Below are 55,891 nucleotides of genomic sequence, written 5' to 3' on the forward strand. Positions count from 1 at the left end.
CTCGATGACGTAGCGGTCGCGGAAGCCGAACTTCTTGTCGACGCTGAAGACCACCTGGTCGCCGGCGTAGAAGTCGAAGTGGTACGGCCAGGCGAACGGCAGGTTCTCCACGTACGGGATGAAGTTCCAGACCCGCCGCAGCACGGCCACGAACTTGTTGCGCTCGCTGCCGGTCGTCACGCCGAGGCCCGGCTGCTCGAGGTGCCAGGTGGAGGCGATCAGCGACTTCTTGAAGTCCTTGCGGAAGACCCCGATCGGCTGCCCGTGCGCGTCCGTGATGTCGTACGCCGACGCCAGGTCGATGCGCTTGCGCGCCTTGAACCCGAGGATCGGGCGCGTCTTGGAGTCGTCCGAGTACAGGGTGACCTGCTCCTTGAACGCCAGCCGCTTCTGCTGCGCGAAGGCGAGCAGCTCGCCCTCCTCGCCGCCGGGCCCCTCCGCGTGCACCTCGTACTGGTTCACCATCAGGCGCACCCGCTGCCGGATCAGCAGCCTGCGCTGCGCCTGGAGTCTTTCCTCGTCCAGCGAACTCACCCGTTCCGTGTCGGTTTGCGGAGGGGAGTCTGCCATAGCGAGTCCCTTTCAACCGACGTTTCCCGGATGCCTTCGCTGCCCGGTTCAGGACTCCTGGATGTGGGCGGCGAGGTAGCCGTGGATCAGCCGCTCGGCCTCGGCGACGATCTCCGGGTCGCCGTCCGGGCTGCGGCGGAACGCCATCTTCAGCACGGCGTCGCCCGCCTCGACCGAGATGGCGAGCGCGGTGGCGAGGCCGGGGGTGTCCTGGACGCCGAAGGTGTCCACGATCATCCTGCGGAGCCGGTCGGCGACCACCGCGTTGTTGTCGGCGTCGGAGTCGAGCAGGTTGACGTCGGCGACGTCGCCGAAGCGCAGCACCCGGAAGCCGGGCACGGTCCGGTGCATCTCCACGAAGATCTCGATGATCGCGCCGACCGTGTCGGACCAGTCGGCGAACCGCCCCCCGGCGAGCCGCGCGGAGATGCGGTCGCCGAACTCCTCCAGGTTGCGCAGCGCGAGCGCCTGCGCGACGGCGCGCTTGTCGGGGAAGAACTGGTACACCGAGCCGATGGCCACCTCGGCGCGCTGGGCGATGCGCGTGGTGGTCAGGCCGTCGTAGCCGTCCTCGTCCAGGATCTCGGCGCAGGCGTCCAGCATCCGCTGGACGCGTTCGGCGCTGCGGCGCTGGGCCGGGCGGCGGCGGAGCGGCGTTCGGATCTCGGTCACCTCGCCATTGTCCCCCGAACGGACCGGTGCAGAGCATGCGCAGCCTGCCGTACCTCCGGGGCCACAGGAGTCTTCCGTCCGCACCACCCCGCCACTAATATCCGAATACTATTCGCATTTCGGACAGACCGTCGGGGAGGGGAACGCGGATGGGTCTTCCAGAGGGCTTCCGCTGGGGCGTCGCCACCGCCGCCTACCAGATCGAAGGGGCGGTCGACGAGGACGGGCGGGGCCCGTCCACCTGGGACACGTTCTCCCACACGCCGGGGCGGACCCGCGACGGCCACACCGGCGACGTCGCCTGCGACCACTACCACCGGTGGCCCCAGGACGTCGCGCTGATGGCGGGCCTCGGCGTCGACGCCTACCGGTTCTCCATCGCGTGGCCGCGCGTGCAGCCCTCCGGGAGCGGCGCCGTCAACGCGAAGGGCCTCGACTTCTACGACCGGCTCGTGGACGGCCTGCTCGCCGCCGGCATCGCCCCCGCCGCCACCCTCTACCACTGGGACCTCCCGCAGCCGCTCGAGGACGCCGGAGGCTGGATGGTGCGCGACACCGCCTACCGGTTCGCCGAATTCTCCTACCTGGCGGCCGAGCGCCTCGCCGACCGCGTCGACATGTGGATAACCCTGAACGAGCCCGTGGTCGTCACCGCCTACGGCTACGCGTTCGGCGTCTACGCCCCCGGCCGGGCGCTCCTGCTCGACGCGCTGCCCACGGCGCACCACCAGCTCCTCGGCCACGGCCTCGCCGTCAACGCCCTGCGCAGCCGGGGCGCCCGCTCGGTCGGGCTGACCAACCACTACTCCCCGGCCTGGGCCGCCTCCCCCGCCGACCAGCCCGCGGCCGACGCCTTCGACGCCTTCATGAACCGGCTGTTCACCGACCCCGTCCTGCTCGGCGCCTACCCGGACCTGATGGGGGACGCGCCGTTCATCCGCTCCGAGGACATGTCGGTCATCGCCTCGCCCCTCGACTTCCTGGGCGTGAACTACTACCAGCCGACGCGGCTCGCGACCCCGGCCGAGGGCCCGCTGCCGTTCGACATCGTGGACATCACCGAGTACCCGACGACGGGGATGGGCTGGCCGATCGTGCCGGACGCCTTCCTGTCGCTGCTGCGCACCCTCGACTCCCGCTACGACCTGCCGCCGCTCTACATCACCGAGAACGGATGCTCGTTCGCCGACGAGCCCGGCCCGGACGGCACCGTGGACGACGCGTCCCGCATCGAGTTCCTGGACGCCCACATCGCGGCCGTGCGAGCCGCCGTCGAGGAGGGCGTCGACATCCGCGGCTACTTCACCTGGTCGCTCCTGGACAACTTCGAATGGGCGGAGGGCTACCACCCGCGCTTCGGGCTCGTCCACGTCGACTACGAGACGCAGAAGCGCACGCCGAAGGCGTCCTACGGCTGGTACCGCGACCTCATCGCGTCGTCCAAGGGCCGCTGACGGGCCCGGCGGGCGAGCGCTTCTACCCTTGGTGTATGCCCGTCGAAGTGCAGGAACTCGGAAGAGCGGTCAGGCAGGCCCACCACCGGCAGCACCGTGCGCTCGACGGCCGCCTCGCCGCCGCCGGCACGACGCCCGCGCAGTGGGACGCGCTGCGTGCGATCAGCCGCGCCCCCGGGGCCTCCGCGCGCGCCCTCGCGGCGGAGACGTTCCAGAGCGAGCAGGCGTTCGGGACGCTCGCCGGGCGCCTGGCCGCCCAGGGGCTGATCGACCGGCGCCCGGGCCGCCACCGCAGCGTGGAGCACCACCTCACCCCCGCCGGTGAGAAGCTCCTCGGCACCGGCCGGCAGATCGTCGACGAGGCCCTGGCCGAACTCTTCGCGCCTCTGCCGGAGGACGACCGCGCCACGCTCCTGGCCCTGCTGCTGCGCCTCTCCCCGTGACCGCTTTGCGGCATGCTGATGCGCATGGAGTCTCCTGAGAACCTCGCGGACGTGCGTGCGCGGATCGACGCCATCGACGGGCGCCTCGTCCGGCTGCTCGCCGAACGCGAGGAACTGGTGCGAGCGGCCGCCGCCTTCAAGCGCGACGAGCAGGCCGTCCGCGCGCCCGACCGGGTCGAGCAGGTCGTCCGGCTGGCGCGGGAACGGGCCGCGGACGCCGGGCTCTCGCCCGAGGTCGCGGAGGCGGTGTGGCGGGCGATGATCGGCGCCTTCGTCGACCTGGAGCTGACCGAGCACGCGAGCGGCCGCGGATAGGCTGCTCTCTCCGCTTCGTCGTGGAGGTTCTGAATGCCGGAGACCCGTCCGCTGCGCGCCACCGACCCCCGTGAGATCGGCGGGTTCCGGCTGACGGCCCGGGTCGGCGAGGGCGCCCAGGGCGTCGTCTTCCTGGGCGAGTCGGAGACCGGCGAGCGAGTCGCCGTGAAGCTCCTGCACGCGGACATCGGACGGGACGAGCGGGCCCGCACGCTCTTCGACCGGGAGCTGGCGGCGGCCCGCAGCGTCGCCCCCTTCTGCACCGCCCGCGTCCTCGCGGCGGAGGCCGACGGAGACACCCCCTACATCGTCAGCGAGTACATCGACGGGCCCTCGCTGCGCGACCGGGTCCTCGCGGAGGGCGTGGCGTCCCCGGAGGAGCTGGTCAGGCTCGCGGTCGGCACCGCCACCGCGCTCGCGGCCATCCACGAGGCCGGCGTCGTCCACCGCGACTTCAAGCCGGCCAACGTGCTGCTCGGCCCGGACGGCCCGAAGGTCATCGACTTCGGCGTCGCGCGCCCGCTGGAGGCGACCTCCGCCACCCTGACCGGCGCCGTCGGCACCCCCGCCTACATGGCGCCCGAGCAGGTCGCGGGGTCCGCGGGCGGCGCGCCGCTGGACATGTTCGCGTGGGGCTGCACGATGGCGTTCGCCGCGAACGGCGTCCCGCCGTTCGGCGGCGATTCGGTGCCGGTCATCATGCAGCGGATCCTGTACGGGCAGCCTGACCTGGGCGCGCTGACCGGCGACCTGCGGACGCTCGTCGCGTCCTGCCTGGAGAAGGAACCGGCGGCCCGCCCGACCGCGCTCCAGGTGCTCCAGCGGCTGCTCGGCCTCGGCCCGAACGCCGACCTCCTCGCGGAGGGCACCTCGGCCGCCGCCCGACCGGAAGCATCACCGCACGCCGTGAACTGGACGCCACCGGCCGCCGCGCACCAGGCCCCGACGCACCCGCCCGCCCCGCAGCCGTCCTCGGTGCCGCCGGGCGCCGGAGGCTGGCCGCCGGCGGCCCCCGTGCCCCCGTTCCCGCCGCCGGGGAGCTACCCGCACCCGGGGAACCCGCCGCCGGCCGGACGGGGCGGCCGGGTGCTGCTCATCACCGGAGCGGCCGCCGCGGCCGTGATCCTGGCCGGCGGGCTCGTCGCCGCGACACTCCTCGACGGCGACGACAAGGCCAAGAACAGCGGAAGCGGCGGCAGGACGCCGGTCGCCCAGTCGGCGCCGTCCAGGTCGTGCGACTACCGGACCATGACCGGCACGAGCAACAGGGACGTCGGGAAGCCGCCGACCCGGCTCCCGGCGGCGGTCCCGTCGCGCGCCGCCATCCAGACCAACCTCGGCACGCTCCAGATCTCGCTGGACGCCGGGATGGCGCCCTGCACGGTGAACTCCCTGGCCTACCTCGCGGCCGAGAGGTTCTACGACGGCACCTCGTGCCACCGGCTGACGACGGACCCGAGCCTCCAGGTCCTCCAGTGCGGCGACCCGACCGGGACGGGGCACGGCGGTCCCGCCTACCAGTTCGACGACGAGAACCTGAGCTCCGCGCGTTACACGCGCGGCACCGTGGCCATGGCCAACGCGGGCCCGAACACCAACGGCAGCCAGTTCTTCATCCTGTACGGCGACACCGCGAACCTCCCCGCGTCCTACACGGTCTTCGGCCGGGTCACCTCCGGCTTGGACATCGTGGACAAGGTCGCCAAGAAGGGCGTCGCGGGCGGCGGCACGGACGGCTCCCCGCTGCAGAAGGTCACGATCAAGGCGCTCCGCACGTCCTGACCGGGCGGTCATGGAACCCGGATTAGAACCGGCCCCGCAGCGCGTTGGAGATGGTGAAACAGGCCCCCGACCTAGGAGGACGCTCACCATGGCCCTCAAGCGACCGTCCTTCCTGCCGTCCCTGGACGAGCTCGAACAGCAGGCCGAGAGCAGGTCCTCCCAGCGCGGGCGCCCCGGCTCCCAGTTCGACCACCCCACGGCCAAGGCCCTGTTCGTGGCCGCCCTGGCGGTCACCGTCGTCGCCCACGTCGTCGCCGGCATCGTCTTCCTCGTCCTGGGCTTCTGACCCGCCGCTCAGGCCAGGAAGTCCGCGACCGTCCGCGTGAAGCGAGCGGGATCGTCCAGCCACGGGTAGTGCCCGGCTCCCGGCTGGACCACCGATTCCGCGTTCGGGAACAGCTCCGCGGCCCGGGCGGCGACGCGAGGTGGCGGGGCGCCGTCGAGCTCGGCCGCGAGGACGAGGGCCGGGGCCGCCAGCCCGGCGATCGCGGCGCGCGCCGCGGCGGGATCGAAGGCCGCGGGCGACGCGTAGAGATCCGCCGCCTCGTCGTTGGTCTCTTCGGCCTCGGAAGCCGCCTGGCGCCGGGCGACCGCATCCCAGCGCCCGTGGAAGAAGGGCGCGGCGGCGTCCCAATCGGCGTCCGACGCCGTCCCCGCCAGAACGGCCTCGAAAGCGTCGCGGCCGGCGGCGAACCAGGGCTCCGCCCGGCGCTTCGCCGCCGCCTCGCGCCGGTGCTCGGCGGTGAAACCGATGCCCAGCGCACGAAAACGGGCCGTGACGAGGACCAGCCTCCGGACGCGCCGCGCGTACCGGGCGGCATGGAGCACGGCGATGTCCCCGCCCGCCGAATGCGCGAGGACGTCGACGCGCTCCAAGCCGAGATGCTCGCGCAGCGCCTCGACGTCGCCGACCTGCCGGTCGCACCGGTACGTCGCCCTGTCCCGGGGAACGGCCGAGGCGCCCGTCCCCCGCAGGTCCAGCAGGACGAGCCGGCGATGGCGCGCCAGGCCACCGAGGTCGCCCAGGTAGGAGGAGGCGCGCATCGGTCCGCCGGGCACGCACACCAGCGGCTCACCTGCTCCCACGAGGCGGTAGGCGAGTTCGGTTCCGTCGGGGGCCGCGAACGTCGGCATGCCCGCCGTCCTCGTGACCGAACGCCTTCCCCGCAATGACAAAAACAGGTGCCGGGAGGCGGCCGGAGGGGCCATGGTGAGGGGATGCTGGTCGATCATTTCCCGCCGCTCGGGCTGCGGCTGACGACGCCGCGGCTGGAGCTGCGCCTGCCTTCGCCCGAGGAACTCGCCGCGCTGGCCGACGTCGCCGCCGAGGGCATCCACGACCCGGAGACGATGCCGTTCCTCGTGCCGTGGACCGACCGTCCGCCCGCCGAGGTCGCACGCGGCGTCGTCCAGCACCACTGGAGGAACCTCGCGGAGTGGACACCCGAGAAATGGCAGCTCGACCTCACCGTGTTCCATGAGGGCGAAGTCGTCGGGCAGCAGTCCCTGTGGGCGCAGGACCTCGTCGTCCTCCGGCAGGTCGCGACCGGTTCGTGGCTCGGCCGCCGCCACCAGGGGCAGGGGATCGGCACCGAGATGAGGGCGGCCGTCCTGCACCTGGCCTTCGCGGGCCTGGACGCCGAGGAGGCCGTCTCCAGCGCCTTCGAGGGCAGCCACGCCTCGAACGCGGTGTCGCGCAAGCTCGGCTACCGCCCCAACGGCGTGGACCGCCATGTCGTCCGCGGGTCCATGACGATCGACCAGCGGTACCGGCTCACCCGGGAGGACTGGGAGCTGCACCGCGGCGTCCCGGTCACGATCGAGGGCCTCGCCCCCTGCCGGACGATGCTGGGGCTTCCGAAGTGACGGAGCGGACGTTCGAGGACCTGGTCGCCGAGGCCGGGACGGTCTCCGTGGCGGGCTGGGACTTCTCCTGGCTGGACGGCCGCGCGACGGAGCAGCGCCCGTCCTGGGGGTACCAGCGCCTGATGAGCGAGCGGCTGGGCCGCGCGCGGGCGGCGCTCGACATCGAGACCGGCGGCGGCGAGGTGCTCGCGGGAGCCGAGCGGTTCCCGCCGACGATGGCGGCGACCGAGTCGTGGCCGCCGAACATCGCCAAGGCCACCCGCCTCCTGCACCCCCGGGGCGCCGTCGTGGTCGCCGACTCCGGCGAGCCGCCGCTCCCGTTCGCCGACGAGGCGTTCGACCTGGTCGTCAGCCGCCATCCGGCCACGGTCCGGTGGGCCGAGATCGCGCGGGTCCTCGCCCCGGGCGGGACCTACTTCGCCCAGCACGTCGGCCCGGCGAGCGTCTTCGAGCTGACCGAGTTCTTCCTCGGACCCCAGCCCGAGGCACGCCGCGCGCGGGACCCGGAGGTCGAGAGCGCCGACGCCCGGGCGGCAGGGCTCGACATCGCGGACCTGCGTTCCGAGCGGCTCCGCATGGAGTTCTTCGACATCGGCGCGGTCGTCTACTTCCTGCGCAAGGTGATCTGGATCGTCCCCGGCTTCACCGTCGACGGCCACCGCGACCGCCTGCGCGAACTGGACGCGCGGATCCGGCGCGACGCCGTTTTCACGGCCCACTCGTCCCGCACCCTCATCGAGGCCCGCAAGCCGTCGTGAGGCGGGCGCGCTACGCCGCGGCGGTCAGCCGGTAGGCGGTGCCGCTGCTGCCCTGCACCCAGGCGTCGGGCAGGGCGGCGGCCAGGGCGTGCTGGGCACGCCAGCCCGTGCAGTGGCCCGGGACGACGAGTCCGGGGGCGAGGCCGGTGAGGGCGGCGACGGTGGGCGGGATGACCGGTTCGAAGGCCGGGCCGCCGAGGTGCAGCCCGCCGACGAGCGCGTACAGCCCGTCGACCCCCGTCAGGCGCTGCGCGTGCCGGACGATGTTGATCGCGCCCGCGTGGCCGCAGCCGGTCAGCACGACCAGCCCGCGGCCCCGGACGTGGACGACGAGCGCCTGGTCGTCGAGGACGAGCGGGTCGTGCACCCAGTCGGCGCCCGTCCAGGCCTGGTGCGGGGGCGGCATGCCGTGCTCGAACTCGGTGGTCCGGTCGACCTCGCCGGTGATCAGGACGCTGCCGTCCAGCAGCAGCGAGGGCTCGCGGCGCTCGATGACCTCGAAGCCCTCCCCGTTCAGCGCCCGCTTGCTCAGCGTCGGCAGTTCCTCGACCTCCCGGCCGGGGACGGCGAGGCGGCGCCTCGTCCACACCAGCGGATGCAGGACCATCGGCAGCGAGCGCACGCCGAGCAGGCCCGCCATCCCCGCCAGCCCGCCCGTGTGGTCGAAGTGGCCGTGGCTGAGCACGACGCCCTGGACGTCGCCGAGGTCGACGCCGAGCCTGTCGGCGTTGGTGACCATCGCGTCGGGCGTCCGGCCGGTGTCGAACAGCAGCGTGGTCGAGCGGCCGGCCCGGCGCACCGTGACCAGCGCGGCGAACCCGTGCTCGGCGATCATCCCCGCGGTGGTGCGGCCGCCCTCGAACTGCGGCGCGGCCACGACGCCCGCGCCGGCCCGCGCCCGGCGGGTGCGCTCGTCATCGCCCAGCAGGGCGTCGTAGACGTTGTCGACCAGGGTGAGGATCTCGACCTCGTCCACCGGCTCCAGCGCGATGGGATCGACCGCCGCCCCGCGCACCTCGCGCGGCATCGACGCCGCGGCCTCCCCCGTCCCGCCGGTGGTCTCGCACATACCGGCAGCCTAACCGCCGGTCCGCAGGCCGCTCCCGCGCGACACGGGCGGCGTAGACTGAATGATCATGATTTGGACCGCTTAGGGAAGGTCGTGGCGGCGGGATGGCGGATTCCGGAGAAGCCTCGTCCGTGCCCGGTGTCGACACCGGCACACCGAGCGTGGCCCGCATGTACGACTACTTCCTGGGCGGCAAGGACAACTACGCCTCGGACCGCGCGGCGGCGGAGGCGGTCGCGCAGGCGCTCCCCACGGTCGAGGGGGTCGCCCGCGCGAACCGCGCGTTCCTCCAGCGCGCCGTCCGCCACGTGGCCGGGCTCGGCATCGACCAGTTCCTGGACATCGGCACCGGCCTGCCCACGCAAGGCAACGTGCACGAGATCGCCCGGAAGGAGCGGCCCGGCGCGCGGGTCGTGTACGTCGACAACGATCCGATGGTGACCGTCCACGCGCGGGCTCTGGTCGCGACGGACGAGCTGACCGCGATCGTCCAGGCCGACATGCGCGAGCCGGACACGGTGCTGGACGATCCGCAGGTGCACACGCTGATCGATTTCCGGCGTCCGGTCTGTGTGCTGTTCGTCGCCGTCCTGCACTTCCTCCATGACGAGGAGAACCCGGCCGCGCTCGTACGGCGCTTCACCGACGCCCTGCCCGCGGGCAGCCACGTCATCCTGTCGCACGCGGCGCTGGAGGAGCAGCGCAACGTCCAGGTCGGGGAGACCTACCGGGCGCAGTCTGCGAGCGCGAGCCTGGTGGCCAGGACCCGCGACCAGGTGACGGCGCTCCTCGACGGCCTCACCATCCTGGACCCGGGCGTCGTCCGCCTGCACGAGTGGCGCCCCTACGGCGGCGAGTACATCACCGACGCCGGCTGGACGGCCGTGGCCCGCAAGGACCGCTGACATCACGCGGGCGACGACCGGCGCGTGATGCACGGGGATGCGCGACGAACGGCGGATGACCATCGGGGGAGGCGGAGGCGAAGATCGTCGCATGGACCCCGAACTGGAAGCATTCGTCTCGATGGTGCCCCGGGTCGATCTGACCGACCCGGACGCCGCGCGGAAGAACTACGCCATGGCGGCCGCGGCGAGGCCGGCGCCGGACACCGCGACCATGGACGTCGAGGACCGCACGGTCCCCGCTGATCCGGAAGTGGCGGTGCGGATCTATCGCCCGCGCCCTGCCCAGGGGGCCGTCGTCTGGCTGCATGGCGGCGGATTCGTCATGGGCGACCTGGACACCGAGCATCTCTGGGCCACCCGGATCGCCGAGGGCTCCGGCGCTGTGGTGATCTCGGTGGACTACCGGCGCTCCCCCGAGAACCCGTTCCCGGCCGCCCTCGACGACATCTACGCCGTGCTCGCCTGGGCGGCCGGGAACGCGAACGAACTCGGCATCGACCCGGAGCGGATCGCCGTCGGAGGTCACAGCGCCGGTGCGGGGCTGGCGGCCCAGGTGGCGTTGCGCGCGCGGGACCGGCACGGTCCGCCGGTTCGCTTCCAGCTGCTCAACGAGCCCGAGCTCGATGATCGGCAGCAGACCTGGTCGCAGCGGAACTTCACCGACACGCCCTGGATCGACCGCGACGTCGTCACCGCGTCGTGGCGGCACTACTTGGGCTCCGCGCCCGGCACACCCGAAGCCGCCCCCGCCCGGGCGGCGGACCTGTCAGGACTCCCACCGGCCTATATCGCCACCGCGGAGTTCGACCCGAACCGCGATGAGGCCATCGAATACGGACTGCGCCTGCTCCAGGCAGGGGTGTCGGTCGAGTTGCACCAGTGGCCCGGTACCTTCCACGGGTCCCAGGCGATCCAGTCCGCCGAGGTGTCCCAACGGCAGGTGGCCGCTCTCGGCGCCGTCCTGCGGCGGGCCCTGGCCAGGTGAGTTCGCCGCCGCGAACGTAGGCGCGGAGCGCACTGGTCGCTCCACCCCCGGTCAGGACCACGGCGGCGCGCTACATCCCGGCGGTCCGGGCGTCAGCCGCGCAGGGCGGAGGCGAAGATCCTCGGCAGCGCGCTCCAGCGCGGTCGTGCCGTGAAGCCGGTCAGCAGCCGTCCGGTGGCGGCGGCGGTGCGGTTGGTGACGAACCACGGGGGTTTCGGGGAGATGGACCGCTCCCCGTGCAGGATGGACCGTGGCGAAGGCCGGAACGGCCCGGTCAGGACGGTGCGCTCGGTGTGGTCGAGGAGCAGGGCGTTGTGGACGACGCCGATGCCGCTCTGCACGTCCTCCAGGGTGTGTCCCGGGTAGGCCCCCCAGGTCGCCCGTGGGGTGAGGAAGCCGAGGCCGGTCCAGGCGTTCACCCCGATCGTGCCGTAGCGCAGGTCGGCGACGGCCGTGCGGAGACGGCCGCCGAGCGCCCTGATCGTCGCGGGATGGACGATGATGTTGGCGCCCAGGGTGCCGCGCAGCCGGTCGTTGGCGGCGGCCACCGCGGCGTCGAGGAACTCCGCGCCTGTCCCGGGCAGCTCGGCGACGCCGAGCACAGGGCCGAAGTACTCGGTGGAGAAGGCCGACTCCCCCGCGTCGGTGAGGTCCAGGCCGGTGAGCAGCGTGCGTTCCGGTGTCCCGCCGACGGCCTCGGCCGCCGGGTGGAGACGGCGGGCGGACCGGACGCGCGCGTCGCATCCCGGGTACCACGCCGGGCGGGCCGGTGCGGCCCTCAGCGCCCGGCGGAGGGCGGCGAGGAAGTCGTCCTTCTGCGCCCAGTCGGAGCTGAGGATCACGATCTGACCGGCGACGCAGTTGCACCCGCTGTTGTGCAGGCGCTGGGTGGCCACGTGCTCGGCCTGGAACCGCAGGTCCGCCGCGGACCACTCGCCCGGCACGACGATGACGGGGCAGACCCCGCCGAGCTCGCTGGTCATCGGCTTGTCCAGCCGCGGAGCGCCCGCCGCCTTCCCGGCCGCCGCCTCGTCGCCCACGCCCCACACGACGGCGTCGTGGGTCGCCTCGCTCCCGGTCATGTGGACCGCCGTGATCCCCGGGTGGTTCGCCAGGGTCGAGCCGACTTCGGCTCCCCCGCTGACGATCTCGACGAGGCCGCGGTCGATCAGCGGCAGGAAGATGGTGCGGAAGACCCCGAGGAGCGGGTCGGTGATGGGGTTCAGCTTGAGCACGACGGTTCGGTTGTCGGCGTACAGCTGGTAGAGCACGTCGAGCGGAGGGATGGAGAAGATGTTGCCCGCGCCCAGCACCAGTGCCACGCCGCCGGTCCGCTCCGGTGTCCGCTGCCCGAGTCCCGCACCGTCATGCAGCTGCTCCTCGGTGACGCCCGGCTTCGTCCAGACCTCGGCCTGGAAGCCGTTGAGCAGGAGCCTGTCGAAGACGTGGTGCGGCAGGATCCGGACGGCGAGCCGACCGCCCGGCGCCTCGCCGACGCCGTATCCCGCGAGCACCCGGCCGCCGCGGCCCAGGCGGTCCAGGGTCTCCTGCAGCGCCTGCGCGTAGCCGATCAGGGCGTACGGGCCACTGGTCCACTCCTCGCCGACGGACGGCGAGGCCGTGGGGAGTCGCTTGATGCGCGCCGCGATGCGGACCCACTCGGCCGCGTTCGCGTGGGCGGCCCGCATCACCTCCAGGAGCAGGTCGCGGCGCTCGGCCAGGGGGGTCGCGGCCCACGCCTTCTCGCCGGCGGCGAGGCGCTGGACGAGCGCGTCGGGGTCGAGGTGGGCGCCGGCCGGTTCTGTCAGCCTCATGGTCTGTTCCTCGGATGTGCGGACGAAAGGTGTCGAGGAGCGGGGGGCGCGAGAGGGGGCGGCGGGGTCACCGCCACCCCTCGGGCTCAGGAGTACTCGGCGAGGATCTCTCCGGCGGCGCGGCGGCCGGACCGGACCGCGCCGTCCATGTAGCCGTTCCAGACGTCGGAGGTCTCCGCGCCGGCCCAGTGGATGCGGCCGACCGGCGCGGTGAGGGCCCTGCCGTACTGGGTCCAGGCGCCGGCGCCGAGTCGTCCGCCGTAGCAGCCGCGGGTGAACTCCTCGGCGGTCCAGTCCTGCTCCACCACGTCGAACGGGCGTGCGGCCTTCTCCCCGAAGTACTTCACCAGGGCGGCGACGACCAGTTCACGGCGCTCCTCGGCGGTCGCCCGGCCGGCGGTGCGGGCGTGGGCGCCTTCGAGGAAGCCGACCAGGACGCCGCAGGAGCCGTCGGGCGGGGAGTTGTCCAGGACGACGTTGAACGAGTCGTCGAGGCTGAGCACGAAGCCGTTGAGCCCCTCCTCCCGCCAGAACGGCGTGTCGTAGCCGACCTGGAACTTGATCACCGAGCCGGCCGGCATCTGCTGGGTCAGGCCGTCGCGCAGCGCGGGCAGGGCGGGGGTGTAGCGGATGCGGCCCGCGAGCGTCTGCGGGACCGCGACGATCACGTGCCCGGCGGTGACCTGGCCACCCTCGTAGGCGACGACGACCCCGGTGTCGTCCTGGACGATGGAGCGGACCACCGCGCCGAGCCGCACCAGGTCGCCGAGTTCCTCCGCCATCCGCTCGGAGATCCGGTGGGTGCCGCCGACCACGCGGGTCTCCTGGGCCCCACCAGTGGTCGCGACCAGGGTCTCGAGGCTGGTGCCGGACTTGACGTAGAAGAGGAAGTGCAGCAGCGAGAGCTCCGGAGACTCCGCCGAGAAGAGAGCGGGCACCAGCAGGCGGAAGAAGCGCAGGGCGATGGTGTCCTCGGTGCTGGCGACCAGCCACTGGTCGAGGGTGCGGCGGTCGAGGTCCTCGGCGCCTTCGGTCTCCCACGGCGCCCCGGTGGTGACGGTCGAGGCGAGCTCCTCGATCTCCTCCCAGAGCCGGCCGACCTCCATCGCGGAGTCCAGAGGGAGGCCGAAGGTCTCGTCGGCGTACCGCACCGCCTTACCGTCGTAGACGGTGAGGGACTCGCCGTCGTCGAAGGTCGAGAAGGTCTCCAGGCCGAGCTCCTCGATGAGCTCGAGGACGGCGTCCTGGGTCGGGCCGACCCACTGGCCGCCCATCTCCACCGGCACCCCGTTGCTGAGGACGCCGCCGAGCGTGCGGCCCGCGACCCGGTCCCGGGCCTCCAGGACGGCCACGGTCCTTCCGGCGGCCACCAGCTCCCGGGCCGCACTGAGGCCGGCGAGACCGGCGCCCACCACGACGACATCGACGTCAGGCATGGGACCTCCAAGTAGTACAGTCGTATGACTTACTTCATGGACCGTAGACGCCGACGTCAGTCGAGGCAAGACCTCAGACGGACAGATTCATGCAGCCGACCGGATCACGTGGCCATGCCCCGCGCTCAGGCGCCACCGGCGGTGCGGACCCGCCCGGCCGGCCGCACCCCGGCCAGCCCGATGAGCATCTCGATCACGGCGTCGAGGTCCTCGCGCGACCGGCCCGGACTGGGGTCGCACACGTGCTGCAGGATCAGCCCGTCGACACTGGCCACCACCACCCTCGCCAACTGGGCGAACGGGATCGCGCAGACCTCACCGGCCTTGCCGGCGGCCTCCTGGCACCACTGGGCCACGATGCCGGCATAGCGTTCGTACTGCCAGCGCGCCAGGTGCTCTTGCCCCGGGGTCCGCAGAGCGTAGGTGGTCAGTTCGTACTGCATGAGCTGCAGGTCGGACTGCTCGGCCACCAGTTGGGACCAGAACCTGGTGAGCCCCTGGCGGATCGCGTGCTCGAGGCCGTCCTCCACCTGCACCGACTCCTTGAGCACCCCGGCGATCTCGTCGACCACGTCCTCGATGACGGCCCGCAGCAGGAGTTCCTTGGAGGGGAAGACGTACTGCAGCGTCCCGAGCGAGACCCCGCCCTCCGCGGCGACGGCGCGCAACGAGGTGCGGGCGACGCCCTCCCTTGCCAGCACGCTGCGGGCGGCCGCCACGAGCTGCTTGCGACGGACCGAGGCCTCCATGTACGCCATTCACTCTCTCCCAGATGTGGTCGACTGACCGAATTATTGTCCCATCCATCTTGTCAACCGGCGTGGCACCTGCTTATCGTCACCTCCCAGTCGGTCAACTGACTGAATTCAGCGGCACGACCATCCCTCCTCCAGCGTCGCGGCAGGCGGCGGGAGGGGAGGCGCTCGCACGGCGCGCGTGGTCGTCTGAGAGGAAGGGAGACCGTCGGTGTCAACGGTGGACTCCACTCGCCCCCGCGAGGGGCGGTTCGACGGCGGTGCCATGGGGACCGCCGACATCGTGTTCTTCGTGCTCGCGGGCGTGGCCCCGATGGGCGTCGTGGTCGCCCTGCTGACCCTGTCGATCGCCCTGGGCGACGGCGCCGGCGCTCCGGGCACCTACCTCATCGCGGGCGTGGTGCTCGCGCTGTTCAGCACCGGGTACGTGAGGATGAGCCGGCGGATCACCAGCGTCGGGGGTTTCTACACCTTCGCCCGGCATGGACTGGGCCGGCACGCGGGCGGCGCCACCGCCTACGTCGCGCTGCTCGCCTACAACGTCGCCACCATCGGGATTTTCGGTGCTCTGGCGTACTTCGGCGGTGAGGTCATCAGCGAGATCGCCGGTGCGCGGGTGTCCTGGCAGGTCTGCGCCCTGGCCTTCTTCCTGCTCGTCTCGTTGCTGGCTTATTTCAAGGTCACCATGAGCGCGAAGGTGCTCGGCCTCGCGCTCGCCGCCGAGGTGCTGCTCCTGCTCGGCTTCGACGCGGCGGTCCTCATCGAGAAGGGCTTCCACGGCTTCTCCCTTGAGGTGTTCCAGCCCGCGGTGGTGTTCGGCGGCGGCTTCGGCGTCAGCCTCATGCTCGCCTTCGGCTCCTTCGTCGGTTTCGAGGCCACGGCCCTCTACGGTGAGGAGGCCCGTGCACCGCACCGCACGGTCCCACGCGCGACGTACGTCTCCCTGGCCGTCATCGCCGGCTTCTACCTGGTCACCACGTGGGCCGCGATTTCGGCGTACGGCGTCGACCACGCCCAGGCCGCGGCCAAGGACGACCCCGAGAACTTCATCTTCAACGCCAGCACCGACTACCTCGGGCAGTCCTTCACCGACATCATGGGCATCCTGGTGATGACCAGCCTGTTCGCCGCCTTCCTGGCGTTCCACTGCAACACCGCCCGCTACCAGGTGGCGCTCGCCCGCGACGGCCTGCTCCCGCGGGCGATGGCCCGACTCCATTCCCGACACGGCTCCCCCGTCGTGGCGAGCGGCTGGCAACTCGGGCTCGTCGCGGCGGCCACCTTCGGCTTCACCCTCGCCGGACAGGATCCCTACCTCGGCATGGGCATCAGTCTCTACGGCCTCGGAGTGCTCGGCATCGTCGCGCTACAGGCCACCGCCGGCATCTCGATCGTCGGGTTCTTCCTCCGCCACCGCCGGGGCGAGTCGGTCTGGGGCGCCATCGTCGCGCCGGCCCTCGGCGGCCTCGGACTGGTCGTCGGGCTCATCCTGATGCTCGTCAACTACTCGACCCTGACCGGCAGCGACCTCGCCTGGGTGAACTCGCTTCCGTGGCTCCTGCCCGCGGCCGCGGTCGCCGGGGTCGTCGCGGCCGGCCGCCAGAAGGGCGTCGAGCCCTCCGACCGGGCGTACGCGACGATCCAGTCCGAGCTCGCCGCGGCCGAGAACGCCCGCCGACAGGGAGAGTGAGCCCGCCGTGCCCACCGCGATCTCTCCTGACTCCTCGATCGCCGACCTCAGCGCGGCCCTCGCCGCCGGGCTGGTCACGAGCGTCGAGCTCGTGGCGATGTTCCTCCACCGCATCGCCGCCTACGACCGCGCGAACATCACCCTGAACAGCGTGCCCGTGCTGAACCCCGAATCGTTCGCCGAGGGGCGCCCTCGCGCGGCCTGATCTCCGTCCGGGGCAACTGGCCGCTGCTCCCCGTGCGGGAGGTCTCACGACCGGTGAACAGCTGGGCGCCTTCGCCGAGTTCGACGAACCCGATCTGGTGTACGAACCCGCGGGGGGCTGCGGCGAGCACCGCAGGCCCCGGCAGGCTGCCGCCCCGCTTGGAGAATGCCCTCTCGAGGAACGGCCGGCGGCGCTAGCCGTTGCGTACCGTGAGGGAGGCCTCGATCCCGTAGTGGTCGGACAGGACGGTCGAGCGACCGCCGGGGAGCCTGGCCTTCTCCTTGAAGACCAGGCGCGTCTTCGCCTCCATCCCCGGCCTGACCAGGAGCTGGTCGATGGCGCCGATCTCCGCGTAGTCGGGGCGGAAGGTCGGTTCCGTGTCGCCGCCGAATGCGTCCCGCAGCCCGGTGGCCGAGACGAAGTCCGCGAAGTAGGGGGAGTCGCGGGGGACGTTGAAGTCGCCCATCGCCACCAGCGGCTCCGTCTTCGGGATCCGGTCGACGGCGGCCGCCAGCCGGCGCAGCTCCGCCTGCTCGACCCGCGTGTAGACGTTGGACGGAGACCAGTCCATGTCGAGGTTCGCCGACAGGTGGGTGTTCACGACGGTCAGGTGGCCGCCGGGGAGCCGGATCCGGGTGAACAGGGCGCCCTTGCCCAGCAGCCATTCGGGACGGGCCGGACGGGCAGGAACATAGTGCACGAAGTGGCGGCGGGTCACCGGATGGCGGGAGAGCGTCACCAGCCCGCCGCGCACGAGCGGGAACAACGGCGCGTAAGCGACGTGCGGATACGAGGGCGCGGCGCGGCGCAGCAGGCTCAGGACCCGCCACGAGATGACCTCCTGCAGGCAGACGACGTCGTACTCCGACCGCTCGATCATTTCGGCCAGCACGCCCATCCGGGCCCGGGCCTCGCCCTTGTACAGGGTGTTGAACGTGAGGACGCGCGCCTGCATGGCGGCCACTCTATGTCACCGCGTTGCCCGGCGAGGTGACGCCTTCGGATACTGGGCGCGACGACCGGACCGGTGACACCGGACGCGGCTGGACGGAAAGGTTCTGCATGGGATTCCAACTCGGCTTGTTCTCCCCCAACACCGAATCGGGCCTCGCCATCACGACCGCACCAGAGCGATGGCATGCGACCTGGGACGAGAACCTGCGGCTCGCGCGGATCGCGGACGAGGTGGGCATCGACTTCCTCCTCCCGGTCGCGCGCTGGACCGACTGGGGGCCGGACACCGACTTCCACCGCAGCGCCCTCGACCCGCTGGTGTGGGCGTCCGGGCTCCTCGCCCAGACCAGCCGGCTCCGCGTGTTCACCACCGTCCACACCGCGTTCCACCATCCCGTCGTCGCGGCCAAGCAGCTCGCGACCGCCGACCACCTCAGCAAGGGGCGGGTCGGGCTGAACATCGTGGCCGGTTGGCACGCTCCCGAGTACGAGATGTTCGGCCTCACGCTGCCCGGCGACCACAACACGCGGTACGCCCTAGCGCAGGAGTGGTGGGACGTCGTCAGGCGCATCTGGTCGAGCGACGAGCCGTTCGACCACGAAGGGCGGTTCTTCCAGCTCAAGCATGTGGTGGGCAGGCCCAAGCCGTATAACGGGCACAGCCTCCCGGTCATCAACGCCGGGTCGTCCGCGCAGGGGCGGTCGTTCGCCGCGCGCAACGCCGACCGGGCGTTCACGGTCGTCGGCGGCCCGGAGGACGGGGCCGGGATCGTGAAGGCCATCCGCGCCGAGGCCGCCTCCCACGGCCGGGAGGTGGGCGTCTTCACGCTCGGCCATGTCGTGTGCCGCCCGACGAGGGCGGAGGCCGAGGACTTCCTGCGCTACTACGCCGACGAGCACGCCGACTGGCCCGCCGTCGACGAGGTGATGCGGCTGCAGGGGCTGCACGCGCAGTCGTTCACACCGGAGATGCTCCAGGTGTACCGGGACAGGTTCGCGGCCGGGCACGGCAGTTGCCCGCTGGTCGGCGACCCCGACGACGTCGCGGACGGCCTCGCGGAGTTCGCTCGTGCGGGATTCGACGGTATCGCTCTGTCGTTCCTCAATTACGCTGACGAACTGGGTTACTTCGCCGCCGAGGTCATGCCGCGGCTGCGGGCCCGAGGTGTTCTGCCCGTCGCCCATCAGGAAACGGCTCCCCCACCAGGACGATGACATCAACCGCGACAAAGCCGCCCCTGTCCGCCCATCGGCGCGTCGTCAGCAAGGACATCGGAGTCCTGCACGACACGGTCGAACCGTTCGCCGTCGGCCACGACCTCCAGGCGCTCGAACCCGACGTGCCGATGGACGGCCTGGTCAACGCCCTCGGCGTGGGATCGGTGAACCTCGTCTGGGTGCGGTACGGGGGCGGCGGCGTCATCGTCGACACGCCGCCCACGGAAGGCCATTTCGCCATGTGCGCGCCGATCGCGCCCATGGGCGTCGAGTACCGGGCCTCCAGGCGCCGCGAGACCGCCGGCGGCAGCCTCGTCCTCTCGCACGACGAGGCGATGCGGAGCACGCCGCATCCGACGGAGGGCTGCCTGGTGATCGCGACGAGCACCGGGCGGCTCGCCGACCATCTGGGCGCCCATCTCGGACGCGACCACACCGCGCCGCTGCGCTTCCACGACGCCGGCGAGCAGGGCCTCGTGCCGTCCTCGATCGTCGAACGCACCTGGCGGTACGTGTGCGACGTCCTGGACGACGCGGCGGCGCAGGGCGGGCTCCATCCGCTGGCCGAGCGCAGCCTGGAGGAGTCGCTGCTCACGGCGATCCTCCTCGGCCTGCCGCACACGGGCACGCCGAGCCTCGCGGAGCCCGCCGGCCGGGTCCCCCACCATCTGGCCGGGATCATCCGGGAATGGGTCGAGGCGCACCACCACCGCCCGGTCGGGGTCACGGACATCGCGGCGGCCGTGGGGCTCGGCGTCCGGCAGCTCCAGGCCGTCTGCCAGACCGAGTGGGGCCTGACGCCGACGCAGCTCCTGCGCGGCGTGCGGCTCGACCGCGCCCGCGCCGCGCTCACCGTCGCCCGGCCCGGGCCCCGCACCATCACCGACGTCGCCGGGGCCGCCGGATACTTCCACATGAGCCGTTTCGCCGCCCACTACCGGCAGCGCTTCGGGGAGACGCCCTCGCAGACCCTGATGCGGAGCTGAGTCAGTTCCGCTCGATGCCCGCCAGGATGCGGTCCCCGGCGCGGCGCCCGATGCGGGCCAGGGCCCTGTTCGCGGTGGGCGACACGCGGGAGAGCGCGCGGCCGAAGCGCGCCTCGGCGGTCACGTGCACCACCGGCCTGTCCTGCCGGACGGCCCGCAGGATGGCCCGCGCGACCTTCTCCGGCGCGAATCCCCGGCGCTCGGACGCCCGCCCGAGCCGCTCGCGCAGCTCGGTCTCCGCGCCGCGCGGCAACCCGACGAATCGGGTCCTGCCGACGATGGGCGTATCGATCACCCCGGGGCAGATGGCCGAGACGCCGATCCCGTAGCGGTCGAGGTCGAGGCGGAGGCCCTCGGTCATCTGCAGGACGGCGGCCTTGGTGGCGCCGTAGGCGGGCATCTCCGGGCTGGGCAGGTAGGCGGCCATCGACGAGAGGTTGACGATGTGGCCCCACTCGCCGCGTTCCACCATCTGGCGGCCGAACAGGCGGGAGCCCCGGTACATGCCGTCCAGGTTGATGGAGCGGATGCGGTTCCACTCCTCCTCGGACGTGTCGAGCAAGGAGCCCGCGATGGCGATGCCCGCGTTGTTCACCACGATGTCGGGCACGCCGAACACGTCCCGGACGTAGTCGGCGAACCGCTCCATCGCCTCGGCGTCGGCCACGTCGACCCCGTAGACGTGCGCTTCGCCGCCGGCAGCCTGGATCTCATCGACCGTTCGCTCGGCGGCGCCTTCGTCGATGTCCGCCGCGACCACGCGGGCGCCTTCTGCGGCGAAGGCGTGGGCGGTGGCGCGTCCGATGCCGCTGCCCGCCCCCGTGACGACGACGAGATCGCCGCCGAAGTCCTTGCCGGGACGTCCTGCCGCGCGCGCGTGGGCGAGGCCAGGGGTCTCCGGCCCGCCTTCGATGTGCTCCACGAACTCGCCGATCCAGCGGGCGACGAGATCGGGATGGCTGCGCGCCACCCAGTGCCCGGCCGGTGCGCGCCGTACGTACAGGCGTTCCACGGGCCCGCGCGCGGACAGCAGGAGCGACTGCGAGCCGTAGCGGTCCTTGACGGGGACGATGAGCTGGACGGGGACGTCCGTCCGCCCGTCCCCGGACGCGCCCTCGCCCCGGCCCGCGCCGGCGCGGTACATGTTGGCGCGGTACAGGCCGAGCCCGTTGCGGGCGTCCGCGGCCAGCGTGCCGGCCGGATGCCCGGGGCGCGGTTCGGTGCCCTCGCGCAGCCGCATCGTCCGGCCGAACCCGGCGGCGAGCACCCGGGCCGCGGCCTCGCCCGCCCGGGGCGCCATCAGGACCGGCATGTAGACGCTGCGCCGCGCCTGCCCGAGCACCTCCGCGACGCCCCGCGGCCCGGACCGGACGGCCTCCCGCGCCCAGCGGGCCATGTGCCGCCGGTCCGGCCCGGAGATCGAGGTGAAGGAGGCGATGCGGCCGCGCAGCCGGTCCCCGATGACGGCCTCCCAGCCCTGCACCGAACCCCAATCGTGCCCCACCAGGTGGACGGGCTCGTCGGCGCCGACGCCGTCCAGGACGGCCTCCAGATCGCCCATGAGCGCGTCCAGCCGGTAGTCCAGCGGGTCGGCGGGAGCGCCGGACGCGCCGGCCCCTCGCACGTCGTAGGCGACGACGCGGAACCGCCCGGCGAGCCGCTCGGCGACCTCGTCCCACATCGCGCCGGTGTCCGGGTAGCCGTGGACGAGCACGACCGTCGGCCGGTTCTCCACGCCCCGCACCCGCACGGCCAGCTCGATCTCGCCCGACCTCACCCGCTGGTCACGCATCAGCCCGCCCGCCTGTCCCTAGGAGCCCGTTTCCCGTGAAACTACGCCCCTCAAGCGGCCTGTCCAGAGAGTTCCCTCAGGAAGGGCGCGCGCTAAGGCCGGTGCACGAACGCAGGCCGTTCCACCGCTGGACCTCCGCCTTGGCGGCGGCGCCCTTCATCGGGATGGGGATGCCGCCGGAGATGAGGGCGGGGCTCCACTTGTCCTTGGCGACCTTGCCGTTCACGACCTTGAGGAACAGCACGCCCGACTTCGCCGTCTGGCCCTGCGCCGAAGAGAACACGAAGTTGCCCATGCCGTAGTGGACGTAGGCGCCGTTCATGTAGCCGCCGCCCAGCGGGATGTGCGCGTGTCCACCGACCACCACGTCGGCGCCCGCCTCGACGAGCGCCTTGGCGAGTTCCTGCTGCCGGGGCAGCGGGCACCCCTTCAGCTCGGCGCCCCAGTGCAGGTGCACGATGACGACGTCCGATCCTTGGCGCGCCTCCTTCACCGCTTGCACCATGCGCGGGACGTCCTTGGCGGACGCGAGGCCGCCCTTGGCGTCGGTGGCCGTCCACGCCTGGATCAGGTTGTCGTCCAGCACCTGCGTGGCGCCGACGATGGCGATCCTGTTGCCCTTCACGGTGACGCGGTACGGGCGGTAGGCGGCATCCGCGTTCTTGCCGATGCCGACCACCGGGAACCGGCTGCGCTTGATGGCGGCCAGGGAGTCGCGCAGGCCGCCCTCCATGTAGTCCATGCCGTGGTTGTTGGCCATGGAGGCCACGTCCACGCCCGCCGCCTTCAGGGCCGTGAACGCGGTGGCGGGCGCGCGGAAGGTGAACTGCTTGCCGGGCGCGGGCGTACCACCCGTCGTGATCGCCGTTTCCAGGTTCACCATGGCGAGGTCCGCGGCGCGCAGCTGCTTGGCGACCGGCCCGAGCGCGGTGGACGGGTTGGCCAGCCGCCCCCGCAGCGACCCCTCGAAGTGCGTGTCGCCGCCGAAGGCGATCAGGATCGGCTGCTTGGCGGCCTTGGGCTGCTGCGACCCGTCCCCGCCCTGCCCCTGGCCTTTCGGCGACGCCGGGGGCGTGGCGCCCTCCGCCTTGGACTTGTCGGATCCGCCGCACGCCGCCGCGGCCAGCGCCACCCCGGCCACGACCACGGCGGTCGTCCCCCGCAAGCCCGTCTTCCCCCGCATGGCCATCGCCTCGCCTCCGTCCGGCCCCCCATGGACCTCCGCGTCGGGTCGGCCCAGCATGCCACGAGCACGCTGCGCCCCGGCAAAGACGCACGAGTCTTTGTCTTGAGCCGTTCTTGTTTACGGGGATAGGTTGACCCGCATGACCGCATCCGAGACGCCGAGGCCCCGCACCCGATGACCGTGGCGAGCCCGGCCCGTCCGGAGGGCCGCGTGGGCGACACCCGGCGCCTGGTGTGCCGGAGCTGCGGAGCGGCCGAGGACGCCGACCGCGCCGCGGCGCACGCCCCCTGCCTGGAGCCGCCGGCCGGCACCGGCTTCCGGATCGAGGCGGCCGAGGTCACCTTCCGGGGCCTGTGCCCCGCGTGCCGTCCCGCCGCCGAGGGCGACTGACCACCACCGGAGGGGACGCCCGGCCTCGGGGCGCCCTCACCAGGGGGAGCGGCCGGACCACCTCCCACCGACCGCTCCCCCTCCGCCCTTTTTCGTCGGTAACGTGCACGCCCATGACCCTCCGCTTCGACGAGACCGGGTGGGAGCCGCTCCAGCCCGGCGCCTACCGCAACGCGGACGGCGACGTCGCCGCCCTCTACGGGTACGACATCCCGCCCGACCTGCCGGCCCCGCTGGAGCAACTCGACCTGCTGCGCCGCCGCATCGCCGAAAAGGCGGCCGAGGCCGGCGGCGGGCTGATCGAACTGGACGTGATCACGCTGGACGGGCTCCCGGCCGTCCGGCAGATCATCAAGCTGCCGCTCCCCGACCGTCCGGCCGGCGTCGCCTACGTCGCATCCTTCACCGTGCCGCGCGCGGACCGCAGCCTCGTCCTGAAGATCCAGTGCCTGGAGCAGGGCGTCACCGGGATGCGTGACAGCACCGCGCTCAACCACTACCTGACCGAGTACGGGCAGGGCCGCGACCTCCAGGACATGATGCGCTGGTGGGCGCAGCACGCCTACGCCCCGGAGATCCAGGGCGGCCTGCCCCGCAACCTCTCCGAAGACCCCGGCTGGGACCCGCACTTCCCCCAGCACCCGCTGTCCCGGGCCCGCCGCACCCTGACCGCCCTGGCCCCCACGATCGAACTCCACCCCGACTTCAAATCCGCCCCGCCCTTCGCCCCCTGACCCCGCCAACGGCCCGCGCATCCAGGCTCTGGCCTGGTACTCGGCCGAGCAGAGGAGCCTGACGCATGCCCCTTCCGGTATGGGCGGCGAACCCCTCCTGCCTCCTGATCACCATCGAGGAGTACGAAGCGCTGCCAGTGGAGGCACGCCTAGGCATCGAGATCGTGGACGGCGGCGTCATCGGCTGCAAAGGGGCCAGCCCGCAGGAGCGCGACGTGTCGCGCAACCTGACGACGGCCCTGCGGGCCGCGCGCCCCGCACAGGCCGATCTCGAAGTTCTGGCAGGCGCTGATGTGCACTTCCGGGAGAGTGGCCGGGCTCCCCACAGGGGCGAGAAGCACTTCACCATGCGGCGGCCCGACATCAGTGTCGCGCGCCGGAAGGAGCCCGGGGCGAAGCTCTGCTCGGACGACGTCATGGCCGCCATCGAAATCACATCATCCGTCGACATCACCCACTTCTATGACAAGCGGGCCGAGTATGCGGGCCAGCGCATTCCCGTGTATCTCATCGTCCTCATGCATGGCCGGCGGATAGTGGACGTCCAAGAGCACCGACTTGACTGGAGCGGATGCGATTACGGGCTGGCAGCCGTGCATCGCGGTTCGCTCAGCACCGAACTGCCTGAGGGGATGAAGGTGAACGTGGCGTTCTCGGAGTTGGAAGGCGTCTGACGCCACGGGCGGCCTGCGGCTCCAGAGGATCACCGGACGCGGTGTGAGCGGCCCGGCGGTCCCGGGGCGGGCGAACCGGGGGCCCGCGGTTGGCAAATGGGGCTTTGTGGCAAAGTAACTCCGTTGTGCCTTTATGGGCCATGCCCGGCCATGGCGTCCGCGCGGACGGGCGGGTCATGATGGGGAGACGGTCCCGTTCACAAGGAGTGTCCCGATGGGCGACCGCACGGCCTTCCGCACCTGCCCCCTCTGCGAAGCCCTGTGCGGGCTCGAACTGACCCTCGACGAGGCGGGGACGGTCAAGCGCGTCCGCGGGGACGAGAAGGACCCGTTCAGCAAGGGCTTCATCTGCCCCAAGGGGGCGACGCTCGGGAGCCTCGACGGGGACCCCGACCGGCTGGCCGAGCCGCTCGTGGCGGGCGAGACCGCCGGGTGGGACGAGGCGTTCGAGGCCGTCAGGCGGGGGCTGTCGGAGGTCGTCGCGCGGCACGGACGCGACGCCGTCGCCGTCTACATCGGCAACCCGACCGCCCACTCGATCGCCGGGCCGCTGTACGGGAGCGCGGTCGTGAAGGCGCTCGGCACCCGCAACCTCTACACGGCGAGCACCGCCGACCAGATGCCGAAGCACGTGGCGTGCGGGCACATGTTCGGCGACCCCCTGGCGATCCCCGTGCCCGACCTCGACCGCACCGGGCACCTGCTCATGCTGGGCGCGAACCCGCTGGAGTCGAACGGCAGCCTCGCGTCCGCTCCCGACTTCCCGGGCCGGCTCAAGGCGATCCGGGCGCGCGGCGGCAAGATCACCGTGGTCGACCCGCGCCGGACGCGGACGGCCGCCCTCGCCGACGAGCATGTGTTCATCCGCCCGGGGACGGACGCGTTCTTCCTGATGGCGCTCGTCCACACCCTGTTCGCCGAGGACCTCGTCAAGACCGCCGAGCACCTGGCCGGGCGCGTCAACGGCCTGGACGACCTGCGCGCCCTCGCCGTCGACTTCGCCCCCGAGGACGTCGCGGACGCCACCGGCGTCCCGGCCGCGGTGATCCGCAGGACGGCGCGCGAGCTGGCCGCCGCCGACCGCGCCGCCGTCTACGGCCGCATCGGGACGTGCACGCAGGCCTACGGGACGCTGAACAGCTGGCTCGTGGACGTCCTGAACGTCCTCACCGGGAACCTCGACCGGCCGGGCGGCGCGATGTTCCCGCGGCCCGCCCACGCGCCGGTGTACCGGCGCAAGAAGCCGTTCACGACCGCGCGGTGGCGCAGCCGCGTGCGCGGACTGCCCGAGGTCAACGGCGAGCTGCCCGTCGCGACGCTCGCGGACGAGATCGAGACGCCCGGCGAGGGGCAGGTCAGGGCGCTGATCACGATCGGCGGCAACCCGGCCCTGTCGGCGCCGAACGCGGCCCGGCTCGACCGCGCGCTCGCCGGCCTGGAGTTCATGGTCAGCATCGACCCCTACCTGAACGAGACGACGCGGCACGCCCACGTGGTGCTGCCGCCGCCGCGCCCCGCGCAGACCCCGCACTACGACATCGCGCTGACCGGGCTCGCCGTCCGCGACTACGCGCGCTACTCGCCGCCGGTCGTCCCGCTGCCGGACGGGCGGCCCAGCGAGGCCGAACTCCTCGCGCGGCTCGCCGTGGCCGCCTCCGGGACGGACGGCGACCCCGCCCTGCTCGACGAGATGATCATCAAGTCGACGCTGGCGAAGGCCGTCGCGATCCCCGGTTCCCCGGTGCACGGCCGCGAGCCCGACGAGCTGCGCAAGATGCTCGACACAGGCACCCTCACCGAGCAGCGGCTCGACATGATGCTCCGCCTCGGCCCCTACGGCGACGGGTTCGGCGCCGAACCCGCCGGCCTCACGCTCACGCGGCTGCGCACCGAGCACCCGCACGGCCTCGACCTCGGCGCGCTCAAGCCGCGCCTGGACGAGGTCCTGTGCACGACGTCCGGCCGGATCGAGCTGTGCCCGTCCACGTGCGCCGCCGACGTCGACCGCCTGCGCTCCGCCCTGCGCGATCCGGGGGCGTCCGGCGGGACGGTGCTGATCGGGCGCCGCCATCTGCGGTCCAACAACAGCTGGCTGCACAACGTCCCCGAGCTGGTGCGCGGCTCCAACACCTGCACCCTCCAGCTCAACCCCGCCGACGCCGAGCGGATCGGCGTCGCAGCGGGCGACACCGTCCGCGTCACGTCCCGGGCGGGCGCGGTGGAGGCCGTCGCCGAGCCCACCGACACGATCATGGCCGGGGTGGTCAGCCTGCCGCACGGATGGGGCCACGACCGCCCCGGGACGAGGACGCGGGTGGCGAGCCGGCACGCGGGAGTGAACGTCAACGCGGTCACCGACGAGCAGGAGATCGACCCGCTCTCGGGCAACGCGGTCCTCAACGGAGTCCCCGTCACCCTGGAGGCGGCGCGCTGAGCCGTTGTTTAGCCCCTCCCGGCACCAGGTAGGTATGACTGGCCGCGGAGGAACGCGGGAGACTAGGGTCGCAACAGGCGTCCCATCAGGACCGCGGAGGAGGGGCATGAACCGACGGGTCAACATCTTCCGGCGCGGGACGAGCCCCCAGGCGACCGCGCGGCTGGCCGACGCGACCGAGGGGCTGGAGCACGCCCGCGCCCTGGACCGCCCCATCCGGACGATCTCCGGGGCCGTACGGCGCGTCCTGCGTCCAGGGCCGCTCAAGGACGCCCTCCACGGCGTCCCGGTCGGCCACCCCGCCCATCCGCCGCTCACCGACCTGCCCATCGGGCTGTGGATGTCGGCCGCCGTGCTGGACCTCATGCCCGGTACGCGGCGCGCCTCGCAGGTGCTGGTCGCCGCCGGGCTCGCCGGCGCGGTCCCGACCGTCCTCACCGGCATCGCCGACTGGTCCGCCCTGCACCGCGAGCAGCAGCGCGTCGGGCTCGTCCACGCCGCCGGGACGGCCACCGCGAGCATGCTGTACTCGGCATCGTTCGTGGCCCGCTACCAGGGCCGGGACGCCGCCGGGCGCGCGTTCGGCTTCGCGGGCCTCGGCGCCCTCGTCGCGGGCGCCTACCTCGGCGGGCACCTGGCGTTCCGGCAGGCCGCCGGCGCCAGCCACGCCGACCAGCTCGCCCACCTGGTCCCCCTCGGATGGCACGACCTGTGCGCCGTCGAGGACCTCCCCGACGGGTGGCCCGTCTCCCGGCGCCTCGGCTACATCGACCTGTTCGTGCTGCGCCGGGGCGAGGAGGTGCACGTCCTCGCCGACCGCTGCAGCCACCTCGCCGGACCGCTCCACCAGGGCCGCATCCTCACCGACGACGAGGCCGACGCCTGCGTCGTGTGCCCGTGGCACGGCAGCACGTTCCGCGTGGCGGACGGCTCCGTCGTCCACGGCCCGGCCACGGCCCGCCAGCCGTCCTTCGAGACCCGCGTGACCGAGGAGGGCACCCTCCAGGTCCGCCCGACCTGACCTCTCCCGCCCAAGGCGCTCGCGCAGGTGCGCGGGCGCCTTCGCGCATGCCCGCACGCGAGCCTCACACGGCCCCGCCGCCTTCCGGGCTTGCGGCTGCATGTCCGAACGCTGGGGAGATCATCCGGTTTTCCCATATTGACCCCTTAAGAGGGAGAATAGTTGTCCACTATGTGGCTTTCGCCTGCGGTATGAAGATTGCAATTGGCAGTTCTGCGACAAAGCCTTCACGGAGGGCACTGATCACTAAACCCAATGTTTGCGACCTGGACGACATGCGTGGAATTCCCCTCGGGAAGCGTGATCAAGGAAACCATGCCGGACACCTCCGGCATCGAAGATCATTTCGTGGGGGGAAGTATGAGGACGAGCACGCGAACCGGCATGGCACTCGCCGTGGCCGGTGCGGCGAGCGGACTGACGCTGCTGTCCGGCGGCGCGGTCGCCGGCGCGGCCACCGCGCACACCACCGAGGCGGCGACCACCGTGAACCAGGCGGCCGCCCCGCTCCCGGCCTGCCGGTACGTGGTCACCGCCAAGCACGGCCTGGCGGTCCGCATGGGCCCGGGCGTGAAGTTCCACCAGGTCGGCACCCTGAAGTACGGCGCCCACATCACCGCCGACTGCAAGAACAGCGGCTGGACCCAGCTGCGCGGCGGCGTCCCGCAGGCCTGGATCGGCAAGTGGGTCTCCCGGACCTATCTCAAGCCGCTCGGCTGCGGGTACACCGCCGTCGCCAAGCACGGCCTGGCGGTCCGCACCGGCCCGGGCGTGAAGTACCCGCAGGTCGGCACCCTGAAGTACGGCACCCGCGTCAACGCCGACTGCAAGAGCAAGAACGGCTGGGTCCGGCTGTACGGCGGCGTCCCGCAGGCCTGGATCGGCAAGTGGGTCTCCAGCAAGTACCTCCGGTCGGGCCACCCGGTGGGCCGTGTCGACGCCGGTGGCGGCGGCACCTCGATGGCGGGCTTCCCGATGCTGGCCGGCGCCGGCGCCGGGGTCCTCGCCCTGGGCGGCGGCATCGCCGTCGTGACCCGTCGCCGCCAGGTGAAGGGCGTTTCCTGAGCCCATGGACAGGAGAAGGCGCGACGGCCGGCCGAGCCGAACCTCGTATCGGCTGGCCGCCGCGCTCATCGCGACGGGGACCGCGATGTTCGTCGTCGGACTGGTGCGCGACCACGCCGGTCCGCCGCCGCAACCGCCGTCCTCGGATCTCGTACTGCCCGGCCCCAGAAACGCGGAGCCGGCACCCGCCATCGCCCTTCCGCGGTCGATTCCGAAACGGATCAAAATACCGTCCATCAAGGTCGACGCGCCGATCCGTCCCGTCGCCACGGAACGGGACGGGACGCTCGGCGTGCCGCCGCTCAGCCGCGTCCGGGAGGTGGGCTGGTGGAAGGAGGGCCCGACGCCGGGCGAGGACGGCAACAGCGTGCTCGTCGGCCACGTCGACTCCAAGACCGGCCCCGGCGCCTTCTACAGCCTTGGAGCGCTCCGTCCGGGGCGCAGGATCGAGGTCGTCCGCGGGGACGGCACGTCACCTGCCTTCCGCATCGACCGGATCCAGCGCGTCGACAAGGACGAGTTCCCTTCCGACAGCGTCTACGGACAGCAGGCAGGCCCCGAACTGCGCCTGATCACCTGCGGTGGGAAGTTCGACCGCAAGCGGGGCCACTACCTGGACAACATCATCGTCTACGCGACCCTGGTCCCCGGCCCGCGGAACGCCGCTCCGGAGACCCGGCGCAACTCCTGACCACCGTGCCGGCGGCGCCGGGACGTGCCCGGCGGCCGCCGGTCCGCGGTCAGCCGGGGGGCTCGGCGCCGTCGGTGGCCACGGGGTGCTCCACCAGGGCCAGCACCCGGCTCGCCATGAAGCGGGCCGTGCGGACGGGCGTGCCCGTCCGGGTGACCTCGCTGACCTCCACGACGCCGCGCCGCGTCGCGACCTCCACGCGGCGCCCCGCCCGGCTCGCCGCGACCTCGTACGTCCGCGTCCCCTCGCCCCCGGCGTCGATCACGATCTCGACCCTGTCGCCCTTCATCCGCGCGAACCTCCGGTAGTCGAACGTATATTCGACTTATACCCGGAACATCAGATCGGCAACCGTCACAAACGGGGCGAAACCCCTGGTCAGGCGAGAAGATTGACGATCGCGACGATGCCCACGACGACGATCACGGCGCGCAGCGCCAACGGCGGGATGCGGCGGCCGACCGAGGCCCCGATCATGCCTCCGCAGGTGGACCCGGCGGCGATGAGCAGGACGACCCACCAGTTGATCTCGGCGCGGCCGAGCAGCCACATGAGCGTGAACAGGATCGCGGCGGTGCCGTTCACGACGGCCGACAGGACGTTCTTGCCCGCGTTCAGGCGTTGGAGGTCGTCGTCCAGCATGATGCCGAGGAGGGCGATGAGGATGATGCCCTGCGCGGCGCCGAAGTAGCCGCCGTACATGCCCGCGAGGAGAACGCCGACCCACAGCGCCGGGCCCCCGTGGGGGCGGTGCTCACCCTCGCGGCGCCGCAGCATCCACTTCTGCAGGCGGGGCTGCACGACCACGAGCACCAGCGCGATGATGATCAGCGCGACGACGATGACGTTGAACGCCTCGGGAGGCAGGCCGAGCAGCAGCAGCCCGCCGATCACGGCCCCGATGAAGGAGCCGGTGGCGAGCCGCGTCAGCCTGCCGCGCTGCCCCTTCAGCTCGTGGCGGTAGCCGTAGGCGCCCGTCACGCCGCCCGGGACGAGCCCGATGTTGTTGGAGATGTTCGCGACCACGGGCGGGTAGCCGAGCGCGACCAGGGTCGGGAAGGTGATCAGGGAGCCGGACCCGACGACGGTGTTGATGCCTCCGGCGGCCACACCGGCCGCGAAGACGGCGACCGCGTCCAGGAGATTCACGACCGCCCCATCCCTGTGCTCCGAGTTCCCGACAGTGCGCACATCGTAGGGAACCCGCCGCGGACCCCGGCCGGTCGGGGGGTGTTATGTGGCGTCCTGCCCCGATTCAGCGGGCCGAGCGGGCGTACCAGCGGCCGTTCTGGCGGTCGATGGCGAGCGGGAGCCCGAAGGTCTCCGACAGGTGCTCGGGGGTGAAGACCTCGTCCACCTTGCCCTGCGCGACGATCCCGCCGCCGCGCAGCAGCAGCGCGTGGGTGAAGCCCTCGGGGACCTCCTCCACGTGGTGGGTGACCATCGCCATGGCGGGCGCGGCAGGATCGTCGGCGAGGGCGGCGAGGCGGGCGACGAGGTCCTCGCGGCCGCCGAGGTCGAGACCGGCGGCGGGCTCGTCCAGCAGCAGCAGCTCGGGGTCGGGCATCAGCGCGCGGGCGATCTGGACCCGCTTGCGCTCGCCCTCCGACAGCGTGCTGAACGTGCGGCGGATCAGGTCGGCGCAGCCGAGGGCGTCCAGCAGCGCCACCGCCCGGTCGAGGTCGGTGGAGTCGTACTCCTCCCGCCAGCGGCCGAGGATCGCGTACGAGGCGGTCAGCACGAGGTCGAGGACGGTCTCACCGGCCGGGACCTTCTCCGCGAGGGAGGAGCTGGCGAGGCCGATGCGGGGACGGAGCTCGAACACGTCGGTGCGGCCGAGCTCCTCCTCCAGGATCTCGACGCTGCCCTCGGTGGGATGCAGCATCGCGGCGGCGACCTGCAGCAACGTGGTCTTGCCCGCGCCGTTCGGACCGACGATGACCCACCGGTCGCCCTCGTTCACCGTCCACGTGACGTCCTGCAGAAGGGCGGCCGCGCCGCGCCTGACCCCGACTCCGCGGAGTTGAAGTACCTCGCCTGCCATCGCGCGCCTTCGTCCCCAATCCGGTGGTCCGTGCTCCCGCTTGCAGGAAAGAACCTATGCGATTCGGGGCGTCCGTGGCCCCCCGGGACCGCACCCGGAGTCCGCCTCCGGTACCCGCCCGCAACGCGAGAGGTCCCTTACGTCCGGTGGCACCGGCGATCTGAGCGCTTATCGTGGATCGCATGCCCATTACGGAACGCACGAGACCGAGAATGAGCACGGACGTATGAGCAGGGCCGTCGCGATCGCCCTCGTCGCCTGGGGCAATGCCTGGCTGACGGGGCACGTCGGCCTGGACGAGGCGGTCGACGAGATCGAGAAGAGCGCGGGCCCGCAGATCGTCGGTGGCGAGCCCGCCGAGGTGACGCTGCGGCGCGGCCTCGGCGACCTGCGCGTCGGCGGGCTGGCGGCGCTGCGGCTGGCGCTGCCGGAACCGGGCGACCCGCTGGGGCTGACCGGCCCGCCGTCCTTCAACCGCGCGGCGATCGATGCGGGCGCCGCCGTCGTCGCCGTCCTCGACGGGCGGGCGATGGGGCTCGTCCCCTCGGTGGACCGGCGCGGCTCGTCCTACGTCGGCGTCCGCTGGACGACGCACGACGCGTCGGCGGCCCCGCCCGACGTCCCGTCCCTGGCGGAGGCCGACCACCGGCTCACCCTCGCCATGCGGGACGCCACCGAGGCGCTGCTGGCCGTCGACGACTTCGCCGGCGTGCCGCCCGAGATCGCGGACGCGCTCGTCGACCTGCGCGACCCCGACCGCGGCGACCACCTGCTGGCCCCCGGCTACCCGCCCCGCGCCCACCGCGTCGCCGCCCTCGCCGGCCGCCTCTCCCTCGTCGTCGACCTCGCCCGGCAGATGGACGACCGCGGCCTCAGCGCCGACCAGATGAGGCGCCGCGACGAGGCCCTCCGCCTGCTGGACGGCGCCGTCCGCCGCGCCCTGGTGGCGGCTTGTAATAGCGCATTCGATCCGGTTCCCGGAGCGGAGCGCTAGCGGAGCGCAGGGAACCGGATCGGACCCGCTTTACCGGGGGTGTGGGGGTCGCCCCCACAAGAGACACGACCGGTTCCCGGAGCGGAGCGCTAGGGGAGGGCTTGCAATGCGAAGCGGGGCGTCCCGGGTGGGACGCCCCGCTCTCGTGGGTCGTGGGTCAGGCGCGGACCACGATGGTGTTGCAGATCTTGTCGGCGAAGGTCTGCTTGCGCTCGTCCCACAGCGGCCAGAGGAAGCCGATGTAGCACAGGAAGCTGTCGGCGATGTGCGCGAGCTTGCGCACGAACGCCATGCCGAAGCCGATGGGCTGGCCGGTCTGCGCGCTGACGAGGCGGATGCCCATCTGCCGCTTGCCGATGGACTGGCCGGTGGTGCCCTCCTGGTAGCAGATCCACAGGCCGCCCGCGATGGAGATGGCCGCGCCGATCAGCATGAGCAGGAGGCCGAACAGGGCCGCGCCGCTGCTGCCGGAGCTGCTGAGGACGATCATCAGGATGTACAGCACGAACACCGGACCGGCGAAGATCAGGTAGTCGATGATGTAGCCGCCGGCGCGCGAGCCCCACTCGGCGAGCTGGCCGGTCGAGCCGTAGTGGTGGTGGTGCACCTCGTAACCCGGCTGGGACGGCGCCGAGGGCGCACCGTAACCGGGCTGGGCCGAGGGCTGCTGGCCGTAGCCGGGCTGCGCCGGGGGCTGCTGGCCGTAGCCCGGCTGGGCCGGGGGCTGGCCGTAACCGGGCTGCGCCGGGGGCTGCTGGCCGTACCCGGGCTGCCCGCCGGGCTGGCCGTAGCCGGGCTGCGCCGGGGGCTGCTGGCCGTACCCGGGCTGTTGCTGCCCGTAGCCCGGCTGCTGACCGTACGGGTCGTAGGGGTTGCCCACACTTGCTCCTTATAGATTGACCCTGTGGTTATGTGACGCCCGCCGGACCCGGTGGGCTCCGCAAGTCTGACCGAGGACCGACCGCGGCTCAAACCCGCAGAACACCGAACCGGACGAGCTGCCACAGCTCCGACCCGACGAGGGCGGTGCCGAGCATCCAGGCACGGGTCTTCGGCTGGAGTGCCCACCACCGTTCACCCAGTCCCAGCGGTGCGGCGGCGACGGCGACGGCGCCGGTGAGCGCGACCGGGTTCGCGAGGACGGCGTGGCCGGGGCGGCCCGAGCCGAACTCGATGAACACGGTCGTGCCCCCGCACAGGGGACACGGGATTCCGGTGAGCGCCCGCAGGGGACAGAGCACGCCGGGGTCGTTCACGCGATGGATCCATGACGCGCCGACGGCCGCTACGGCCATCGCCGCGACGCGCAGCACCACACCCAGGTGTCTGTGCCGCGCTGCGGTGAGGGTCCGGCTGACGATCCCCCCGAGCGCACCTTGCGGTACACCGGCGGACGCCGCCCCGGGCGCTCCCCCCAACGAATCCTCCGCCTCGATGACATACAGGTGAGTGACCCGTATATCGGGTGCACCCTATGGTGGGTCAAGTCCTGGCAACGATCCGCTACGGGACCGTTACTCATCGCTAGGCGACACCACCTCTCGGGCAAGAGTAGGACAAATCGCCAGCTATATGGGCACTCTTTCGCGTTAGAGCATGAATGAATCGTCCGATTCCGGCACTCGGTGAACGCGGCGAGCCCGCGATCCGCAGGCGGCCGGGGATGTGCGGGGGCGGCGGGAAGCCGAGCACCCCGTGCGGCATCGCGGAGGGGGAAACGCTCGTCGACGCCGCCCTGTCCGGCCCGGGACATGACGAAGGCGTGCGGCGTCCGGGCCGGTCCGACCGTCCGGCCCGGGAGCAGGGGCCGGGGCGGGGTCAGGCCTGGGCGGCGGCGCCGACGACGACGGGGCCCTCGGTGCCGGAGAGGTGCTCGGCCTCGACGACGTCGGCGATGACGGCGGTGATGTTGTCGGGGCCGCCGTTCTCGCGGGCCTGCTCGATGAGCCGGTCGACGGCGCGCTGCGGGTCGGCCTCGGCGGACAGCACCTCGTAGATCTTCTGCGCGTCGACCGGGCCGCTCAGGCCGTCCGAGCACAGGAGGTAGCGGTCGCCCAGGCGGGCCTCGCGCAGGCGCAGGTCGGGCTCGCGGTCGTCGCGGCCGTCCAGCACCCGGTACAGCACGTGCGAGAGCCGGGACGTCTCGGCGGGGTCGGCCACCTGGCCGGCCTGCTCGGCCTCCGCCTTGAGCAGCTCGTCCATGGTGTGGTCCTGCGTCATCTGGAAGAGCTCGCCGTCGCGCAGAAGGTAGCCGCGCGAGTCTCCGACGTGCGCCAGCGCGACGGACTCGCCGGACCAGAGCATGGCGGTGAGCGTGGTGCCCATCCGGCTCAGGTCGGGGCGTTCCTCCCGGACGATGCGCAACTTCTCGTTGGCCTCGGCCACGGCGCGGCCCAGCATGTCGACAAGATCGTCTTTATGGGCATCGGTGTCCAGCGAGCGCAGGGAGCCGATGACGGTCGAGCTCGCGACCTCGCCGCCCGCATACCCGCCCATGCCGTCCGCGACCGCGATCAACCGCGCACCGGCGTACCCGGAGTCCTCGTTGTTCTCCCGGTTGCACCCGATGTCGCTGCCTGCTGCGTACCTGATTGCTACGTTCATACCAATTTCGATGACGATCCTGTCAGAGGAGTTGTATCAGCCGCGGGCGGTGGTCTTCCCGCTTTCACCGGCGGCACTCGTGTTTCCGACACCATGCCGGACAGCGTAGAGCGCCGCCTGCGTCCGATCCTGGACTCCCAGTTTCATGAGCAGATTACTGACGTGCGTCTTGACCGTCTTCTCGGACACCACGAGGGCGCGGGCGATCTCGCGGTTGGACCTGCCCCGCGCTATGTGCACGAGCACCTCCCGTTCCCGTTCGGTCAGCGCGGCGAGGCCGCGGTCGTCCCCTCCCGCGCCACCCGCCGTCCCGTCCCGCAGCATCGCCTCGGCCGCGTCGGGCGCGAACAGGACGTGCCCGTCGTTGACCGCCCGGATCGCCTGGACGAGCGCCTGCGGGTCGACGTCCTTGTACAGGTACCCGGCCGCCCCGGCCTGGACCGCCGGCAGCACGTGCCCGCGTTCCGTCACGCTGGTCAGGACGAGGACCCGTGCCGTCACCCCGCGAGCCCGCAGCTCCGCCAGCGCGGTCAGGCCGTCGGCGCCCGGCATCTTGAGGTCCATGAGCACGATATCGGGCTCCAGGGATTCGGCCAGTGTCACGGCCGACGTGCCGTCCTCGGCCTCCCCGACGACCTCGATGTCGTCCTGGATGCCGAGGAAGGTGCGCAGGCCCTGCCGGACGACCGGATGGTCGTCGGCGATGAGGACCCTGATCTTTCCCCGTACGGCGCTCACAGCGGCACCTCCAGCCGGACGGTCGTGCCTCCGCCGGGCGTGGCGTCGATCGTGAGCTCGCCGCCGATCGAGTACGCCCTCTCGCGCATGGAGGTGAGACCCAGCCCGCCCTGGGGCTCCACCTCGGACGCGTCGAAACCCGTGCCGTCGTCGGAGACTTCAAGCACGGCCCGCTCCTCCTCCGTGCGGAGACGGACCTGCACGGTGCCCGCCCCGGCGTGGCGCAGCGCGTTGTAAAGCGCCTCCTGGGTGATGCGGTAGGCGACGGCCTCGTGCCCCTCCGGCAGGACGACGGCTTCGTCCGCGCAGAGGCGGACCGTGGCCTCGTGCGCCCGGTCGAGGACCTCGACGTGCTTGCGCAGCGACGCCACGAGGCCGTCCGCCAGATCGGCGGGACGCAGCTCGAAGATGACGGCGCGCAGCTCGGCGAGGGCCTCGGCGGCGAGCCGCTCCACCTGCTGGAGCTCCCGGACGGTCCGGACCGGGTCGCGCTCGGCCAGCGCGGACGCGGTGCGGGCCGTCAGCCGCAGCGAGAACAGCTTCTGCGCGACGGCGTCGTGCAGTTCGCGGGCGAGCCGGTTGCGTTCGGCGACGACCGTCAGCTCGCGGTTGTGCTCGTACAGGCGGGCGTTCGCCATCGCGATGGCGGCGTGCGCGGCGAAGAGGGTGAGCAGGTCCTCGTCGTCCTGGGTGAAGCCGCCCGGACGGCGCTTGTTGGCCAGGAAGATGATGCCGAGGATGTCCTCGCCGTCGCGGATCGGCACGCCGAGGAAGTCCTTCAGGACGGGGTGCGCCACCGGCCAGCCCTCGAACTCGGCCTCCTTGCGGATGTCGCTGAGGCGCTTCGGCGCGTCGGCCTTCAGCATCGCGGCGAGCATGCCGTGCTGGCGGGGCAGCGGGCCGATCCGCTCCCATTCCTCTTCCGAGACGCCCTCGACGACGAACTCGGCGAACGAGCCCTCGTCGTCGGGCACCCCGAGGGCCGCGTAGCGGGCGTCCAGCAGCTGCGCCGCCGCCCGGACGATCACCTGGAGGACCTCGTGCACGGACAGGTGCCGGGTCACCGCGAGCACGGCGGAGCTGACGGCGTGCAGGGTCGCGCCCTGGTCGCCGCGGCAGCCCTCGTCGGTCACCATCCCGGCCTCTCGTTCTCCCCCCGGCGGACGCCCTGCGGCGCCCGCATGTGAAGACCGTACTCTCTAGGCGGGTCTTCTCGAATCAGCCGCCGGGAGTACGTGCCGCCCCGGCCCTCCCATGCGCGGGGGACGCCGGTCCTAGGACCATCTGACGACCGTCCGAAGGGCCCGTCGGCCGATGCCTCCGGACGCGCCGGTTCCTAGCGTCGAGGGCATGAAGACGGCACTGATCACCGGGGCCTCGCGGGGCCTCGGCCGGGCTCTCGCCCGCACCCTCGCGGAGGACGGCTGGAACCTCGTCATCGACGCCCGCGATCCCGGCGACCTGCGGGCGGTCGCCGACGAGACCGGGGCGACGGCGATCCCCGGGGACGTCGCCGACCCCGCGCACCGGGCCGCCCTCGCCCGCGCGGTCGAAAGCGGGCTCGACCTGCTCGTCAACAACGCGAGCACGCTCGGCCCGACGCCGATGCCCCGGCTCGCCTCGCTTCCCGCGGACGACCTGGCGGACACCTTCGCGACGAACGTCCTTGCGCCGCTCGCCCTGATCCAGGCCGTCCTGCCCGGCCTGCGGGAGCGGCGCGGCGCGATCCTCAACATCACCTCGGACGCGGCCGTGGAGGGCTATGAGACGTGGGGCGGCTACGGGGCGTCCAAGGCCGCACTCGAGCAGCTGTCGAACGTCCTCGCGGCCGAGGAGCCCGACGTGGCCGTGTGGTGGGCGGACCCGGGCGAGATGAACACCGCCATGCTCCGCGCGGCCGGCGAGGACGCGGACGCGGCCCCGCCGCCCGAGGAGGCCGCCGCCGCGCTCCACCGGCTCGTCTCCGGCCGCCTCCCCAGCGGGCGCTACCGCGCGGCGGACCTGGCGGCGGCGCGATGACGGCCGTCCTTGATCATGATCGGGTGACAACAGAACAGGGCATATTGGGCGCGGGTCTCCGGGCCGCGACCTTCGGGATCGTCCTGGTCGTGACGCTGCTGGCGTTCGAGAGCATGGCCGTCGGCACCGTCATGCCGGTGGTCGCGAACGACCTGGACGGCCTGGCCCTGTACGCGTGGGGCTTCAGCGCGACCCTGATCACGAGCCTGCTGGCCACCGTGCTCGCCGGGGGCTGGGTCGACCGGTCGGGACCGACCCGGCCGTTCCTGGTCGGGCTCGGCGTGTTCGTCGCCGGACTCCTGATCGCGGGCGCGGCGCCGTCCATGTGGGTCTTCGTCGCCGGACGCGCCGTGCAGGGCCTCGGCACGGGCGTCCCGCTCGTCGCCCTGTACGTGGTGATCGCCCGCGTCTACCCGGAGGACCTGCGGTCCCGGGTGTTCGCCGCGCTGTCGGCCGCCTGGGTGCTGCCGTCGCTGATCGGCCCGGCTGCCGGGGGCGCCCTGGCCGAGCACGCCGGCTGGCGCTGGGTCTTCCTCGGCCTCGTCCCGCTCGTGATCCCGCCGGCGCTGCTGCTGCTCCCCGTGCTGCGCGGCATCGCGCCGTCCGGCGCCGCCCGCGCTCCGGGCCGGGCGCGGTACCCGGCCGCGCTCTGCGTCGCCGCCGGCACCGGCACTCTCCTCTACGGCCTCGACGGCTCGGGCTGGACGATGCTGCCCGCGGCCCTCGCAGGCCTCGCCGGCCTGGCGTTCGGGCTGCCCCGGCTGGTGCCCGCCGGGACGCTCCGGCTCCGCCGCGGCCTGCCGAGCGTGATCCTCGTCCGGGGCCTGCTGTCGGGGGCCTTCTTCGGCACCGACGTCTTCATCCCGCTGGCGCTGACCCGGCTGCACGACTTCAGCGCCACGCAGGCGGGGATCGTCCTGACGGTCGGCGCCCTCGGCTGGTCGGCGGCGTCCCAGATCCAGGGCCGGTCCGAGCGCCCCCGCGAGTTCTACGCCCTCCTCGGCGCCGTGCTCGTGACGTCCGGGATCGTCCTCGCCACCGTCGCCCTCCAGTTCTCCGGCTGGCTCGCCGCCCCCGCGTGGGTCGTCGGCGGCGCCGGGATGGGCTTCTCGATCGGCAGCCTCTCGGTCCTGCTGCTCGACCTGTCGGCCGAGGACGAGCAGGGCGTCAACTCGTCCGCGCTGCAGATCAGCGACACCCTCGGCTCGTCCCTCGTGGTCGGCGTCGCGGGCGCGCTGGTCACCGGCTTCGGCGCCGCCCGGCTGGACGCCGGGCTCGCCGTCGCCGGGGCGCTGTTCGCCGCGATCGCCGCGTTCGGCGTGATCGCCGCTCTCCGTCTGGAGGTCCGGACATGACCGTCGACTTCACCCTCCCAGCCGCGCTGGAGGCCCACGAGCCGCCCGAGGCGCGCGGCCGGACCCGCGACGGCGTCCGGCTCCTGGTCTCCCGGCGCGCCGCCGGCGAGGTCTCCCACCACGCGTTCCGCGACCTGCCCGCGCTGCTCGACCCGGGCGACCTGCTCGTGGTCAACACCTCGGCCACGCTGCCCGCCGCCGTCCGGCTCGACCGGATCAGCGTGCACTTCTCCACCCCGGTGCCCGGCGCCGACGACCGGCTGTGGCTCGTTGAGCTGCGCCGCCTCACCGGCAAGGCCAGCCGCCCGTACACCGGGGGCAGCCCCGGCGAGTGGATCCCGATGCCCGGCGGCGCCACCCTCACCCTCGTCGGACGCCACCGGCACCCCTCCCGGGGCGAGTCCGACCGGCTCTGGCAGGCCCGGCTGAGCACCGACGTCGTCCCCTACCTGCGGCGCCACGGAGTACCGATCCGGTACGGGTACGTCCGCCGCGACTGGCCGGCCGCCGCCTACCAGACCGCCTTCGCCCACGACCGATCCGCCGGCGGCGCGGAGATGCCGAGCGCCGCCCGCCCGTTCACGCCCGAGCTCGTGACTCGGCTGGTGTCGCGCGGCGTCCTGATCGCCCCGATCACCCTCCACACGGGCGTCGCGTCCCCCGAGGCCCACGAACCGCCCTACGCCGAGCGCTACACCGTCCCCGAGCCGACGGCGGCGCTGGTCGGGCACGTCCGGGAGCACGGCCACCGGGTGATCGCCGTCGGCACCACCGCCGTGCGCGCCCTGGAGACGGCCGTGGACGCCGCCGGACGCGTCCAGGCGTCCTCCGGCTGGACGGAGCACGTCGTGACCCCAGAGGGCGGTGTCCAAGCCGTGGACGGCCTCCTCACGGGCCTGCACGAGCCCAAGTCGTCCCACCTGATGATGCTGACCGCCATCGCGGGCCGCGCCCTGCTCACCGCCACCTACGAGGCCGCCCTCGCCGAGAGCTACCTCTGGCACGAGTTCGGCGACCTGAACCTCATCCTGCCCGGATAGCGTCTCGCATGCCGGACCTCACGGGCGGGGCTCCCGGCGCGGCCGGTACCGTTGGTATCAGTTATGGACGGGTCAGCAGAGCGCACGCTGCTCATCACACTCACCGGACGCGACCGCCCCGGCGTCACGTCCCGCCTCTTCCGCACACTCTCGGAGTTCCCGCTGACGGTGGCGGACGTCGAGCAGGTCGTGATCCGCGGCCGGCTCGTCCTCGGCGTCCTGCTCGCCTACTCCGAGGGCGCCGACATCGGACGGGTCTGGAACGCCGCCGAACGCGTCGCGAACGACCTCGACATGGAGATCGAGCTGTCCACCGGGCGCAACAAGCGGATGCCGAAGCGCAGCGGGCGCCTGCACGTCACCGTCCTCGGCAACCCGCTGATGCCCGCCGCCATGGCCGGCATCTCCGGGCGGATCTCCGCGCACGGCGCCAACATCGACCGCATCGAGCGCCTCGCCCAGAACCCTGTCACCTGCATCGAGATGGACGTCTCCGGCGCCGACCCCGACGCGCTGCGCGCCGCCCTCACCGCCGAGGCCGTCGAGCAGCGGGTCGACGTCGCCGTCCAGCACAGCGGCCTGCACCGGCGCGCCAAGCGGCTCATCGTCATGGACGTCGACTCCACCCTCATCCAGGGCGAGGTCATCGAGCTGCTCGCCGAGCACGCCGGCTGCCTCGACGAGGTCGCCAAGGTCACCGAGGCCGCCATGCGCGGCGAACTCGACTTCGAGGGCTCCCTGCGCGAGCGGGTCGCGCTCCTCGCCGGCCTGGACGCCTCCGCGATCGACGCCGTCCGCGACAGGCTCCGCCTCGCCGCCGGGGCCCGCACCATGGTCCGCACCCTCAAGCGCCTCGACTACAAGTTCGCGATCGTCAGCGGCGGCTTCACCCAGGTCACCGACGCCCTCGTCGAGGACCTCGGCATCGACTACTCCGCCGCCAACACCCTGGAGATCCAGAACGGCAAGCTCACCGGCCGCGTCACCGGCCAGGTCATCGACCGCGCCGGCAAGGCCGCCGCCCTGGAGCGCTTCGCCCGCGAGGCCCGCATCCCGATCAGCCAGACCGTGGCGATCGGCGACGGCGCCAACGACCTCGACATGCTCCAGGCCGCCGGCCTGGGCATCGCCTACAACGCCAAACCGGTCGTCCGCGAGGCCGCCGACACAGCCGTGAACGTCCCCTACCTGGACACGATCGTCTTCCTACTGGGCATCTCCCGCGAAGAGGTAGAGGCCGCCGACGCTCTTGACTCCCAGGGGGGCGACCCCCTGGAACCCCCGTCACGAGCCGGGCAATCCTCACGCCACGGCTGAGGTCCTCGTGCCCGTGCGGGTTTGTGGCGTGGCGCTCCGGTCGCCCGGCTCGGCGGGCACGCGCGTTGCGCTCGCTGCACTCGCTCCACGCACCTGCCCGCACTGTGCCTTCCCAGGGGGACGACCCCCTGGAACCCCCGTCACGACGCAGGCGATCCTCACGCCGCCGTTGCGGTCGCTGTGCCCGTGACGGCCAGCGTGGCGTCGCTGCGGTCGCCCGCGTCGGCGGGCACGCGCGTTGCGCTCGCTGCACTCGCTCCATTTGCCCAGGGGGGCGACCCCCTGGAACCCCCGTTGCGACGCAGGCGATCCTCACGCCGCAGTTGCGGTAGCTGTGCCTGTGACGGCTTGCGTGGCGTCGCTGCGGTCGCCCGCGTCGGCGGGCATGCGCGTTGCGCTCGCTGCACTCGCTCCACGCGCCTGCCCGCACTGTGTTTGCCCAGGGGGGCGACCCCCTGGAACCCCCGTCACGACGCAGGCGATCCTCACGCCGCCGTTGCGGTCGCTGTGCCCGTGACGGCTTGCGTGGCGTCGCTGCGGTCGCCCGCGTCGGCGGGCATGCGCGTTGCGCTCGCTGCACTCGCTCCACGCACCTGCCCGCACTGTGTTTGCCCAGGGGGGCGACCCCCTGGAACCCCCGTCACGACGCAGGCGATCCTCACGCCGCCGTTGCGGTCGCTGTGCCCGTGACGGCTTGCGTGGCGTCGCTGCGGTCGCCCGCGTCGGCGGGCATGCGCGTTGCGCTCGCTGCACTCGCTCCACGCACCTGCCCGCGCCCCGGCGAAGGCCCCAGTCCAAGAGGGTGTGAACCGTCCACGCCCAACGCTCTTGGACGGGCCACTCCATCACGCTCTTGGAGTGGACCTGAGCGAGGGCGCGGGTCGGGCGGCCGGAAGGCGCTCTAGGCGCCTGGAGGCCGCACGACTCGCCGAGCCGGGCGACCGCAGCGCCACGCACCAAACCCGCACGGGCACAGAAACCCGCACCGTGGCGTGAGGATCGCCCGGCTCGTGACGGGGGTTCCAGGGGGTCGCCCCCCTGGGTAAACACTGCTCATGCTTCGGCGGGCGCGGGGGGCTTATGCCCAAGTTCATGGGCGGGCCGCGCCGTTCTATGGGTTGGCCTCTGCGATCGCGGTGGCCGTGCCGCTGCTCGCGGGGGCGCTGACCGGGCATGCCGCGCAGGGGTCGGTGATCGCGCTCGGGGCCTACCTGGTCGCGCAGCGGGCGCCGGAGGGGCCCTACGGGGCGCGGGCGCGCGATCTCACGGTGGGCGTGCTGATCGTCGCGGTCGGGGCCGGGGTGGGCGGGCTGCTCAGCGGGCATCCGTGGCCGGCCGTGATCGTGGTGCCGCCGCTGGTCGCGCTCGGCGTGGCGGTGCCGCGGATCGGGTCGACCGCCGGGCTCGCGGTGCTGTTGAGCGCCATCCGGCCGCCGTCCGCGGACGTGCTGGGCATCGGGCTGCTGGAGCTGGTGGGCGGGCTCCTCACCGCCGGGCTGCTGCTGGCGCCGTGGCCCGCGCGGCGGCTGCGTCCGCTGCGGGAGGCGCTGAGCGAGTCGGCGGACGCGGTCGCCGAGGCGCTGGACGCCGTGGCGCAGGACGTGGGCGCCCATGACGCCGGGCCCCTCGACTCCGTCGAGATGACGAATCCCGACCTGCTGGCGGTGACCCGGATCCCGGACTGGGAGGCCAAGCGGCGGGCGGCCTCGGAGTCGCTGACGGCGGTGCGCGCCACCTACGCGCTGTACCGAACGGGGCGGCCGGGGAACGAACCCACAAGGCCCGAGCGGCTCATCGACGCGCTGGGGCGCGTGCTCCACGAGACGGTGACGCTCCAGGCCGTCCTGGAGGCGGCGAAGAACTATCCGCCGGACCGCGAGTGGCAGTTGGAGACGCAGACGGCGATCTCGGCGCTGGCGGCGCGGCTGCGGCTGCTGGCCGGGGCGGTCGCGACGGCGGGGGAGGCGCCGCTCGGCCGCGAGGAGTCCGCCGCCGTCCGGCGGATGGGCCGCGCCGCCGAGCAGATCAGGCGCGCCGGGCTCGCCGGCGACGAGGACCTCGTCGCGGTCGCGCTGATCGGCCAGGTGCGCCGCTCCATCGACCGCATCGCCGGCGAGGTCGCCTCCACGCGCCGGCTCGTCGCGGGCGGCCTGCGCATCGGGTTCGCGGTGCCGCGGATCCCCGGCACGCTCGACCCGATGCCGCTCTGGGACCGGGTGCGCCGCGCCGTCCGCACGCGGTCCCCGAGGTTCCGGCAGGTGTCGCGGGTGTACGTGACGGCGGCCGTGTCGATGGCCCTCACCACCGTGCTGGGGATCCGGTACGGGCACTGGCTCACGATCACCGCGATGCTGAGCCTGCGCGCCACCTACGGCGAGACCGTGGACCGGCTCGTCCAGCGCGTCGGGGGCACCGCGGCCGGGGCCGCCGTCGCCGCGGTCATCCTGACGCTCGCCCCCGGGCAGCCGACGGTCGTTGGGTTCGCGTTCTGCTTCGCGGTGGCCGGGTTCGCGATGGAGTCGGTGAACTTCGCCTACTGGGCGCTGTTCGGGACGCCGCTGGCGATGATGCTGCTGGACTTCTCCACCCCCGCCGACTGGCGCACCGCCGGCGCGCGGATCGCGCTGACGCTCGCCGGGTCGCTCCTGGCGTACTTCGCCGCCTTGACGCTGTGGCCCGCCGGGCACCTCGAACTGCTGCCCGGCCAGCTCGAACGGCTCATGCGCACGCACGCGGGGCTCGTCCGGGCGACGGCGGACGTCCTCTCCGGGGAGAAGGTCCGGCTGCCGCACGACACGATCGTCACCGCGGAGCGGGCGGCCGAGGCGGTCGCCGAGACCCGGACGCGGCTCGGCCACGAGCGGGTGCCCGACACCGGGTTGACGGACCGGCTGCGCAGGGCCGCGGCCGCCGCGCACCGCGCCCGCGACCACCTCATCGCGGTCGCGAAGATGTCCCGCGAGCAGGCCGTGGACACCGGGCCGATCCCCGAGATCCTCGACCGCCTGGCCGACCAGCTGGAGGAGGCGGCCGGCCTGCTGGAGGAGCCGGGGGAGCGCGACCCGGAGGCGGGCGCGCCCGTCGAGGAGCTCGCCGATGAACTCGCCGAACTCGACTCCTACCTGTCCACGCTCACCCGGCGGCGCCGCGCGGAGCTCAAGGAGGGCGTCGGCCCGGACGAGCTCACGCCGCTCCGGCACGCCCTGCTGCAGGTCTCCGGGACGCGCTACACGATCAGGGAGCTGCGCCGGGACGTGAACCAGGTCATCGAGTCGTCGCTGGAGGCCGCCGCGCCGCGCCGGTGAACCGTCAGTCCTTCGGAGTGCGGACGGTGCGGAGTTCGCCGAGGCCGGGCCGGACGTCCACCCAGTCTCCGGACGGAAGGTCGATCACGGCGAGGGCGCAGGTGGGGAAGGCGTCGGGAGCCTGGCCGGTCAGATCGTGGACGAGTTGGTGCACCGACGGGTTGTGCCCGACCAGCAGGAGCCGTTCGGACTCGTCCGGCGTCTCGCGGATGAGGGCGAGGAGCCCCTCGGGGTCGTTGTCGTAGATGCCGGGCTCGAAGCCGGCCTCCGCGTCGAGCGCCAGCCGGGCGAGCGTCTCCCGGGTGCGGACGGCGGGCGAGCACAGCACGCGGTCGGGGGCGAGCCCGCCCGCGCGGAGCCACTCCCCGGTCGCGGTCGCGTCGCGGCGTCCGCGGTCGGTCAGGGCGCGATCGATGTCGGGTTTGCCGAAGCCGGCCTCGGCCTTGGCGTGGCGGAGCACGATGAGCGTGGGCATGGCCGCCACATTAGGGGGCCACGAGGGCCGCCAGGGTCCAGAGCACGAGCATGATGCCGAGCATTCCGCCGAGCACGATGGCGAAGCCCTTGGGCCCCGACATCGTCGGCTTGCCGCCGCTCGCCACGGCCGCCTCCCGAGTTCGATACGCGCTGCGTCGAGGACGGACGTCCCCGCTCTCCCGTACAGCGTACGACCGGTCTCGCGCGCTCGGGACGGGACCCCCGGAGACGCGGAAGGGGGCCGATGGCGTGTCGCCACCGGCCCCCTTGCGTTCAGGCGGTCAGGACTTCCCGGCGGACGACTCCTCGGTGCCCGACTCGGCCTTGGTCCCGGCCGAGTCGGCGCCGACCGCGGCCTCCCGGCCCTTCTCGAGGGACGCCGCGCCGTCGCCGTTCCGCACGGCGCCGGGCTCCGGCTTGCCGCCCTCGACGGCCGGGTCGCCGGACTGCCCGCCGATCGGGTCGGCGCGCCGCTTGGAGATCACGATCGCCGCGACGACGACCGCGACGGACAGCACGGTGACCCCGACGCGCAGCGGCGTGTTGCCCGCATAGGTCACCACCGCGTCCGCGATCAGCAGCGCGACCAGGTTCATCACCTTGATCAGCGGGTTGATCGCGGGACCGGCGGTGTCCTTGAAGGGGTCGCCGACCGTGTCGCCGATGATCGTGGCCTCATGCGCCTCGCTGCCCTTGCCGCCGAGGTGGCCCTCCTCGACGAGCTTCTTGGCGTTGTCCCAGGCGCCGCCGGAGTTGGCGAGGAACACCGCCATCAGCACGCCCGCCGCGATGGCGCCGCCGAGGTAGGCGCCGAGGGGCGCGTACCCGAGGGCGAAGCCGACCGCGATCGGCGTCATGATCGCCAGCAGGCCCGGGGTGGCGAGCTCGCGCTGCGCGTCCCGGGTGCAGATGTCCACGACCCGGTCGTAGTCGGGCTTCTCGGTGTAGTCCATGATCCCGGGCTTGGTGCGGAACTGCTCGCGCACCTCGACCACGACCCGGCCCGCCGCGCGGCCCACCGCCATGATCGCCAGGCCGGAGAACATGAACACCACGGCCGCGCCGATGATCAGCCCGATCAGCACGTTCGGGCTCGCGATCGACAGGTTGAAGTTCAGGAAGTCCGCGCCGATCGCGTCCCTGGCGCTCTTCGAGGCGCCGTCGAGCGCCGCGATCACCGTCGTCCGGAACGAGCCGAACAGCGCGGTCGCGGCGAGCACCGCCGTCGCGATCGCGATGCCCTTGGTGATGGCCTTGGTGGTGTTGCCCACCGCGTCCAGCCGCTCCAGCACCGCGGCGGCCTCGCCCTGGACGTCCCCGGACATCTCGGCGATGCCCTGGGCGTTGTCGGAGACGGGCCCGAAGGTGTCCATCGAGACGATCACGCCGACGGTGGTGAGCAGCCCGGTGCCGGCCATCGCCACCGCGAACAGCGCGACGGTGGTGTTGCCGAAGCCGAGCAGGAACGCCCCGTAGACGGCGGCGCCGATCACCAGCGCGGTGTAGACGGCCGACTCCAGGCCGAGCGAGATGCCCGACAGGATGACGGTCGCGGGGCCGGTCCTGGCGCTGTCGGTGACCTCCTTGACCGGCTTGCGGTTGGTCTCGGTGAAGTAGCCGGTGAGCAGCTGGATCGCGCTGGCGAGCACGATGCCGATCAGGACGGAGCCGAGCGCGACCCAGCGCGGGTCGGCGTCCAGTCCGGCGATGGCCTTGTCGCGGACGCCGTCCAGCTCCGCGAAGGACGAGGGCAGGTACACGAACGCGGCGACCGCGACGAGGATCGCCGAGATCGCCGCGGAGATGAAGAAGCCCCGGTTGATCGCGGTCATCCCGGAGCGGTCGCCGGCGCGGGGCGCCACCGCGAAGATGCCGATCACCGCGGTGATCACGCCGATCATCGGCACGATCAGCGGGAACACCAGGCCCTGGTTGCCGAACGCCGCGGTGCCGAGGATCAGCGCCGCGACGAGCATGACCGCGTACGACTCGAACAGGTCGGCGGCCATGCCGGCGCAGTCGCCGACGTTGTCGCCCACGTTGTCGGCGATCGTCGCCGCGTTGCGCGGGTCGTCCTCGGGGATGCCCTGCTCGACCTTGCCGACCAGGTCGGCGCCGACGTCGGCGGCCTTGGTGAAGATGCCGCCGCCGACTCGCATGAACATGGCGAGCAGCGCGGCGCCGAACCCGAAGCCCTCCAGCACCTTCGGCGCGTCGCCCTGGTAGGCGAGGACGACGACGGCGGCGCCGAACAGGCCGAGGCCGACGGTGAACATGCCCGCGACGCCGCCGGTGCGGAAGGCGATCCGCATCGCGGTCTTCTCGCCGCCCTCCTCGCGGGCGGCCGCGGCGACCCGGACGTTCCCCCGAACGGCCAGCCACATGCCGGTGAACCCGGTGACGGCGGAGAAGATCGCGCCGATGACGAAGAAGACGGACCGGCCGATCCGCTCGCCGGTGGAGTCGGCGGGCAGGAGCAGCAGGACGAGCGGGATCAGGACCACGAAGATCGCGACCGTGCGGAACTGGCGTTTCAGGTAGGCGCCTGCGCCCACCTGAACGGCGCGCGCGATCTCTTGCATCTTGGCGGTGCCCTGGCCGGCGGCCAGGACATCGCGTACGAGACCCGCGGCGACGGCCAGTGCGAGCAGTGCGATCACGGCGACGACGACGACCAGGGAAAGGTCGCCGCCGCCGAGATCCACTTCAGCGCTGGCCGGGCTTGACAGGGAAAACCCGGGCATCCGTCCTCCTCGACAGGGGCGTTGCGATCGCGACCGACATAAAAGCGATCTTTACCGCGTACCCCACGAGTCATGATTTCGAACGCCTCGCACGGCAACGCGGGTGCCGGGAGTCTACGCACGCGTAAGTCGAATGTTAAGGCCGCGACGCCCTTCATGAAGATGTCGCCGAAATGAAACACGCGATACGCCGGAAATTGACCCATTGGCCTGATCGGACAGCGTCCTCCCAGGTCAGACCGGGCCAGGCGCTTATTACCCCGCCGACACCCTGACGGGCGCGGGGCATGACCGACACATCGGCACGACCACCGGCGTCCGCATTCAAGCTAGGCATTAACACGGAATATGTCCAGACCCAAATCGGGTCGGATCCCCGACGATCACAAGAGAATCTCACACCACCCGCACCACCAGTCCCACAAGCCCCACCGGCGCCCCCTGCGGTCCCTACCCTGACCCGCCACACCCCGCCTCCAGCCCCCTACCCGACACCAGGGGGTAGGGGGCGAGGCCCAGAGGGGACGAGGCTCAGCGCCACCGAGCTGCGGTCAGACCAGGCAGACGACTCATGTGCGCCCGTTGGGCGGCCCCGCACATCTGGACGCAGCGGATGCGGTGTGCCTGTGACTCGGTCTAGCTCGCGCTCTGTGGTGTATTCGTGCCGAGGGCTCGCCGAGGAGCCGGCGGCTAGGGGGCGCGGGCGTTGGTGCAGGCAGTGGCACTCGTCGCCGAGGACGCCCTACACGAGGGCGGAAGTGGTACCTCCGCCGCGGAGGTCCATGCCGAAGGGCCGTACTTCAGTGTGGCGCGCAGGGCTCGCCTTGCTCACCACCCGCACCCGCTACTGCAACAACCTCAGCCGGCACCGCGACCACGCGACAACCTCGATGGCTGCGATCGCGTCCGAAGGCAGGTTCAAGCGAAGCGAGAACCTGATCGCGCAGCGAGCCGCAAGGCGAGACGGAGCGATGCCAGCGATCGCCCGCAGTGCTCTTGTCCTTCGGGCCCCCAAGGCCCGAAGGACAAGAGCACTGCCAATAAACACAGCTAGATGGTCGCCTCGGCTTCGGCCGGCCAGCTCATCCGTATCTGGACCCCCTTCGGCGTGGTCGCGATCTCCACGTCGTCGGCGAGCCCGGCGATGACGGCCAGACCCAGTTCAGCGGTGCCCTCACCCAGGCCGTACTCGAACTCGTCCGCTCCCTCGTCCAGGGCGGCGGCGGGGAGCCCCTCCGGGGGAAGGTCGCCGGGGACGGTGTCGCTGACGGTCACCTCGAAGCGGCCTTTCTCGCCGCGCAGCTCGAGGCTGACGGGTTCGTCCGGGCAGTGCCGGCGATGCGCTTCCACGGCACGGGAGCACGCCTCGCCGACCGCGAGCCGCACCTCGTCCAGCAGAGGCTCGGCGACCCCGCTGCGGCGGGCGACGGCGGTCACGATCAGCCGGGCGGTCCGAACGTGGACGGGCAGCGCGCTGAAGGACAGTTCAACAGTCGACATTTCAGCCGCGGGCCGCCTACTTGGCGCCCTTGCGCTTCTCCTCGGCCTCGGCGATCGAGTTGTGAATGCCGAAGACCTTGGTCAGCCCCGTGATCCGGAAGATCTTGAGGATGCGCTCCTGGGTGCACACGAGCTCCAGGGAGCCGTCGTGGGCGCGCACCCGCTTCAGCCCGCCCACGAGCACGCCGAGCCCGGTCGAGTCGAGGAACTCCACCTTCTCCATGTCCACGAGCAGGTGGAACTTGCCCTTGTTCACCAGGTCGATGAGCTTCTCGCGAAGCTTCGGCGCCGTGTAGACGTCGATCTCGCCCTCCACGTTGATGACGGTGAGGCCATCGTCGGTGGTGTAGTCGTTAACCTTCAGATCCACAGATCCTCCACGCGCCGTGCAGCACTATCCGATCCCGCCACCCGGCCCCTCGGAGGGCGGCCGGACGCCGAGACTTCGCCGTGATTCAACCACGCTCCGGCGTCGTGTACGCACGTAATCGCCCACACGGGCGAAAGTTCGCGCCATCCCGCCTGACCTGCTGATCTCAGGTTCAGAGCAGGGGGAACAGGCCCTCCGGCGCCGGGGCGTTCCCGTTGTTTTGCCCCGGCTGGCACACTGAAAACCTGATGGGCGCCCAAAGATCCTCAACTCCCCTGGACCGGCTGCTCGCCGATCCCGCGCGGCGCGAACGCATCACCCACGTGGAGAGCGTTCCCGCACGTCGCGGCCGCCGGGCGGCGTGGCCCGACTGGTCACCCCCGCTGCTGGTGGAGCGGCTGGCCGCCGCCGGCATCGAAGCGCCGTGGGAGCACCAGGCCGCGGCGGCCGAGCACGCCCGCGCCGGCCGGTCTGTGATCATCGCCACAGGCACGGCCTCCGGCAAGTCCCTCGCCTACCTGCTGCCCTGCGTCGAGGCGATCTACGCGGGCGACGAGAACCCCCGCCACGAAGGGACCGTCCTCTACCTGTCGCCGACCAAGGCGCTGGCCGCCGACCAGCTCCGCGCTCTGCGCGCGCTGCGGCTCACGCGCGTGCGCGCCGCGACCTACGACGGCGACACGCCGCAGGACGAGCGGACGTGGGTCCGCCAACACGCCAACTACGTGATGACCAACCCCGACATGCTGCACCGGTCGATCCTGCCCGGGCACGCCCGATGGTCGTCCTTCCTGCGCCGTCTGAAGTACGTCGTCATCGATGAGGCCCATGGGTACCGCGGCGTCTTCGGCTCGCACGTCGCACAGGTTCTGCGCCGCCTCCGCCGGGTGTGCGCGCGATACCACTCGTCCCCCACGTTCATCCTCGCTTCGGCCACCGCGTCGGAGCCCGCCGCCGCCGCGTCCCGTCTCACCGGTCTCGACGTGGTGGCCGTGGACGATGACGCCTCTCCGCGTGGGCCCGCCACCTTCGCCCTGTGGGAGCCGCCCCTGACGGACCTGCGGGGTGAGCAGGGCGCTCCCGTTCGCCGCACGGCCACCGCTGAGGCCGGCGACCTCCTGGCCGACCTTGTCGTCGAGGGCGTGCAGACGCTCGCCTTCGTCCGCTCCCGGCGCGGCGCGGAGTCGGTGGCGCTCAGCGCCAAGCGCGCTCTGCACGAGGTGGCCCCCGGCTTGGCCGAGCAGGTCGCCGCCTACCGCGCCGGCTATCTGCCCGAGGAACGGCGCGCGCTGGAGGCCGCCCTGCGCTCCCACTCGATCATCGGCCTGGCGAGCACGAACGCCCTGGAGCTCGGTGTGGACGTCTCCGGGCTCGACGCGGTCCTGGTGTGCGGCTGGCCGGGCACCCGCGCGTCCCTGTGGCAGCAGGCGGGACGTGCCGGACGTTCCGGGCAGGCGGCCCTGTCCGTCCTGGTGGCCCGCGACGACCCGCTCGACACGTTCCTCGTCCACCATCCCGAGGCGATCTTCGGGACGCCGGTCGAGGCCACCGTGCTCGACCCCGACAACCCCTACGTCCTCGAACCGCACCTGTGCGCGGCGGCGTCCGAGCTGCCGCTCACCGAGGACGATCTCCCCCTCTTCGGTCCCGCGACCGCCGACCTGCTGCCGGACCTGGTGCGCCGCGGCCTCCTGCGCCGCCGCCCAGCCGGCTGGTACTGGACGCGCCGTGACAGGGCCTGCGACCTGGCCGACATCCGCGGCGCGGGCGGCGCGCCCATCCAGGTCGTCGAGGCGTCCACCGGGCGGCTCCTCGGCACCGTGGACGAGCCGTCCGCGCACACCACCGTCCACGAGGGGGCCGTCTACATCCACCAGGGCGAGTCCTTCATCGTGCAGACCCTCGACCTGGACGACTCCGTCGCACTCGTCGAGGCGGCCGACCCCGACTACTCGACCACCGCCCGCGACGTCACCGACATCAGCATCGTGGAACGGCTCCGCTCCGTCTCCTGGGGCGAGGCCACACTCAGCTTCGGAACCGTCGAAGTCACCCGGCAGGTGGTCGCGTACCAGATGCGCCGCATGCAGACGGGGGAGATGCTCGGCGAGAAGCCCCTGGACCTACCGCCCCGGACCCTCCGCACGCGCGCCGTATGGTGGACCCTCTCCGAAGCCCAGATCTCGCGTCTGGACGACCTCGACCTGGCAGGCGCCGCCCATGCCGCCGAACACGCCTCGATCGGCCTGCTCCCCTTGTTCGCCACGTGCGACCGCTGGGACATCGGCGGCGTCTCTACGGCCGTCCACCCCGATACCGGGCTTCTCACCGTCTTCGTCTACGACGGCCATGAGGGCGGCGCCGGATTCGCCGAACGAGGCTACGGCGACGCCGCCGCCTGGCTACGCGCGACCCGCGACGCCATCGCCTCCTGCGAATGCGACTCGGGCTGCCCGTCCTGCATCCAGTCCCCCAAGTGCGGCAACGGCAACGACCCCTTGGACAAACAAGGCGCCCTAGATCTCCTAGCCGTCCTCCTGGCCGAAGCTCCCGAGTAACCCGGCCGGGTCAGTTGGGAGCGACCCGCTGGGCCGGGACGGAGGCCTGGTCGTCCATCCCGCGCCGGGCCTGGGCCAGCGCCTGCTGGAGCTTGCGCCGCTCCATCTCGAGCGTGTGCAGGGACTCCTCGTGCTCGTCCCGCAGGTCCCGCAGCTCCCGCCGCATGTTCATCGCGCGCCGGAAGCCCAGCGACGCGAGCATCATCCCCGCCATGAACACGATGGCGAGCACGGCGCCGGCCATGAAGACCTGCCACTGCGACGTGATCCCCGGAACCTCGTCGCCGAACAGGGTCAGCCGGGCCGGGCCCGGGTTGTCCAGCACCACGGCGACGCCGGCCGCACCGGCGGCGAGCGCGATGAGCACTCCCAGGAAGATCATGCGGAGGGTCTCCTCTCCATCGGGCCTTGCCGCCCCGGTGCGGGACGAGGCCGAGGTCTCGGACGACAGAACGCATCGCCGGACAAGCCAGACGATCCGATTGGCAAGGCAGCCTAGACCGTGCTCAGACCCCTCGCCAGCCCCACAACCACCCCCCACCCCCAGCGGACCAAGCACCCGCCCTCCGCAAGCATCCATACCGAGGGCCGATCCACCGCCCCCGGGTCGGCCCCGACAGGCCCGTTGCGGCTGACCTGCGCCTCCACCCGGTCGCGAGGCGACTCCCAGAAGATCCCGTAAGGACGGCACAGCACCGTCGGGACCATCAGCCTCGTCAGGCATCGGGGCCATCAGCCACGTCACCGACCACCGCGCCCAGTGCTCACTTGGGGCCCGGCCCCTCAGCCATGTCGCCGAGCACCGCACCCGGTCGTCAAGTTGTAGCGACGACCCGCGCGGTGGCCTCGACCTTCATGCCGGATGTCGCGGCCACTCAGCCATGTCACCGAGCGGCGCACCCAGTGTTCACTTGCGGCGCGGACCAGGCGTTGACCCCGACCTTCATGTGGGCTTCGCGGTCCCTCGGCCACGACGCCGGGAACCGCCCCCGGTGGTCACTTGCGGCGGCGGCCGCGCTTGGGCTTCGTGTTCGTGCCGGGCTTGGCGAGGCGGACGTTCACTCCGCCGGAGGGCTTACCGAAGGTCGCGGGACGGCGGCCGGCCTTCGGCTTCGAGTCGCTGACGGCCGTGCCCGCGGTGCGCTTGGTCGAGCGGGCGCCCTTGGCTCCGGCCGCGACGACCGGGGCGGTCTTGGCACGCGCCTCGGCGCGCGCGATCTGCTCGCGGGCCTTGCTCACGCGCCTGCGGCCGGTGCCGCTGCGTGCGATGCGGGCCGCCATGCCGTTGCTGCTCGTGCCGGCCTGGGCGACGCGGAGGCGCCGCGTCCAGGTCCCGAGGTGCGCGGCGACGATCAGCAGGACCAGCGCGATGCCGACGCTCTTGCCCCACTGGAGCCGGTCGGTCGCCGCGACGTTCTGGGCCTTCGGCGAGTCGGTGGCGATCTGCGGCGCGGGGTAGGTGAGCCCGGGCGTCGCACCGTCCGGCTGGACGGACGGGAGGGTGACCGGCGACTCGTTGTTGAACGGGGTCAGGGGCGTCCCAGTACCGGGGACCGAGGAGCCTCCGGACGGGAGGGACGGCGCCGAACTGCCGGGGACGGAACCCCCTCCACCGCCGAGCGAGGCGGTCGCCGAGGCGGTGCTCGAGTCGAGCGATCCGCCCGTGCCGGTGGAGCGCCTGGCTCGGACGCCCACGGACACCGCGCCGCTGGACCTGGTGAGCGACAGGGTGGTGGAGCAGCTCGTCCCCTGGCAGAGGGAGCCCACCGAGCCCGCCTTGGACTTCACACCCGAGCCGGCGAGCGTGTAGCCGATGAGGTCGTCTTCGAGGCCGCGGTTCCACTTCACGACGAGCTTGCCGCCGGACGCGCTGGCGGACACGCCGGTGGGGGCCGCCGGCGCGATGCGCACCGTGAAGGTGTTGGAGTCGTAGACGTTGTTGGTCTGCTTGCCCTTCAGGTAGACCTTGTAGCGGCCATTCCTGCTGATCGAGAAGGTTCCGGACATATCCCCGGAGAAGCCCTTCTCCTGGAGGAACGTGTCACCGATCCCGGGACCGTCCACTCGCAGCTGCATCGTGATCGCGAAGTCGAAGTGCGCCTTGGCGGTGACCTGGGACCCGCTGGTGATGACGGCGCCGTCCGCCGGGGTGATGACGCTTGTCGTGGCCGCCTGCGCAGGCAGGGCGGCGAGTACCGGGAAGCTCATCGCAAGGGGTGCCGCGAGTGCGATCGCACCGAGCCTGCGAATGATGGTCACGGCCTCAATCCCTTCGACAGCTCGCGCCGATCTCGTTCCGCCGGGCGCACCGCACCTGGCGATGACTATGGGCTTACGGCAGCGTAACGTACCACCGGGTAGCAAAAGTCACAGGAGGATGACAAAGAGGAACGTGTTTTCACTCCCTGCAACCTCCCACCCCTATTGACACTCAGTGCAACGAGGCATGTGGCGCTAGGGTACGCCGTCCTGCCCCACAGGACCAGCCCTCGCCCGGGAAACGATCCTGCGCCCCTTCAGTCCCATGGGCATCGTGACGTCGACGACCACCGAGACATCGATGATCTCGCCTCGCACCTGGCACCTCACCACGCGAGCCCGTGACTCGATCGCGATTGCCTTCGCTCTCGCACAGGCGGCTCCGCCCCCATCGGAGACCCGCGCCGCGCCCGCCAGCGCCGCCATGTCGGCTGCCGCCTCCCCTCGATGCCGCGCGCTCCGGACCCCGCCGACCAGGACCGCCGCCACTCCCACCACCCAGACGAGGACGGCGAACGCCAGCACCCAGACCGTCCCCGACCCCCGATCTCCCGGCCGTGGATCCGGCTCGTTCCTCGTCCTCCCTCCACACCTGGGGAGCTGGCGAGCCGTATCGGACGCGGGGGCGCCGCCTTGCATGACCTCTCCAATCCGTTGACGTGGTGGACTGCTGCAACGAGTCGTCCTGGCAGGCCTCGAT

52 protein-coding genes (1 of these 52 only partly in view) are annotated in these 55,891 nt (G+C 72.3%); 27 read left to right on the top strand and 25 right to left on the bottom strand.

Features of this window, described 5'->3' with window-relative positions; all coding sequences use genetic code 11:
* Nucleotides 1–570, bottom strand: partial view of a hypothetical protein gene (locus K4S16_RS18010; protein WP_235036882.1) — the 5' portion only. Its footprint begins 75 nt before the window's first position; 570 of the gene's 645 nt are visible here — the first part of the coding sequence; its start codon is at nucleotides 568–570; its stop codon lies beyond the left edge, outside the window.
* A 48-nt stretch (nucleotides 571–618) separates the two neighbouring features.
* Complete coding sequence (locus tag K4S16_RS18015) at nucleotides 619–1,242, bottom strand: TetR/AcrR family transcriptional regulator (RefSeq protein WP_149260079.1); 624 nt, start codon at nucleotides 1,240–1,242, stop codon at nucleotides 619–621.
* Nucleotides 1,243–1,391: 149 nt separating this feature from the next.
* On the opposite strand from K4S16_RS18015, the gene K4S16_RS18020 reads away from it, so the two are divergent.
* The 5 genes from K4S16_RS18020 (at nucleotide 1,392) to K4S16_RS18040 (ending at nucleotide 5,522) form a co-directional block, all read left to right on the top strand.
* The gene (locus tag K4S16_RS18020) at nucleotides 1,392–2,696 is read left to right on the top strand and encodes a GH1 family beta-glucosidase (RefSeq protein ID WP_149260080.1); all 1,305 of its coding nucleotides are present in this window, start codon (nucleotides 1,392–1,394) and stop codon (nucleotides 2,694–2,696) included.
* A gap of 35 nt (nucleotides 2,697–2,731) precedes the next feature.
* Entirely contained in the window at nucleotides 2,732–3,139 is a 408-nt protein-coding gene (locus K4S16_RS18025; protein WP_149260081.1) for a MarR family winged helix-turn-helix transcriptional regulator, read from the top strand.
* Nucleotides 3,140–3,163: 24 nt separating this feature from the next.
* The gene (locus K4S16_RS18030; protein WP_200841936.1) at nucleotides 3,164–3,454 is read left to right on the top strand and encodes a chorismate mutase; all 291 of its coding nucleotides are present in this window, start codon (nucleotides 3,164–3,166) and stop codon (nucleotides 3,452–3,454) included.
* A 33-nt stretch (nucleotides 3,455–3,487) separates the two neighbouring features.
* The gene (locus K4S16_RS18035) at nucleotides 3,488–5,236 is read left to right on the top strand and encodes a peptidylprolyl isomerase (protein WP_149260083.1); all 1,749 of its coding nucleotides are present in this window, start codon (nucleotides 3,488–3,490) and stop codon (nucleotides 5,234–5,236) included.
* Between the two features lie 88 nt (nucleotides 5,237–5,324).
* Nucleotides 5,325–5,522, top strand: a complete 198-nt coding sequence (locus K4S16_RS18040) for a hypothetical protein (RefSeq protein WP_149260084.1) — start codon at nucleotides 5,325–5,327, stop codon at nucleotides 5,520–5,522.
* Between the two features lie 8 nt (nucleotides 5,523–5,530).
* Here K4S16_RS18040 and K4S16_RS18045 read toward each other — a convergent pair whose 3' ends face one another.
* A complete protein-coding gene (locus K4S16_RS18045) occupies nucleotides 5,531–6,370 on the bottom strand; it encodes an alpha/beta fold hydrolase (RefSeq protein ID WP_149260085.1) in 840 nt (279 codons plus the stop codon).
* Between the two features lie 84 nt (nucleotides 6,371–6,454).
* Between K4S16_RS18045 and K4S16_RS18050 the strand changes: the two genes are divergently transcribed.
* A complete protein-coding gene (locus K4S16_RS18050; RefSeq protein WP_149260086.1) occupies nucleotides 6,455–7,102 on the top strand; it encodes a GNAT family N-acetyltransferase in 648 nt (215 codons plus the stop codon).
* The gene (locus K4S16_RS18055) at nucleotides 7,099–7,860 is read left to right on the top strand and encodes a class I SAM-dependent methyltransferase (protein ID WP_149260087.1); all 762 of its coding nucleotides are present in this window, start codon (nucleotides 7,099–7,101) and stop codon (nucleotides 7,858–7,860) included. The genes K4S16_RS18050 and K4S16_RS18055 overlap by 4 nt, the downstream gene beginning before the upstream one ends.
* Nucleotides 7,861–7,870: 10 nt before the next feature.
* Here K4S16_RS18055 and K4S16_RS18060 read toward each other — a convergent pair whose 3' ends face one another.
* Entirely contained in the window at nucleotides 7,871–8,929 is a 1,059-nt protein-coding gene (locus K4S16_RS18060; RefSeq protein ID WP_149260088.1) for an MBL fold metallo-hydrolase, read from the bottom strand.
* A gap of 131 nt (nucleotides 8,930–9,060) precedes the next feature.
* On the opposite strand from K4S16_RS18060, the gene K4S16_RS18065 reads away from it, so the two are divergent.
* Both K4S16_RS18065 and K4S16_RS18070 read left to right on the top strand, forming a co-directional pair.
* Nucleotides 9,061–9,834, top strand: a complete 774-nt coding sequence (locus K4S16_RS18065) for an SAM-dependent methyltransferase (RefSeq protein ID WP_235036883.1) — start codon at nucleotides 9,061–9,063, stop codon at nucleotides 9,832–9,834.
* A gap of 91 nt (nucleotides 9,835–9,925) precedes the next feature.
* Nucleotides 9,926–10,822 carry an alpha/beta hydrolase gene (locus K4S16_RS18070; protein WP_149260090.1) on the top strand — a complete coding sequence of 299 codons (897 nt, stop codon included), beginning with the start codon at nucleotides 9,926–9,928 and terminating at the stop codon, nucleotides 10,820–10,822.
* 92 nt (nucleotides 10,823–10,914) lie between these two features.
* Here the strand turns inward: K4S16_RS18070 and K4S16_RS18075 are convergent, their stop codons facing one another.
* The 3 genes from K4S16_RS18075 to K4S16_RS18085 form a co-directional block, all read right to left on the bottom strand.
* Complete coding sequence (locus K4S16_RS18075) at nucleotides 10,915–12,636, bottom strand: aldehyde dehydrogenase family protein (RefSeq protein WP_149260091.1); 1,722 nt, start codon at nucleotides 12,634–12,636, stop codon at nucleotides 10,915–10,917.
* Between the two features lie 86 nt (nucleotides 12,637–12,722).
* Nucleotides 12,723–14,072, bottom strand: coding sequence for an FAD-dependent oxidoreductase (locus K4S16_RS18080; RefSeq protein ID WP_149260092.1), 1,350 nt, complete (start codon nucleotides 14,070–14,072; stop codon nucleotides 12,723–12,725).
* Nucleotides 14,073–14,197: 125 nt separating this feature from the next.
* The gene (locus tag K4S16_RS18085) at nucleotides 14,198–14,830 is read right to left on the bottom strand and encodes a TetR/AcrR family transcriptional regulator (RefSeq protein WP_149260093.1); all 633 of its coding nucleotides are present in this window, start codon (nucleotides 14,828–14,830) and stop codon (nucleotides 14,198–14,200) included.
* Between the two features lie 208 nt (nucleotides 14,831–15,038).
* Between K4S16_RS18085 and K4S16_RS18090 the strand changes: the two genes are divergently transcribed.
* Nucleotides 15,039–16,517 carry an APC family permease gene (locus K4S16_RS18090; RefSeq protein ID WP_149260094.1) on the top strand — a complete coding sequence of 493 codons (1,479 nt, stop codon included), beginning with the start codon at nucleotides 15,039–15,041 and terminating at the stop codon, nucleotides 16,515–16,517.
* Between the two features lie 7 nt (nucleotides 16,518–16,524).
* Nucleotides 16,525–16,722 (top strand): hypothetical protein, encoded by a 198-nt coding sequence (locus tag K4S16_RS18095; RefSeq protein ID WP_149260095.1) that lies wholly within the window; start codon nucleotides 16,525–16,527, stop codon nucleotides 16,720–16,722.
* Between the two features lie 193 nt (nucleotides 16,723–16,915).
* On the opposite strand, the gene K4S16_RS18100 is transcribed toward K4S16_RS18095, so the two are convergent.
* Nucleotides 16,916–17,677 carry an endonuclease/exonuclease/phosphatase family protein gene (locus tag K4S16_RS18100; RefSeq protein WP_149260096.1) on the bottom strand — a complete coding sequence of 254 codons (762 nt, stop codon included), beginning with the start codon at nucleotides 17,675–17,677 and terminating at the stop codon, nucleotides 16,916–16,918.
* A gap of 107 nt (nucleotides 17,678–17,784) precedes the next feature.
* On the opposite strand from K4S16_RS18100, the gene K4S16_RS18105 reads away from it, so the two are divergent.
* Nucleotides 17,785–18,891, top strand: a complete 1,107-nt coding sequence (locus K4S16_RS18105; RefSeq protein ID WP_149260097.1) for an LLM class flavin-dependent oxidoreductase — start codon at nucleotides 17,785–17,787, stop codon at nucleotides 18,889–18,891.
* Nucleotides 18,888–19,880 (top strand): AraC family transcriptional regulator, encoded by a 993-nt coding sequence (locus K4S16_RS18110; protein ID WP_149260098.1) that lies wholly within the window; start codon nucleotides 18,888–18,890, stop codon nucleotides 19,878–19,880. The genes K4S16_RS18105 and K4S16_RS18110 overlap by 4 nt, the downstream gene beginning before the upstream one ends.
* A gap of 1 nt (nucleotide 19,881) precedes the next feature.
* Here K4S16_RS18110 and K4S16_RS18115 read toward each other — a convergent pair whose 3' ends face one another.
* Entirely contained in the window at nucleotides 19,882–21,672 is a 1,791-nt protein-coding gene (locus tag K4S16_RS18115; RefSeq protein ID WP_149260099.1) for an SDR family oxidoreductase, read from the bottom strand.
* A 76-nt stretch (nucleotides 21,673–21,748) separates the two neighbouring features.
* Nucleotides 21,749–22,855 (bottom strand): CapA family protein, encoded by a 1,107-nt coding sequence (locus K4S16_RS18120; RefSeq protein ID WP_149260199.1) that lies wholly within the window; start codon nucleotides 22,853–22,855, stop codon nucleotides 21,749–21,751.
* 213 nt (nucleotides 22,856–23,068) lie between these two features.
* Here K4S16_RS18120 and K4S16_RS18125 point away from each other — a divergent pair, with 213 nt between their 5' ends.
* From K4S16_RS18125 to K4S16_RS18155, 7 genes are all read left to right on the top strand, one after another.
* Nucleotides 23,069–23,248, top strand: a complete 180-nt coding sequence (locus K4S16_RS18125) for a hypothetical protein (RefSeq protein WP_149260100.1) — start codon at nucleotides 23,069–23,071, stop codon at nucleotides 23,246–23,248.
* Between the two features lie 113 nt (nucleotides 23,249–23,361).
* Nucleotides 23,362–23,982 carry a hypothetical protein gene (locus K4S16_RS18130; RefSeq protein WP_149260101.1) on the top strand — a complete coding sequence of 207 codons (621 nt, stop codon included), beginning with the start codon at nucleotides 23,362–23,364 and terminating at the stop codon, nucleotides 23,980–23,982.
* A 65-nt stretch (nucleotides 23,983–24,047) separates the two neighbouring features.
* Nucleotides 24,048–24,656 carry a Uma2 family endonuclease gene (locus tag K4S16_RS18135; RefSeq protein WP_149260102.1) on the top strand — a complete coding sequence of 203 codons (609 nt, stop codon included), beginning with the start codon at nucleotides 24,048–24,050 and terminating at the stop codon, nucleotides 24,654–24,656.
* Between the two features lie 214 nt (nucleotides 24,657–24,870).
* Entirely contained in the window at nucleotides 24,871–27,090 is a 2,220-nt protein-coding gene (locus K4S16_RS18140; protein WP_149260103.1) for a molybdopterin oxidoreductase family protein, read from the top strand.
* Between the two features lie 106 nt (nucleotides 27,091–27,196).
* A complete protein-coding gene (locus K4S16_RS18145; RefSeq protein WP_149260104.1) occupies nucleotides 27,197–28,111 on the top strand; it encodes a Rieske 2Fe-2S domain-containing protein in 915 nt (304 codons plus the stop codon).
* Nucleotides 28,112–28,495: 384 nt separating this feature from the next.
* Nucleotides 28,496–29,176: an SH3 domain-containing protein gene (locus K4S16_RS18150; RefSeq protein ID WP_160160944.1), complete on the top strand. Its 681-nt coding sequence runs from the start codon at nucleotides 28,496–28,498 to the stop codon at nucleotides 29,174–29,176.
* A gap of 4 nt (nucleotides 29,177–29,180) precedes the next feature.
* On the top strand, nucleotides 29,181–29,867 hold the full coding sequence (locus tag K4S16_RS18155; RefSeq protein ID WP_149260106.1) for a class F sortase: 687 nt from the start codon (nucleotides 29,181–29,183) through the stop codon (nucleotides 29,865–29,867).
* Nucleotides 29,868–29,916: 49 nt separating this feature from the next.
* Here K4S16_RS18155 and K4S16_RS18160 read toward each other — a convergent pair whose 3' ends face one another.
* From K4S16_RS18160 to K4S16_RS18170, 3 genes are all read right to left on the bottom strand, one after another.
* Nucleotides 29,917–30,156 (bottom strand): hypothetical protein, encoded by a 240-nt coding sequence (locus K4S16_RS18160; protein ID WP_149260107.1) that lies wholly within the window; start codon nucleotides 30,154–30,156, stop codon nucleotides 29,917–29,919.
* An 89-nt stretch (nucleotides 30,157–30,245) separates the two neighbouring features.
* Nucleotides 30,246–31,016: a sulfite exporter TauE/SafE family protein gene (locus K4S16_RS18165; RefSeq protein ID WP_149260108.1), complete on the bottom strand. Its 771-nt coding sequence runs from the start codon at nucleotides 31,014–31,016 to the stop codon at nucleotides 30,246–30,248.
* Nucleotides 31,017–31,122: 106 nt separating this feature from the next.
* Nucleotides 31,123–31,911: an ABC transporter ATP-binding protein gene (locus K4S16_RS18170; protein WP_149260109.1), complete on the bottom strand. Its 789-nt coding sequence runs from the start codon at nucleotides 31,909–31,911 to the stop codon at nucleotides 31,123–31,125.
* A 226-nt stretch (nucleotides 31,912–32,137) separates the two neighbouring features.
* Here K4S16_RS18170 and K4S16_RS18175 point away from each other — a divergent pair, with 226 nt between their 5' ends.
* The gene (locus tag K4S16_RS18175; RefSeq protein WP_149260110.1) at nucleotides 32,138–32,905 is read left to right on the top strand and encodes a hypothetical protein; all 768 of its coding nucleotides are present in this window, start codon (nucleotides 32,138–32,140) and stop codon (nucleotides 32,903–32,905) included.
* Nucleotides 32,906–33,062: 157 nt separating this feature from the next.
* Here K4S16_RS18175 and K4S16_RS18180 read toward each other — a convergent pair whose 3' ends face one another.
* The 5 genes from K4S16_RS18180 to K4S16_RS18200 form a co-directional block, all read right to left on the bottom strand.
* Nucleotides 33,063–33,785 (bottom strand): RDD family protein, encoded by a 723-nt coding sequence (locus tag K4S16_RS18180; protein ID WP_149260111.1) that lies wholly within the window; start codon nucleotides 33,783–33,785, stop codon nucleotides 33,063–33,065.
* An 88-nt stretch (nucleotides 33,786–33,873) separates the two neighbouring features.
* Nucleotides 33,874–34,161 (bottom strand): DUF2752 domain-containing protein, encoded by a 288-nt coding sequence (locus K4S16_RS18185; protein WP_235036885.1) that lies wholly within the window; start codon nucleotides 34,159–34,161, stop codon nucleotides 33,874–33,876.
* A 562-nt stretch (nucleotides 34,162–34,723) separates the two neighbouring features.
* The gene (locus K4S16_RS18190) at nucleotides 34,724–35,509 is read right to left on the bottom strand and encodes a PP2C family serine/threonine-protein phosphatase (protein WP_149260112.1); all 786 of its coding nucleotides are present in this window, start codon (nucleotides 35,507–35,509) and stop codon (nucleotides 34,724–34,726) included.
* 36 nt (nucleotides 35,510–35,545) lie between these two features.
* Nucleotides 35,546–36,247, bottom strand: coding sequence for a response regulator transcription factor (locus K4S16_RS18195; RefSeq protein ID WP_149260113.1), 702 nt, complete (start codon nucleotides 36,245–36,247; stop codon nucleotides 35,546–35,548).
* On the bottom strand, nucleotides 36,244–37,383 hold the full coding sequence (locus tag K4S16_RS18200) for a GAF domain-containing sensor histidine kinase (RefSeq protein ID WP_149260114.1): 1,140 nt from the start codon (nucleotides 37,381–37,383) through the stop codon (nucleotides 36,244–36,246). Before K4S16_RS18200 ends, K4S16_RS18195 begins: the two co-directional genes overlap by 4 nt.
* A 214-nt stretch (nucleotides 37,384–37,597) precedes the next feature.
* Here K4S16_RS18200 and K4S16_RS18205 point away from each other — a divergent pair, with 214 nt between their 5' ends.
* The 5 genes from K4S16_RS18205 to K4S16_RS18225 all read left to right on the top strand — a co-directional run bounded on the left by K4S16_RS18205 (nucleotide 37,598) and on the right by K4S16_RS18225 (nucleotide 45,283).
* Entirely contained in the window at nucleotides 37,598–38,266 is a 669-nt protein-coding gene (locus K4S16_RS18205; protein WP_149260115.1) for an SDR family oxidoreductase, read from the top strand.
* 23 nt (nucleotides 38,267–38,289) lie between these two features.
* Nucleotides 38,290–39,621 carry an MFS transporter gene (locus K4S16_RS18210; RefSeq protein ID WP_235036886.1) on the top strand — a complete coding sequence of 444 codons (1,332 nt, stop codon included), beginning with the start codon at nucleotides 38,290–38,292 and terminating at the stop codon, nucleotides 39,619–39,621.
* Nucleotides 39,618–40,661 (top strand): S-adenosylmethionine:tRNA ribosyltransferase-isomerase, encoded by a 1,044-nt coding sequence (locus K4S16_RS18215; RefSeq protein WP_149260117.1) that lies wholly within the window; start codon nucleotides 39,618–39,620, stop codon nucleotides 40,659–40,661. Before K4S16_RS18210 ends, K4S16_RS18215 begins: the two co-directional genes overlap by 4 nt.
* Before the next feature lie 63 nt (nucleotides 40,662–40,724).
* The gene (gene serB, locus K4S16_RS18220; protein WP_149260118.1) at nucleotides 40,725–41,978 is read left to right on the top strand and encodes a phosphoserine phosphatase SerB; all 1,254 of its coding nucleotides are present in this window, start codon (nucleotides 40,725–40,727) and stop codon (nucleotides 41,976–41,978) included.
* Between the two features lie 1,118 nt (nucleotides 41,979–43,096).
* Nucleotides 43,097–45,283 carry an FUSC family protein gene (locus K4S16_RS18225; RefSeq protein ID WP_149260119.1) on the top strand — a complete coding sequence of 729 codons (2,187 nt, stop codon included), beginning with the start codon at nucleotides 43,097–43,099 and terminating at the stop codon, nucleotides 45,281–45,283.
* Between the two features lie 4 nt (nucleotides 45,284–45,287).
* On the opposite strand, the gene K4S16_RS18230 is transcribed toward K4S16_RS18225, so the two are convergent.
* From K4S16_RS18230 to K4S16_RS18245, 4 genes are all read right to left on the bottom strand, one after another.
* Nucleotides 45,288–45,758: a histidine phosphatase family protein gene (locus tag K4S16_RS18230; protein ID WP_149260120.1), complete on the bottom strand. Its 471-nt coding sequence runs from the start codon at nucleotides 45,756–45,758 to the stop codon at nucleotides 45,288–45,290.
* 283 nt (nucleotides 45,759–46,041) lie between these two features.
* A complete protein-coding gene (locus K4S16_RS18235) occupies nucleotides 46,042–48,504 on the bottom strand; it encodes a sodium-translocating pyrophosphatase (protein WP_149260121.1) in 2,463 nt (820 codons plus the stop codon).
* A gap of 1,050 nt (nucleotides 48,505–49,554) precedes the next feature.
* Nucleotides 49,555–50,004 carry an ATP-binding protein gene (locus K4S16_RS18240; RefSeq protein WP_149260122.1) on the bottom strand — a complete coding sequence of 150 codons (450 nt, stop codon included), beginning with the start codon at nucleotides 50,002–50,004 and terminating at the stop codon, nucleotides 49,555–49,557.
* Nucleotides 50,005–50,020: 16 nt separating this feature from the next.
* A complete protein-coding gene (locus K4S16_RS18245) occupies nucleotides 50,021–50,374 on the bottom strand; it encodes an STAS domain-containing protein (RefSeq protein WP_149260123.1) in 354 nt (117 codons plus the stop codon).
* A 248-nt stretch (nucleotides 50,375–50,622) separates the two neighbouring features.
* On the opposite strand from K4S16_RS18245, the gene K4S16_RS18250 reads away from it, so the two are divergent.
* A complete protein-coding gene (locus K4S16_RS18250) occupies nucleotides 50,623–52,932 on the top strand; it encodes a DEAD/DEAH box helicase (RefSeq protein WP_149260124.1) in 2,310 nt (769 codons plus the stop codon).
* 10 nt (nucleotides 52,933–52,942) lie between these two features.
* Here the strand turns inward: K4S16_RS18250 and K4S16_RS18255 are convergent, their stop codons facing one another.
* The 3 genes from K4S16_RS18255 to K4S16_RS18265 form a co-directional block, all read right to left on the bottom strand.
* The gene (locus K4S16_RS18255; protein WP_149260125.1) at nucleotides 52,943–53,314 is read right to left on the bottom strand and encodes a hypothetical protein; all 372 of its coding nucleotides are present in this window, start codon (nucleotides 53,312–53,314) and stop codon (nucleotides 52,943–52,945) included.
* A gap of 614 nt (nucleotides 53,315–53,928) precedes the next feature.
* The gene (locus tag K4S16_RS18260; protein ID WP_149260126.1) at nucleotides 53,929–55,191 is read right to left on the bottom strand and encodes a hypothetical protein; all 1,263 of its coding nucleotides are present in this window, start codon (nucleotides 55,189–55,191) and stop codon (nucleotides 53,929–53,931) included.
* A 195-nt stretch (nucleotides 55,192–55,386) separates the two neighbouring features.
* A complete protein-coding gene (locus K4S16_RS18265; RefSeq protein WP_149260127.1) occupies nucleotides 55,387–55,830 on the bottom strand; it encodes an Rv3654c family TadE-like protein in 444 nt (147 codons plus the stop codon).
* Nucleotides 55,831–55,891: the final 61 nt, after the last annotated feature.

This window comes from Actinomadura sp. K4S16, assembly GCF_008327685.1.
Lineage (GTDB): Bacteria > Actinomycetota > Actinomycetes > Streptosporangiales > Streptosporangiaceae > Spirillospora.

Bases quoted from the DNA above. Each gene is read 5' to 3' on its own strand.
- K4S16_RS18110 (WP_149260098.1), top strand. From the start codon at position 18,888: ATGACATCAACCGCGACAAAGCCGCCCCTGTCCGCCCATCGGCGCGTC.
- K4S16_RS18100 (WP_149260096.1), bottom strand. From the start codon at position 17,677: ATGCAGGCGCGCGTCCTCACGTTCAACACCCTGTACAAGGGCGAGGCC.
- serB (WP_149260118.1), top strand. From the start codon at position 40,725: ATGGACGGGTCAGCAGAGCGCACGCTGCTCATCACACTCACCGGACGC.
- K4S16_RS18120 (WP_149260199.1), bottom strand. From the start codon at position 22,855: ATGCGGGGGAAGACGGGCTTGCGGGGGACGACCGCCGTGGTCGTGGCC.
- K4S16_RS18025 (WP_149260081.1), top strand. From the start codon at position 2,732: ATGCCCGTCGAAGTGCAGGAACTCGGAAGAGCGGTCAGGCAGGCCCAC.
- K4S16_RS18105 (WP_149260097.1), top strand. From the start codon at position 17,785: ATGGGATTCCAACTCGGCTTGTTCTCCCCCAACACCGAATCGGGCCTC.
- K4S16_RS18075 (WP_149260091.1), bottom strand. From the start codon at position 12,636: ATGAGGCTGACAGAACCGGCCGGCGCCCACCTCGACCCCGACGCGCTC.
- K4S16_RS18265 (WP_149260127.1), bottom strand. From the start codon at position 55,830: ATGCAAGGCGGCGCCCCCGCGTCCGATACGGCTCGCCAGCTCCCCAGG.
- K4S16_RS18200 (WP_149260114.1), bottom strand. From the start codon at position 37,383: ATGGTGACCGACGAGGGCTGCCGCGGCGACCAGGGCGCGACCCTGCAC.
- K4S16_RS18080 (WP_149260092.1), bottom strand. From the start codon at position 14,072: ATGCCTGACGTCGATGTCGTCGTGGTGGGCGCCGGTCTCGCCGGCCTC.
- K4S16_RS18045 (WP_149260085.1), bottom strand. From the start codon at position 6,370: ATGCCGACGTTCGCGGCCCCCGACGGAACCGAACTCGCCTACCGCCTC.
- K4S16_RS18215 (WP_149260117.1), top strand. From the start codon at position 39,618: ATGACCGTCGACTTCACCCTCCCAGCCGCGCTGGAGGCCCACGAGCCG.
- K4S16_RS18135 (WP_149260102.1), top strand. From the start codon at position 24,048: ATGCCCCTTCCGGTATGGGCGGCGAACCCCTCCTGCCTCCTGATCACC.
- K4S16_RS18235 (WP_149260121.1), bottom strand. From the start codon at position 48,504: ATGCCCGGGTTTTCCCTGTCAAGCCCGGCCAGCGCTGAAGTGGATCTC.
- K4S16_RS18250 (WP_149260124.1), top strand. From the start codon at position 50,623: ATGGGCGCCCAAAGATCCTCAACTCCCCTGGACCGGCTGCTCGCCGAT.
- K4S16_RS18030 (WP_200841936.1), top strand. From the start codon at position 3,164: ATGGAGTCTCCTGAGAACCTCGCGGACGTGCGTGCGCGGATCGACGCC.
- K4S16_RS18130 (WP_149260101.1), top strand. From the start codon at position 23,362: ATGACCCTCCGCTTCGACGAGACCGGGTGGGAGCCGCTCCAGCCCGGC.
- K4S16_RS18115 (WP_149260099.1), bottom strand. From the start codon at position 21,672: ATGCGTGACCAGCGGGTGAGGTCGGGCGAGATCGAGCTGGCCGTGCGG.
- K4S16_RS18190 (WP_149260112.1), bottom strand. From the start codon at position 35,509: ATGAACGTAGCAATCAGGTACGCAGCAGGCAGCGACATCGGGTGCAAC.
- K4S16_RS18170 (WP_149260109.1), bottom strand. From the start codon at position 31,911: ATGGCAGGCGAGGTACTTCAACTCCGCGGAGTCGGGGTCAGGCGCGGC.
- K4S16_RS18140 (WP_149260103.1), top strand. From the start codon at position 24,871: ATGGGCGACCGCACGGCCTTCCGCACCTGCCCCCTCTGCGAAGCCCTG.
- K4S16_RS18155 (WP_149260106.1), top strand. From the start codon at position 29,181: ATGGACAGGAGAAGGCGCGACGGCCGGCCGAGCCGAACCTCGTATCGG.
- K4S16_RS18240 (WP_149260122.1), bottom strand. From the start codon at position 50,004: ATGTCGACTGTTGAACTGTCCTTCAGCGCGCTGCCCGTCCACGTTCGG.
- K4S16_RS18050 (WP_149260086.1), top strand. From the start codon at position 6,455: ATGCTGGTCGATCATTTCCCGCCGCTCGGGCTGCGGCTGACGACGCCG.
- K4S16_RS18175 (WP_149260110.1), top strand. From the start codon at position 32,138: ATGAGCAGGGCCGTCGCGATCGCCCTCGTCGCCTGGGGCAATGCCTGG.
- K4S16_RS18020 (WP_149260080.1), top strand. From the start codon at position 1,392: ATGGGTCTTCCAGAGGGCTTCCGCTGGGGCGTCGCCACCGCCGCCTAC.
- K4S16_RS18150 (WP_160160944.1), top strand. From the start codon at position 28,496: ATGGCACTCGCCGTGGCCGGTGCGGCGAGCGGACTGACGCTGCTGTCC.
- K4S16_RS18160 (WP_149260107.1), bottom strand. From the start codon at position 30,156: ATGAAGGGCGACAGGGTCGAGATCGTGATCGACGCCGGGGGCGAGGGG.
- K4S16_RS18255 (WP_149260125.1), bottom strand. From the start codon at position 53,314: ATGATCTTCCTGGGAGTGCTCATCGCGCTCGCCGCCGGTGCGGCCGGC.
- K4S16_RS18060 (WP_149260088.1), bottom strand. From the start codon at position 8,929: ATGTGCGAGACCACCGGCGGGACGGGGGAGGCCGCGGCGTCGATGCCG.
- K4S16_RS18145 (WP_149260104.1), top strand. From the start codon at position 27,197: ATGAACCGACGGGTCAACATCTTCCGGCGCGGGACGAGCCCCCAGGCG.
- K4S16_RS18035 (WP_149260083.1), top strand. From the start codon at position 3,488: ATGCCGGAGACCCGTCCGCTGCGCGCCACCGACCCCCGTGAGATCGGC.
- K4S16_RS18085 (WP_149260093.1), bottom strand. From the start codon at position 14,830: ATGGCGTACATGGAGGCCTCGGTCCGTCGCAAGCAGCTCGTGGCGGCC.
- K4S16_RS18205 (WP_149260115.1), top strand. From the start codon at position 37,598: ATGAAGACGGCACTGATCACCGGGGCCTCGCGGGGCCTCGGCCGGGCT.
- K4S16_RS18070 (WP_149260090.1), top strand. From the start codon at position 9,926: ATGGACCCCGAACTGGAAGCATTCGTCTCGATGGTGCCCCGGGTCGAT.
- K4S16_RS18040 (WP_149260084.1), top strand. From the start codon at position 5,325: ATGGCCCTCAAGCGACCGTCCTTCCTGCCGTCCCTGGACGAGCTCGAA.
- K4S16_RS18230 (WP_149260120.1), bottom strand. From the start codon at position 45,758: ATGCCCACGCTCATCGTGCTCCGCCACGCCAAGGCCGAGGCCGGCTTC.